We start from the raw sequence: 48,254 nt of genomic DNA, 5'->3' as shown, positions 1-48,254 counted from the left end.
TGGGTCATATTCTTCAACCGTTCCGAGTGCCGGTGATTGCCCGTTCCATCCGCCAATCGCGTAAATTTTACCGGCGACGACGCAGGTTACAACACCGGCGCGTGCTGCTGGTAGACTCGCTTTCTGATCCCATTTATCCACACCCGGGTCATAAGCATTAACAAAGTCAACGGGTTCAGCAAGCATTCCGCCGATAGTGTAAAGCTGACCACCAACGGTAGTTACGGAGAAAAAGAGCCTTGGAATCGGCATGTCCGATTTTTGTGCCCAGTTTTCGGCAGTGGCATTGTATATCAAGGTGAAGGTGAATAGAATAGTGAACAGCCCACAACATTTAGAAAATGAAAATCTGTTTGATTTGATTGTAAACTTTTTTCTCATTAAAACCTCAAAAGTGACGAGTTCCTGAGCGGAACTCCTTTGTTAAAGTTCGGTCGGTGTAATGTCCGCTGAGTGCATTTTGTGTGTGCATAATGGATACCGTAATTGTTGGAAACGGGCACTCCTAAGAGACTCCTTTACCGGTTCCACCAATACGTCATTTTCCCCAAAACTGCCCAACCGAGAAGTTTCACACCGCCATCACGAGTGTCGTAACTCTGGTCGAAAACGAGGTAAATATCGCTGCCGGGGCGGTAGATGTAGTTCACCAAAAAGTTAGCGGAGAGGATGTCCCTATCGGTACTCCATTGTGAGAACAACTTCGCGAAGAGTATTGTCGAAAAGGAATAGCCGACACGTCCGCCGAAAGCGTTGGCATCGAATTCTTCACCCAGTAGTGTAATACGGTTAAATTCGATAAACGGTTCTATACTCAGCCGAGCCGTCGGTCGTGCGATTGCATCTATTAAGAAACCGCGCCGCGTTCCACTATAAAACTCACCGAATTCCACTTGCAACTGGGCGGCAATCATACGACTGCTGCTGGTCCGACCCGATACCTGAAATGATGTAAAATTGTAATCACCTTCTGGAATTTCTTGTCCTTGAAGGTTAAACCCTACATCTAAATTTTCAATTGTATTCTTGACTTGGAATCCGATGTCATCCCCTGTTTCAAAATCAAATTCCGTATCGAAGGTTATTTCTTGGGTTTCCAATTCGTTCTCTTGCGTCAGAACGAGATCGATCTCCGGTCCAATTTGTATCTCGCGAATGCCAAACGCGTCGGGCCACGGGGTATAACTGCCTGCCCCACGAAAACGCCGGACATCTGTGCGTTGAATGTACCCGACTTCGGGATTAAAGTCCTCGCCAATGTCTGTATATGAAGCGTCGAGTCGAAAAAGATTCGTCCGCCAATCACCACCAATAAAGAATGCATTGCTATTTCGAGCAAAATCTACTTCAAAATCTTCAAGGGTCCGTGAAAACAACCCTTGGATATTGATTTCTCGCGTCGGACGATAGGAAAAATCAAAACCTGCTGTGCTGTTGGATGTATCAGCATCTTGCTTATTAATAAGGATTCCGCCTACAGTTGACCCCTTTAAAATGTCTCGATTCACCCGCGCGACTGAATAATTTGTGCGCGGCTCACTGAATATGTTCTCAGGAGAGACTCCGGGCACATCCTTTTCATATTTGTCCGTGAATACGTTCAGAACCCCTATGCCGTAAGGTCCAATTTTTCCGGTCATTTTGCCACCGCCCAGAATCGGAATCGCACGTCCTCCCGCAAGCCCGATACGACGGCTATAAAAAAGCAGTAAAGGGGGTGGTCTTCGGAAACTCGGACGTGGGATCCCCACATCGAAGATGCTGGCACCTTCTAAGAAAAACGGACGCTGTTCAGGGAAAAAGAGACTAAAACGCGTCAGGTTCACCTGTTCCTGATCTGCCTCTACTTGGGCGAAGTCAGTGTTAAAGGTCAAATCAGCAGTTAGGTTCGGGGTTACGCCGTATTTGAGATCCACACCGGCTTCAAATACGCCTTCAGTTTCCTCTGTTGATGATCCATAACTCGCACCGGGTAATACATACGGCAGCAATTCCAGATGCCTTGATGGCGTAATCCCCTCTAAGCCTTCGAGTGTACCGAAATACGCTGTTCGGTACTTCGCTAATCCTCCGTAGGTCTTCGGTGCTTCATTCCATGCGTCAATCTCCTGCTTTCGCGCGATTTCGCGACCGAAATTTACGCCCCAGTTCATCACGTCGCTTTGCTCGAAGCGGAGTTGGCTGAACGGAATTGCGATTTCTACTGTCCAATTGTCTTCGTTGATCCTGCAGCGGCACTCCCAAACAATATCCCAGCTTGTGTTGAGACTCCCACCGCTGTTGGAGACCGCAGTATCTTCCATTCCACCTACCGGAGTGAAGCGAAAGAAAACGGCATTCCGTCGGTCGTTGTAGGTATCTAATAGCAAAAAGCCGTAATCGTTGGAGCGCAAGCCTGGAGAGTCCCGACGCATGTCGTTAGCGACAATCTTGTCCATCTCATCGTAAAAAATAAAGCCGAAGTACAACTTTTTGTCATCGTAAAGAATGCGGACTTCGGACTGTTCTGTTGCCGGTTCGCCTTGGTCAGGTTGGATTTGGTAGAGTTGACGGATCGGCTCTACGCTTTGCCAAACGGGTTCGTCCAGCACCCCATCGACATTGATTTCCTCAGAAGTCCGGTGTGCTGACATACGTGGTAACTCCCGTTCAGTTTGCGCGTTGACACTGATAGAAATACATAGCACACACATCCACAGTAAGAGAGATAGTTTGATGTTCTGCATATATCGGCGCAACTGAAAGTCAATAGTGATATGTTTCATTACAGGTTGGTGCCTCCTTGTTGAGCTGCTATATAAAAGGTGGGGTTATAGAGTGAAATCCGAAATACGTGAACACCTTAAGAAGATAATTCACTATGCCCTTTCCGGGAACAGGTGGGAACCCTCTCGACTTATCAGGGCATGGAACAGAAGTTGCCGCAGTCTCGTGTGTTTCAATGACTATGTATCTTACTATATGTAAGCCGTATTGTCAATACTGTCCTCGGACATCAGCAGCGATAAATACTAACCTCCATCCCATCACGTCTTCCAGGTCGGTGCCGACTCTCAAACCAGTATGTTTCGGAGTCGTAGTGTGAACGGACATGTTCTAAATAATCAGCCATTTGCTCCGCTCTACCGACGTTATCAGCGACGAGCGTTGCTGGAGTGGTGAGCCGAGACTGAATCGCTTGGAAGCAGGCGAAATAGCCGTCTTTATTGTTATCAAGAAACAGAAAATCAACAGGTTCTTGGAGGGTTTTGAGGACTTCTGCGGCATCTCCGATACGTGAATCAACAAGGTCAGAAACACCTGCTCTTTCAAAATTTGCGCGCGCCCGTTGCGCATTGGCATCCTCTATTTCCACTGTTATCAAGCGTCCTGTGCCTAAGGTTTTTAGCACACGTAGAATCCATAACCCGGAATAACCGATGGCAGTGCCGCATTCTACAATCAGAGACGGTTTTGCCTTTTCAACGCAACTTGCAAGCAATTTTGCCTTGTCGGGTCCCAACATTGGGACCCGTTCTTCTCGACACTGTTCTTCGACTTCCGCTAAAACTTCGTCAAACATTATGGAGTCTCCTTATTTTTTCCGTCTTGTAGATTAACCATGTGATAATCGAACAACTGAAGCATTGTTTTGTGATGATCGGCGGAAGCGTAGTGTGCCAAGAGCGTCTTGGGACCCTGATTCAAGGCGAAAATACCGTAGTCCTTTCCGTTGGGGGATCGGGTAATAGAGTGGATGTGGTCCAAGCCAGCGCGGGATCCACCGTCATCTCGACTGCGACGGTCTCCTTGATCGCGTCCGCCTCTACCGCCGCGTCCGCGTCCTGTGCCGACTCCACCTTCGTTATTGAATTCAATCCAGACAGCCGGGTTAAAAACACGACAGTAAATCTGATCGTTGATAGTCGTGCCACCGATCCAGACGAAATAAGTATCGGCGAGTCCGGCATCAATATCCGCCATCCAGACATCCGCAAATTCGGTTTCCAGATTGTAGACGTACGTCTTAATCAGGTTCCGTAGGTTCTCTTTTTGAGTAGCGTTCATCTCCGATGCTTTCAGACCGACACCAACGAAATCGGAATAATCGTAATTCAAGAAAGGGTCTGTTGATCTACCGGGTCCGACTTGGAGTCTACGACGACCCGTTTGAATCGCTTTCTCTCTTTGGTTGGCATCAAGACTGTTCATTAAGGCAAAAGCGTTGCCTCTTTCGTCCGCAAGCACTTCAATGCCGTTGATGGTCGCAGGTTCGGATCCGATGAAGGCGGGGACAATAGAGACTTCATCGCCATGAACTAAGAAGTTGAGTGCCAAGTGATGTCCGTCCAACTGGAAGCCCCACGATCCGTCTGTTTCTGGATTTCCAAATAAGGCAATATGGTAATCATTCGGATCCCAGAAACCCGGTCTGATTTTACTGAGATGCGTCTCAACATCTTTTGTGATGAGAGAGACTTTGGTATAACCGTCGTCACTCAAAAATGCGTCCAGGACTTTATAGAAGAGGGTCAGTTGTTCAGCGGACAGGCTCCCAAAAGGGATACCACCGCGATTGCCGCCCATACTTGGCGGGGTATTCGTCCATGAGTAGGATTCTTTGTGTCCAAGTGGGAAGGAGGCTGCAGCAAGGAGTTCACTACTTAGTGCTGCGCGGAAACTGTTCATAACGGTCGTTAAAGCTACGATTGAGGGTTTAGTGGAAATTTCAGCGATCCCTTCTGTTTTTTCTGCTTCAACGTTTGCGGCATCTAAAATGTTGAGTGTAAAAGCCACCATGCAAGATGTGAATACTATAATGAATGTAATTATAATTTTACGTAGCATGTAAATCCTTTCATGTTTTTATTATACTGCTTTGGTTTTTGTGGTATAGTAGCAGTATTGGATTGAAGGGACGCACCGAATTGCATCAGTCGCGTCCCTCAATTTGATACAAAGGGGAATTCGTGGGTTGGGAATCCCGTGTATTCCCCGTTTCGTTTCTCAATTATTCAAGCGACAATTTCACTTCGATCTGCTCACCATTTCGCAGTAATTTTATGGGTAAAGTCTTCGCTTGTGGTTTGTCCTGCAGCACGTATCCGATAATACCACTTTCTGTCAACCGCTCGGTCCGCTCTCCGTAAGCGATGACAATGTCGCCGCGTCGGATGCCTGCCTTTTGCGCATTAGTCTGCTCGCTTGACCTGCGTCCACCGCGACTCACAGTCTCGACGTTCAGTGCCATTTCCGTTTCGCCAATACTGTTACGTTGGCGCTGAGTATCCGATAGGTCTTTAAGCACCATCCCACCGAGTGCAACGAGCCGTAGTTCGCCTGTTGTCGTGCGCCATGAGATGTCGCTTCCTTTCCGCCAACCCGGGTTGAGCGTGAGCATAAGGTTAATCTCTTTACCATGCCGATCGACTGTTGCTGGCAATGTTGTGTTTTCCGGTGTGCGGTGTAACACCCACTGCACGTCAGCAATTGAGATAATCGGCTGTCCATCGAGGGTCAAGATTTCGTCTGCGCGTCGGAAACCGTCTTTCTCAGCAGAGGAACCCGACACCACCTTACTAATCTTTGCGCGATGCTTCGGTGAAAAATGCAATCCCAAAACATCTGGCATTGGAAACGGATACAGGATTTCGTCTGGAATTGGCTTCCGGTCATACCAGTGGATCTCCCGCTGCGCCTCACCAATCTGGTGACAGTGGATGCATTGCTGGTTAATCCGACTATCAAAATCCAAGGTTGCCGAATAACGTAACAGCGCAGGGAATCCCTCTGGTGTTTTCTTTATTGACGCAGGTCCGGTCTTGGCAGCTAAAACTGCCTTATTAGTCGGGTATCCCTCGTGTAATGCCAAAGCGGCTTCAAGTGCTTATTTGAAGCCTTCAATTGAAATGTCTTTCGCCGCATTTTCGTATTCAGCACGTGTGCCGAAACGTCCGTAGATGGTTTTATCGGCATTCATGAAAAATACCGCGAAGGTGAGATCATAATCAAATTGGAACAGCGATAAGTCCATACCATTACCTTGGACAATACGGACACGCACGAATTGTTCCATTAAATCTTTAATCTCTTTATCGTGACGAACAACCTGTTCGTCGAAGCCTTGGCAGGACTCTCACGGCACTCAGCGGAAGACGATGAGCAGCGGTTGTCCTGTCTTTTCTGCTTCAGCAAATCCTTTGTCAATGTCATTGTAGATCCAGTAGCCGGTTGACTTCACCGCTACCTGATCTTCGGCAACCTCTTCGTCACCGTGGCCGAAGCAGAGCGATGCGGCTAATAGTAGTATTCCGAGGATTATTCCCAGAACCCGAAATTTCATCAGAAGTATTCTCCTTTCAATTATTTCTAAAAATTAACATTTCCAAGGTCAAAGTGTATCTCTATCCTTGAAAGTTAGTGTTCCCGATGATTAAAGTGGGAACTTCTCATTAATCAGCATAAGCGGCTTATGATTTGTGAACACTCGATAGGTGCGACTGATAAACTTTTCACCTTCAAGATGTGCCACCGCCGACGGTGGATCGGTTAGTACCTCAATACCGCACCAGAGCAGCTCACGCCGAGTCTCTAAACCACTACGCCGCAAAAGTCCACCGAGCCCCTGTTTGTCGGATTCTAATCCATCCAAAATTGACTCAGGCAAACGTCGCGACACAATGAGGGAGTCCGCATACGTATGTATTATTGGTAATGATTCTTCCTGTGAGTGGGTTTGGAGAACTACTTGCCGTGAGATGATCTCTGCTCCGGCAGGCAGCTGGAGCCATGTGTTTTCAGCAGATAGGGTCTGTTTTGTTTGCTGGAGTAAGGCTACCTCTACTTGCATGAGCGTATACGCTTCAATTAATTGCGTAACCGTTCCATCGGCGACGAGCAACCCGCGCTGGAAGGGTGTCAGTCGTGCAAGGTTGATTCTTTTTAACGTTGCAGGTTTATCGTCTTGCGCGACAAAAAGTGCTTTCATGCGGGTATTAACGAAGGTGCCCAGTCGTGTCGTTGTGTCTGTTTTCATGGTCGAAATTCTCTTTCTTTGCGGAGGAACCACGTTCACGCAAAGGCGCCGTGGATGTTTAGGTTTGTTGTTCGATTTAGACATGTAAACCTGAAAAAAGTTCGTGAATATGCGTTTGACATACCGATCGTAATGGCGTATACTATGGATAAAACCACATCTCAGCAAGATGAACGTTATGATGCCTAATGATGTTTACGTCCGAAAAGTGAAAGTTTTAAACAAGTCTATATCTCTTTTCTTAATCAGTGCCTCTTTACTTTTCAGCGGTTTCACGGCAATCGCAGAGGAACTTCCGTTATCCCTCGGCGAACATCTCGCCGCGCAAGGCAACTACGATGCTGCTATCACCGAATATAAGCGTTTCCTCTTCTTTCATCCAGATGATGCGCGTGTTGGTAAAGTATATTACAACATCGGACTCGCCTATAGAGCGCAAGGGGTGTGGGCAGAAGCAGTCACTTCCTTGCGAGCAGCTACACATCTCACGATAGATGCCGAAACAAAATCGGCATACCAACTCGAACTCGCCGTAACGCTGATTGCCGCGCAGGACTACGATCTCGCTCGATTGGAATTGATTAAGGTGACCATGCGAACCCCCTCCGCTCATCTGTATCGGCGCGCGCTCTTCTTGCAAGCCGTTGCATATATCTATCAGTTTCGGTGGGAGGATGCCCGCGAATCACTGCGAAACTATACGACCGATGAAAGACTTGAGGTATTACTTGATGCAGCGGCTGATATGCCACTGAAATCTGTGAAGTTTGCAGAGGTGTTGTCGACAATTTTTCCCGGTGCAGGGCAGGTCTATGTAGGAGATTGGACAGATGGGTTAAATGCACTTCTGCTGAACGGCGCGCTCGGTTTTGTCGCTGTTGATGCGGTATTAGATGGACATTATGTAGACGCGGCTTTGTTTGGAGTATTCATTTTCTGGCGTTACTACCGAGGGAACACCTTTCGTGCAGGGCAAGCGGTTGAGCGATTCAACCAACAGGAATCTCGCAGAGCCGCTGATGCAATCTTGCAGCGACTCCAAGAAATTGTTGGTACACCTTAATCAGCTATCAGAGTGCAGCATTGAAAGTTATTTCAAATTCCAAACTTACTTGACCGAATCCGAACCGCAAGAAAAATTAAAAACGTGTTCTGTAGATTTCCTAAGATTATGCTCCCTCTCGGTCAAGAAACCTGTCTGAGTAAAATAAGCGAAGCATTTAGCACGTAATGTAATGGAGTGCGGATATACGGAAAGGACGTGGATGTTTCAACCTACCTGACCGAACCGCAAGGAAAATTAAAAGTACGTTTCTGAAGGATGTACACAATCGCGACGAGGACTATGGCGATGATGAACGTCCAGATGTTATAGACGTATGCCAGAAACGCCGCAAGTGCAAGCAAGACCCACTCATACCAATGCGTCTTACGGACGAAAAAGCCCATCGTTACGATGGAGAAGATAACAGTACCGACAACAGCAGATACCACAGAGAGTGTATATTCAACCGGTGTGCCTCCTGTGAACAGGATGTGGGTATATGCAAACAGCAGCGGCATGATATAGAGAAGTTTGGAAAACTTGAAGCATGCCCATCCTGTTTTCCATGGATCAGCACGGGCGATAGCGGCAGCTGCGTAGGCTCCCAAGGCGACCGGTGGAGTGATGTTGGAGTCTTGGCTCAGCCAGAAGATAATCAGATGCGCAGCTATAATCGGTATGCCCATCTCAGGAGTCGTCAGGATCGGCACAGCGAGTTCAGAGGTAATCAGATAGGCGGCTGTCACAGGGATTCCCATACCCAACACTAAAGATGCCGCAGCGAGAAGCATAATTGCGATAGCCTTGTTGTCCCCTGCAACCGACAGCACTAAATCTGGGAAAATCCTTCCTAAACCCGTCAAATCTATGACGGCGACGATGATACCAATGGTGCCAACAGCACCGCCAATGGCGAGCGAATTCTTTGCCCCCGTCACCATCGCTTCCCAGATGCGTTTCGGTGTAAGGCGCGTCTCGGGTCGGAAGTAGCTTACCGCGATTGTAACGAGAATTGCGAAGAATGCCGCCTTGTAAGCCGTATATCCAGCGATTAGGATTCCGACGAGGGTGAGCAACGGCAGTAGGTAATACCAACCACTTTTAAGGAGGGGCAGAAACTTAGGAATTTCTGCGTCTGGTATCCGTTCTATTCCTTGCTTTTTCGCTTCAAAATGTACCATTACCCAGACGGAGATGAAGTAGAGCACCGCTGGCATGATGGATAAGAGCGCAATCTTACTATAAGGGAGTCCTGTCCGTTCTGCCATGAGAAACGCACCTGCCCCCATCACCGGTGGTAGAAATTGCCCACCTACGGACGCGGAAGCCTCGACTGCCCCAGCGATGTGGGGACGAAAGCCTGTTCGTTTCATCAATGGTATGGTGAATGTCCCAGTCGCGACTGTGTTTGCAATCGCACTTCCTGCGACAGACCCGAAAAAACCGGACGTCATGACCGAAACTTTCGCCGCTCCCCCTATTGAACGTCCTGCTATCGACATCGGTAAATTAATAAAGAATTGACCGACTCCCGATTTCTCCAGAAAAGCTCCGAAGAAGATGAAGAGGATCACGTAGGTCGCCATAACGTTCGCCATGATGCCAAAGACACCGGCTTGACTGAAAAAGCAGTATTCGATAATCCTACGGGGTGTAAAACCGTGGTGCGAGATGGCATCCGGTAAAGAACGACCGAAAAGAGCATAGAGGATACCCACCACAGCGATGATCGGAAGTGCCCAACCGACCGTCCGACGGCTTACTTCAAAGCTAATCAGAATCGCGACCGCACCTACGAAAATATCGAGTTGACTGTAATTGCCCGCTCGGTTGACCAGATTCGGGTACTCTACAATCCAGTAGCCGATGGTAAAGATACTGAGGACAATCATGCCCAGATCTATGAGTGATGGGCGGGATGTTGGTGAGTTCTTTCGACATCGGTAAAAGATACCAATCAGCGCGAAGGTCAACAAGAGATAGAAACCGAGATGAAATTGCTCATTTGCACTCCCAAACCCTGCACTGTAGATATAAAAGAGAACGAGAGCAGCCGCACCGAGTTCAAAAATCCATTTGTATATTTTTTCTAACTCGGTTCGTTGGGCGTCAAGACCAGAGATTTCTTTAGTTTCAGTTTGTGTCATTTTTCCTCCGCTGTGGGTAATCCCTTTAATAATTCTACATCATATTGGCGCAGAAGGCAAACAATTTTCAATCAGTGTGATCTCTTTATGCCTTGGATTCTCGTTTTTTCTTTAGCCCCATAAATTGTATATTTTAGCATTCTTCACATCTTTTTGAAGGAGACTGGGCAAATGATAAACTAATATAGTAAACAGCCAGTATCATTTGAATAGACAATTGAAACCTTAATTGCGAAGGAAACATATTTATGAAAGGCTTCAGTAAATTTTTACTCAGTTTTCTCGCTTTAGGACTTATGCTTTCATGCGCGCAAACACCCCAGCATATTGAATTGCATTCAGTATATGTTATACCGCGCGGCACTCCAGAAGGTCCCGGCCTCCCCCTTGGTGTGGCTGAAGGTTTAGATACAGAAAAAGTAAAAGCATCTACGGTCGCTGTGGTTTACGGAGAGGGGATTCAACATTGAAGACTTTGATAAAGCCAACAGTATCTACCCAAAGTTTCCCTCATACGCCGAGCGCGGGGCGGTGAAGGTCTCCTTGGGCATCTCTGAAACTACTCAAGGGCATATCACGGAAGCACAGCGGTACTATTACGCCGCAATTGAAGACGTTGATCAGGCTACCAGTTATGACCGACATGATACATACGCCTACATCATTCGCGGATATACAAAAATTTGCTTGGGTGATTTTGAATCTGATAAAGGGAATATCGCGGAAGCCGAAAGCCTATACAAAGCAGCGATAATTGATTGTGATTCGGCTATCGAGTTAGACGCGAAAAAACCCTTACGGTTATCACACGCGCGGTGTTGCCAAGGCAAAACTTGATGATTACAATGGGGCGGTTGAGGATTTCGATAAAACTATCAATCTCAAGCCCGATTTTGCCAGACCCTACTATAATCGCGCGCTTGTGAAAGTGCTGCTTGGGCAAAAAAAGGAAGCGAAGGCAGATTTCAAAAAGGCGAAGGAACTTGACTCAGATATAGGAAAATAAACTCCTATTTGCCAGCAAAAGTGAATTATGATAGAATAGCGATACGTAATTGACTCAGGAAGGAGATACGAAATGGCAATAGGATTGGGCGTTATTGGGATGAACCCCACGAATATGGGGTCAACTGCGACCCTGTTAAAAGATGTACCGGACCTGAAATATGAACTCCGAGGTATCTGCGCGAAGCAGGCAGATGTGCTTGAGAATTATGCCAACCAAATTGGCGTGGACTTTTGGACAACAGACTATCGTGAACTCGTGCAGCGCGACGATATTTCTGTCATTGCTATCTATTCCCCGGACCACCTACATGCCGAACATTGCGTTGCGGCGATTGAAGCAGGTAAACATGTCATTTGCACAAAGCCGATGGTGACCAAGTTAGCCGATGCCCAACAATTGGTGGATCTCGTGCGCGAGCATAAGGTCAAATTCCTTGTGGGGCAGTCGATGCGGTTTGACCTACAGTTTTTGACGATGAAAGGGTTCCTCGACGACGGTGATTTAGGCGACATTATGCTGGCGGATGCCTATTATGTCCACGACATGCGCGAGGTCTATGATTTCACGCCGTGGCGACTCCATGAACCACAAGATTTGATGTTCGGCGGTATTGTGCATCCTGTTGACCTATTGCGCTGTCTCCTCGGTGATGTAGATGAGGTGCACGCCTACGGAACTAAAGGTTTACTCACACCGGAATACCCTATAAAGAACAATTTTTTTCTCAACCTGAAGTTTAAGAGCGGACAGATTGCGAGAGCGATGGGGCTTTACGATGTCGTCCATCCCCCGATGCCGATGCAGCAGATATCCGTTTTCGGAAGTAAAGGGACAGTAATTGGGGACTTTACGGACAACAAAGAGGGACACGTCAAGTTGATGCTCGATAAAATGGCCACCAGAGAACCCTTTGAAGTGATCTGCCCTCCTGAAATAGATACAAGCGTTTACGGACACGGACAAACGGTTATCCGATATATGCGCCATTTTCAGCAGTGTCTTGAAGAAGATTTAGAACCGTCGCCGAATGTCATTGACGGTGCAAAATCTATTGCTGTCGGCGTGGCGGCGTGGGAGTCTATTGAGACAGGACAACCCGTGAAAGTATTCAACGACTTTTAGCGACACCTGTCCTTCTCGTCCACTTCACCGACCCGCAAGGAACAATGAAAACGCGTGCTCGGGTTTTAATGAAACCGTAGCACGTAATGAAATGAAGTGCGGTTATACGGAGAGGCACGTCAATATCTAAACCCACCTGACCGATCCGCAAGGAATAATTAAAATTTGACATTTTGTTTTGCATAATATATAATTTAGGCACGCCTAAATTAATTTCTCAACGTTTCTAACAATTTTGGCACATAGTGCCTAAAACTGAATGGGTAAATGCTCATATATTTACTTACCGCAGTGGGAAACTAAAGGCATTGTCTGTTCCCTTTGCGGATTGGAAAGAACGATGCTTACACATGCAGCTGAGGATTACCTCAAGTCGATCTATAAATTGCAAGAGAAAGTCGGTAAAGTTTCGACCGGCATTTTAGCAGAATACCTCAATGTGAAGCCCGCGTCTGCCACTGGGATGATTAAAAAACTGAAGACGATGAAACTGGTAAGACACGAGCGCTATCGCGGTGTTACGCTGACAGATACTGGGAAAGCAATCGCACTCGAAATTATCCGGCACCATCGCTTATTGGAACTTTATCTATTCAAGGCACTCGGTGTTCCGTGGGATGGTGTTCACGAGGAAGCAGAAAAATTGGAGCATGTCATTTCGGAAGACGTGGAGGCACGAATGGACGAGTTTCTCGGCTACCCAACTGCCGATCCCCACGGTTCACCGATACCCGATAAAAACGGCGTTGTAACGAAAACTGAATCCATTCCAATGACAGACTTGTGTAGTGGACAATCCTGCATTGTTGCTGAAGTGAGTGACACCGATTCGGCGATGCTTCGGCATTTAGGAAGTTTCAATCTCTACCCGGGCACAGCATTCCGAGTGATTGAAGTTGCTCCGTTTGCAGGTCCCTTTACTATCGACGTTGCTGGACAGCAGGTCGTTATTGGGCGTGAGGTCGCGAAACAGGTTTTTGTGGATAAAGTGAAAGATCCGGAATAGCGGTCGGTAGTCGGCGATCAGCGGGCAGTAAAGGTCATTTTGTAGTAGGTGAGCGTGTTGCAACTTTCACAACGGTCTAACAAAGAGCGATAGGTATATTTGAAGGGAGTCTAAAATGGAACAACAAAAACAGGTTCGACCGGACAGTAAAACGATCAAGGTGTGGAGAGGTTATTTGCAAGACGAAGTGGATGCCAGTTTTCTATATGGCGTTTTTGCTGAACTTGAGTCGGACGCCAAGCGGAGAGAAATATTAAGCGAACTTGCTGTGGTGGAAACTCGACATGTGGACCGGTGGGAACGAATGCTCGATACATACAATATAAAGGCTAAAAAGCATCGTCCGACATTGAAAGCAAGGTTGATGGCGTGGTATGCTCGCCGATTTGGAGGTGAGTTCCCGCTTTCTCAGATGTTGAATGAGGAGGCAAGTGAAGTCAAAGACTATTTAATGCTTCACAGGAACAGCATGAGGACGGATATCAAAGAGGCTGCACTTGCTTTAGCCAAAGAGTCTGCCCAGCATACGAAAAGTTTACAGGAGCTTACCGGCTCAAGTGATGAACCGTGGCACAAAACCGAGTCTGGAGGTATGGTAGGCAACATCGTTTATGGGTTCAACGACGGATTAACGGCGAACTTCGGTTTAGTCGCCGGCGTTATCGCGGCAACCTCCGATGTCTCTACGATTCTCGTGACAGGCATCGTTGGGACGGTCGCCGACTCGCTGTCTATGGGGGCTTCAGGCTACCTCGCTGCAAAAAGTGAGCAGGAGGTTTATGAGCACGAAATAGAAGTCGAAAGAGAGGAAATTCGCCTCATGCCTGATCTTGAGGAAGAGGAACTTTCACTTATTTATGCCGCACGGGGCATGCCCGAAGAGCAGGCTCGCGAACTCGCACAAGAAGTGATGAGTGATCCAGAAAGAGCACTGGCAGAAAAGGTCCAAGCTGAACTTAAAATAGGTGAGTTACATACAGCTCCGCTCAAAGAGGGGTGGATTACAGGACTCGCGACTGCTATCGGTGCCTTCATTCCGGTTGCACCGTTCCTTTTTACAAGGGGAGCAGCTGCCATCTGGATCTCGTTTACGCTCGCGATGTTGTCCCACTTTGCTGTTGGTGGTGCCCGAAGTATCTTCACTGGGCGGGGTTTGTTTCGTAGTGGTATTGACATGTTTGTTGTAGGGCTTGGTGTCGCAGGCGTTGGCTACCTCGTTGGTGAACTTTTAGAACACTTCTTTTTTGGGAATTAAGATTATGCAGAGAAGATACATATCACTGTTTTTAATATGCATATTTGTGTACATTGGATGCGATCCAAAAGGGAAATCACCTGATGCTTCCGTTGGAGATAAACTTCGCGTTGTCACGACGATCGGTATGATTACTGATGTTGTTAAAAATGTTGGTGGTGAACGGGTTGATGTCACAGGGTTGATGGGACCGGGGGTAGATCCACACCTTTATAAGGCGAGTGCGGGGGATGTGCAGCGGTTAACTTCGGCGCAACTCATCTTCTATAACGGGCTGCACCTTGAATCGAAAATGGGCGACATTCTTGCCAAAATGTCGGGAGATACAAAAACTGTTGCCGTAACAGATGCAGTTGACCGGAGCCTGCTGCTGACGCCACCGGAATTTGAAGGGCAATACGATCCGCATCTGTGGTTTGACGTAACACTTTGGATGGAAGCCGTGGGAAAGATTCGCGATGCTCTCAGTGAATTCGATTCGGACAATACACTAATGTACTACACTAATGCTGAACGCTACCTCGCGAAACTCGCAGAACTGCACGAATATGTGAAAGCACAGGCGGAACGTGTGCCACCTGAACAACGGGTGCTCGTAACGGCACACGACGCTTTTAACTACTTCGGGAAGGCTTATGGATTTGAGGTGCGCGGATTACAAGGCATTAGCACCGCAACAGAGGCAGGTATCGCTGATGTCCAGGAGTTGGCAAAGTTTATTGCAGAGCGACGCATTCCCGCAATTTTTGTGGAATCCTCTGTTTCGTCGAGGAGTCTTGAAGCGGTCCGGGCAGCTGTGAACTCAAAAGGTTTTGATGTAATAATCGGTGGCGAGCTTTTCTCAGATGCTATGGGAAACGAAGGAACACCTAAAGGCACCTACATCGGAATGGTTCGTCATAACATTGATACGATTGTAACTGCACTCACTCGGAGTACATCCACCAGTTCGATGATGGAGGATTAAGTTGGTAGAACATAATCCGTGGACCCTGATGAAATTAGGTTTCCTTAAATGGCATAATTTGTCTTTGCTTTACATTTGGAGGGGTTTTTGCAATGTAATACAAGGAATGGATTTAGTCTATCCCCAGACTAAATCCGGTGTTTCTTCAGATATACGGAAAGGAACTTCAATATCCAAACCTAACGTATCAAACCGCAAGGTAAAATTAAAAACATGCAAGCGTCCGAAATGAAAGCCATTGAAGTAACAGATTTAACAGTTGCCTATCAAGATCAGCCTGTCTTGTGGGATGTCGATTTGGATGTACCACCTGGGGTGCTCTTGTCGATTGTCGGTCCCAATGGCGCGGGTAAAACGACGTTGATCAAGGCGATTTTGGGACTGGTGCGCCCTGCGGCAGGCAATATCTTGATTTACGACAAACCTTATGAAGCGCAACGCCGAATTGTTGGGTATGTCCCGCAACGGGGGACGGTTGACTGGGATTTTCCAACAAACGTGCTGGATGTCGTTATGATGGGACGTTACGGCGCACTCGGATGGGTGCGACGACCCGGGAAGCAGGAGCGGGAGCTTGCCATGCATGCCTTGGAAAAGGTGGGTATGGAGGCATATAGCACTCGGCAAATTAGTCAACTCTCTGGCGGACAGCAACAGCGGGTTTTCCTTGCCCGTGCTCTTGTTCAAGACGCTACAGTATACTTGATGGATGAACCTTTTCAGGGCGTTGATGCTACCACAGAACGCGCCATTGTCACGCTACTTAAGGAGTTCAGAGAAAAGGGAAAAACCGTTGTCGTGGTGCATCACGATTTACAAACGGTAACCGAGTATTTCGATTGGGTAATGCTTTTGAACATTCGTCGGATCGCAAGCGGACCCGTTGATGAAACCTTTACACCTGAAAATTTGCGAATAACTTACGGGGGGCGTGTCGCGTTCATGACGAAATAGCCATCAGCTATCAGCAATCAGATCGGGTTGCGTAGCAAACCTTTCAGCCGTCAGCGCAGTCTTTCTATGAAAAACCTTTCAGCCGTCAATAAAAAAAGAAACGTTACTGAAACGCTTACATCTTTACTGATGACGGATTGCTGACTGCTGATTGCCAGAAAAAATGGAATATCTGAGTATTCTTACTCATCTTGATTATACGCTTCTGATTGTCGCCATGGGTGCTGCCTTGCTTGGTGCTGTAAGCGGGTCCCTCGGCACTTATGCTGTTTTGCGTCGCCAGAGTCTCCTCGGCGATGCCATTTCCCATGCCGCGTTGCCCGGTATTGCAATCGCATTTCTGCTGACAGGAAGTAAAACCCCTCTGGTTTTGGTCCTCGGTGCGGCAATTGCGGGATGGCTCGGTACACTGCTCATTTTGGGTATCGTAAGGCTGACGCGTATCAAATACGATAGCGCACTTGGGATCATACTGTCCACTTTTTTTGGGTTCGGGTTAGTGCTACATACGCTGATTCAGCGGACCGGTAATGCGAATCAAGCCGGATTGGATACGTTTCTCTTCGGACAAGCCGCCACTATTCTGGAGAGCGATGTGTTGACAATTGGTATACTCGGGGGCACTGCAATCGTCATCATGCTTGTTTTTTGGAAAGAGTTGAAGTTATTGGTTTTTGATGATGGTTTTGCTGCATCGCTTGGGTTCCCGATCCGTGCACTTGACATTCTGTTGACGAGTCTCCTCGTTATAGCGATCGTTCTCGGTTTGCAAGCTGTCGGTGCTGTTTTGATGAGTGCGATGTTGGTCGCGCCAGCGGTCGCTGCACGACAGTGGACCAATAAGCTTAGCGTGATGATGTTTCTCGCTGCTGGTTTTGGAGCACTCGCAGGCGTGAGTGGAACGATTATCAGTAGTAGTGCTTCACGTATCCCGACTGGCCCAACGATTGTGTTGTGTGCAACAGTTGTTGTGGGATTCTCGATCATTTTTGCCCCGAATCGTGGACTTTTGTGGGACTGGTTTCGGCACCAGCGAAACAAACGGCGTATAGCCGTTGAGGGGTATGGTGGTAGATCGTATGCTGAGCCACAGGACGACTAAAAACGTGACGGTTTTTTAATTATACCTTGCAGGAGAACTACATCGGTTACGACTTTGACGTGCCCTTTCTGAGTATCCGTTCTCCATTTCGTTACGAACTACGAGCCCGATTTTAAGAAGAACCTATAGCATAAGCGAAAACCTGTGCGAAGCGGAGCGGAGCACAGGTTAGAAACTCCATAATTAAAAAAGTGATACAAGAGCATCTTGATATTCAACTCATTGCGATTGTGACAGCGGTGGCGTGCGCTTTGCCCGGTGTGTTCTTAGTGCTAAGGCGAATGACTTTGATGAGTGATGCCATTAGCCACGCAATTCTCCCCGGTATCGTCCTCGCCTTTTTTCTTACGAAAAGCCTGTCGTCGCCGCTTCTCATTCTTGCCGCTGCCGGAACCGGTGTACTCACCGTTGTTTTCGTTGAGTTGCTGCAACGGACGAAACTGGTGAAAGAGGATGCCGCGATTGGCTTAACGTTCCCTGCCCTTTTCAGCATCGGGGTGATCCTGATTTCTCGATTTGCAGGCAACGTTCATTTGGATATGGATGTTGTCCTCCTCGGTGAACTCGCTTATGCGCCGCTTAACCGGTTAGATGTTTTCGGATACGATTTAGGTCCCATATCTGTATATGTGATGGGGACGATTCTGCTGCTGAACCTCGCCTTTATTCTGCTATTTTACAAAGAGTTGAAGTTAGCAACCTTTGACGCAAGTTTAGCAGCTACGTTGGGGTTCGCGCCTACCCTAATTCACTATGGGCTGATGACCCTTGTATCCGTAACAACAGTCGGAGCATTTGATGCCGTTGGTTCGATATTGGTTGTTGCTCTTATCGCTGGACCGCCTGCTACGGCGTATCTCATCACAAACAGGCTCTCACTGATGCTTACCCTGAGCGCGATTATTGGGAGTATGAATGCTGTAGGTGGTTATTGGCTCGCGTCCGTCTTCGATGTTTCTATTGCAGGGATGATTGCAACAATGACGCTCCTTGTGTTCGGGCTGATTTTTCTGGTTGTTCCGAACCGTGGACTTATCGCTATCGCACGGAGACGAACACGCCAAAAAAGGGAATTTGCCCAAACGATGTTAGTGATTCACCTCTTTAATCACGAAGGACTTCCGGAAGCTGAAGCAGAGTCGGAGATAGCACATCTTCATGAGCATCTCCGTTGGGACCCTTCTTTCGCTACCCAAGTCGTGAAATACGCCCTGCACAATCGTTGCGTCTCTCAGGAGGAAACACAGTTGATGCTGACAGAACGTGGCCGCTCGGTAGCACAGCAGGCACTTGTGCAATAACCATGCTATGCGAATTGGACTTTTCAAAAATCGTATCATAGGTTTGGAGGAGTGCGATTCATCGCATATTGCTTTTTACAATAAAGGTTTCCAGTATGAAAAATACAATACAGAAGTTTCTCACCTGTCTGCTTTTTCTCAATCTTGTATGGATAGTAGGAGCCGATGAGGCAGCACTCAAGAATCCAGATGGCTCTTGGAAATGGACGAATCGACTTATTCATGAGACCAGCCCTTACCTGTTGCTCCACGCGCATAACCCTGTGGAGTGGTATCCGTGGGGTGATGAAGCATTAGAACGTGCGAAGAAAGAAAACAAATTGATTTTTCTCTCTGTCGGGTATTCCACTTGTTATTGGTGCCACGTCATGGAGCGGGAGGTGTTCTCAAGCCCAGAAATTGCCGCAATGATGAACAGAGATTTTATCAATATTAAGATTGATAGAGAAGAGCGTCCAGATCTCGATGAAATCTATATGACAGCAACGCAACTTCTGATTCAACGAGGCGGATGGCCCAACTCTGTTTTTCTCACCCCTGATTTAAAACCGTTTTATGCTGGTACCTATTTTCCACCGACAGATGTGCCGGGCAGACCGGGGTTTCCGACTATTCTTGATGCGGTGCATGAAGCGTGGGTAACGCGAGAAGCGGAAGTCATTGAAGCGGCAGAGCAGATTTCAGATACTATTGAATTGGCGACAAGCAGAGGGTTTACGGCACTCACTACTAAACCATTAGATAGATCGCTTACGACTGCTGCAGTGGACTATCTCCGTCCCGCCTATAGTCATGCCTACGGTGGGTTTGGTGGCGCGCCGAAATTTCCAAGCCCAGCGAATCTCGAATTTTTGCTAAGTGAATACGAACGAAGATCGGAGTTACAAACGCCTCCCACAGAAAATGAATCACTGTTGAAGATGGTGACGCATACGCTGGATATGATGGCTTACGGTGGGATGTATGACCAGATAGGTGGTGGATTTCACCGGTACTCTGTTGACGAAAAGTGGCTCGTTCCGCATTTTGAGAAGATGCTTTACGACAACGCACAATTGGCGAAACTATACCTCCATGCACATCAACTGACACAGGAACCTCGCTATCGACGGATTGCTGAAGAGACCTTCAGTTTCATTTTCCGAGAGATGACAGCACCAGAGGGCGGATTCTATTCAGCTTTGGACGCTGAGACGGATGCCGAAGAAGGAAAATATTACGTCTGGACTGCCGATGAGATTCAGCAAATTCTCGGAGACCAAAAGGCAGCAGCACGTTTCGCTGATGTGTACGGGGTCGACAAGGGACCTAATTTTGAGGGTAAATATGTTCTCTATGTCCCTAACGGCACAGCAGCGGAGGGTGCTCTCAAGGACGTAGAATCTGCACGTGAGAAACTCTTGACGGCACGTTTTGATCGCGAATACCCGTTGCTGGACACAAAAATCATTGTCAATTGGAACGGTCTGATGATAGACGCTCTTGCTTACGGCTATCAGGTACTTGGCGAGGAGCAGTATCTTCTCGCGGCATCAAAAGCTGCGCAGTTTATTCTTGACACCCTGAAAAAACCCGACGGTGAATTGTGTCATACCTATACTGCGGGTGTGGTGAAACAGGATGTGTATCTTGATGACTATGCCTTTTTTGTCCGGGGTTTGCTTGGGTTGTATAAGGCTACCGGTGATGAAGAGTGGTTGAATTCAGCGAAAGAACTCACTGATGCGATGATTCAACTTTTTTGGGACGACAAAAACGGGGGGTTCTATTACACGAAGGCGGATGCAAAGCATCTTATTGTACGTACCAAGAAACCTTATGACTCCGCAATTCCGTCTGGTAATGCAGTTGCTGTTGCCAATCTATTGGCATTTGGTGCGGATTATCGGCATTACGCTGAAGAAACGCTGCAGAGTTTCGCTCACTCTATGGCACAAAGCCCTTCGTCCTTCATGTATATGCATTTTGCCCTCAACCGTTATTTAACCGCAGAGGAAGAACTCGTTAGAACAACGCCATCACTCATCAGTGCGACCGCTGAAGTTAATGCCCAAAACAAAAAGATATACGATGTGGTGCTTCAACTCAATATTGCTAAGGGGTGGCATATTAACGCGAACCCAGCGGGTCAAGACAATTTGATCCCGACAACGATTACCGTGGACGCTGATATTCCGTTTGAACTTGCCAATGTCGTGTATCCGAAAGGGAGATCGACACACTTTGAATTTAGTAGCGAGCCTTTGAATGTTTATGAAGGAAACCTCACGATTCCGTTGCAGTTAAAACAGAAGCCGAATGTGAAGCGCGACAAAAATGTTCCAATTATGCTACAGCTCACCTACCAACTTTGTAATGAGACCGAATGTCTATTGCCACAGACATTGGATATTCCGTTGGAAGTGCCGTAGTTTTTGCCTATGAACGGTGAAACTCATACTGCAATGGGTGTGATTACAGCGTACACGCCTCACGATTTTCTTGATAATCAGATTCTCGTTTGATATAATAGTTATGGTGATCGGTTTGAGAACCCTACCCAATTTTATGAATATACATTTCCAACTTTAGGAGAAACCTTACATGAGAACCTGTATTTCAATTTGCACCACGCTAATTTTCCTATTAATGGCGTGTCACGCTATATTTGCTAATGTTGTTGAGGATCCTGTGCTCTATCTCGATGCCGCTGACAACCCTGCGCATCCGAAGGCGTGGGAGAACCTCGGCACCGAAGGCGGTGAATTGCTTGCCACAGAAAAACCAATGGAACTGGAAGAGGGTGAAATTAAAATTCCTGCCCTCGGTGTCAGTGAACCGAATTTGAAGTATTATACAACCACGGAGTCCCTTTCAACCTTTGGCGGTCCACCGGCAAAAAATACGCCACTGTTTTTCGAGGACTGGACATTGGAATTCCTCTGTAGGCGCAACGGCGATTTTTTTCTTGAGGAGCATCACTTCGCCGGTTTTCAGAATAGCCCAAGAGAAGGCAAGCAGGGAGTTCGGCTTTGGATAGTCGGCGGTCAGAATTTGGACATGTCCATCCATGCTGGCGGTTCTAAGCAAGGTGTTCAACCGCTTAACCTCGTACTTGAGGAAGGTGTTTGGACCTGGATAGCCGTTGTCGGCACGAATGATGATTCAATTGTAGCGTATCAAGATGGTAAACAGGTCAGCAAACAAGCCGGTTTTGAATTCGATAAGAGCTTACCAATAGACGACATCTCAATCGGTGCGAATTCCTTCGATGAACGCCGTCGAACATTTAATGGTTCGTTTGCGATTGTCCGCGCTTATGACAAAGCACTATCCGAAGCGGAGATTAACCAAAACATCTCTGGCACGTTCGCTGTTGATCCGGTGGACAAACTTCCAACGGTTTGGGCAGATGTCAAGCGCGGCTATGAATAACAATAGCGCGCATATACCTTTGGGTCGCGGCTCATTTCTCTCCACAAAGTTTTTGTGGAAGTTACCTCTGGGGCGCGACCCTTTCTCCTTTCAGTATTAACGCTTACGGAAACAGAAATGTCTGGATCTTCCCCTATTCGTCCGTCCCAATATCTTGTCTTGGATAATCGTATCATTGACGAGGCGATCTCGGCTAAACTTACCCTTGGCGAGATTACCAAGCATCCGCAGAACCCGCTTTTTGGTGAGGATAAACCGTGGGAACCGCGTTTCGACAACGTTTACGCCAACGTCATCTATGATGTTGAGGAGAAACTCTACAAATGTTGGTACAATCCGTTTATCATTGATGAACGGGTAACGCACACGCCGCCGGAAAAACGACATCCTGATTGGTGCAATTACATGGATGTAAAACCAAATGAGCGGGAGATGGGGCTCTGCTATGCTTACTCAACTGACGGCGTTTACTGGAAGAAACCTGAGCTTGGGCTTATTGAGTTCGATGGCAACAAACAGAACAACATTTTGATGCGCCACGTAAATGGAGCAGGCGTTTTCAAGGATGAACGTGAAACCGATCCGGCAAGACGTTATAAGATGTTTTTCTGTGGAGAGCCACAAATGACGGTCGCGTTCTCGGCAGACGGATTGCACTGGCGCGAACCCCTTCCAATCCCACAGATTGAGGCACACGGCACGCATCCTAATGCTTTTTGGGCAGAGAGTTTGGGCAAATATGTCGGTGTCACTCGTCAGCATGCTCGTAATATTCGCCTCGTAACACGAGCGGAGTCTCCTGATTTTGTGCAGTGGACACCAGACGAATCTATCCTCAAAGGTTCCAGTCCATTTTTACAAACGCATGATATGATCGTGTTTCCGACCTGTGGAATTTATATCGGACTCATCGGCATAATGGTGTATCCAGAGGACTCCCAAATTGATGTCAAACAACATGTTGAATTGGCTTGGAGTCCGGACACAATTCACTGGCACCGCATACAGGAAGGCACACCATTTATGGGGCATACTCCATCGGAAAAGGAGCGTTATGGGGAGACCCCTTACGACTGGGGAACGATCTTTCCCTCTGCCCCGATTTTCTTTGACGATGAAATTTGCATTTACTACGGTGCTGGAGACGGCTATTTTTTCAACTGGCGTAACGGCTACCTCGCACTCGCAATGCTTCGACAGGACGGTTGGGCAGGCTACGAACCTATCGCCCCCGACATGCCAGCGATTATAACAACACAACCCTTAACCTTTGATGGTCCATCAGTCGGCATGACGGCAGATGTGTCGGATGGTGGTTCTGTGCGTGTAGCGGTTTTGGATAAGACAGGGAACCAACTTGCCAGTAGCGAACCGATTCATTCGACTGTTACAAATTCCCGCGTAAAATGGGAAACAAGTCAGGATTTAGCGAATGTGATAGGCAAGGAAATTCGGTTAAGATTCCAACTGCATAACGCAAAACTCTATGCTTTCCAGATCGGGACAGAGAGTCGGTAATTTCTGTCCATTGATGTTGCATGCCACCTCTACAAATTTCTGACATGTGCCCGAATCTTCTGGAACGCGTCTAAAATCTGTTGCATATCGTCTGTATCCCCTAAAAACATGGAATGTGTGAAACTGCACACCTCTTCGCGATAGACCCGTTCTGCGTGTGGGCAGTTGAGGGTGCTGTAGTCAATCGCTTGATCGCCGAGGTATTTGCGTGGTAATCCGAGCCTATCAAACAATTCAGGGTTACCAAACGGACCTTCGTTGTAGATGGGTTCACCATGTGCTCCGACACCACACGGCACACCTTCTGCGCGGAGTGCTTCTAAAAAGCGATCGCGTGAAACCCCGCCGAACTCCTCAGAGACGAATCGGAAATCCCAATAGTAGAAACACCATCGTGTGACGCGCGCATCGCGCGGAATTGGGTGGAGTCCGTCTATCGCTTCCATCCCCTTAGAAAGGTATGCGATATTTCGTTCACGCGTCTCTACCTGCTCTTCAAACCGTTCCAGTTGATTCAATAAGAGCGTCGCTTGGAAGTTGGTCATCCGCATATTCAATTGTGCGAATTGACCTGCCTTTTCTGCCAATGTTTCATCATTTGTCAGCACCATTCCGCCTTCGCCACAAGTGAGGGTCTTTCCCATCTGGAAGCTGAATGCACCGAGGTCTCCGATTGAGCCAAGTCCTTTTCCACGCCACTGTGAGCCGTGGGCATGTGCGCAGTCCTCAATCACTTTCAGATTGTGTCTGTCAGCGATTTCCATAATCGCGTCCATGTCAGCGGGGTAACCACCGTTATGCACTGGAATAATCGCCCGCGTTCGGGGTGTAATGGCTTTTTCAATCGCATCGGGTGCGATATTATAGGTGAGCGGATCAATGTCAACGATGACTGGCACTGCATTGACGCACACAACCGAGGTGCCTGTCGCCACGAATGTTAGGGCAGGAACGATGACTTCATCACCCGCGGTGATACCAGCCGCCTTTAAGGCGCATTGTAGTGCTACCGTGCCGTTTGCGAGTGGAATACCGTATTTGGCATCCTGAAACGCTGCGAACTTCTCACCGACTTCATCGACTTTCTCGCGTCGGTTCCACGCACCACTCCACAAGGTCTCTAAAAGTGCGTTTTCTTCGGTTTCATCAAAAATGGGCCAACTTTTCCCTAAGCTCCCTTTGACAATGGGGTCGCCGCCATTTAGTGCTAACTTTGCCATGTCTCTGTCCCCCTTGCTATGTGCATGCTGTAAAAGGGGTGTTTTGCTTGGGTGTTTCCCCTAAGTAACCCCGATTTTCCTGATACAGGTAGGCTTGATTTTAGCAGTGTTCTCTTTTTTAGTCAACCTCTTTGATAGCATTCTTCTTGTAGATTTCATCAGAATTCGCTATAGTAATCTTGGAAACTTGGAACATTGTGAAAACTATGGAAACAAACAATCAGACACTTACTGCAATAAACGGAATTACGGTAGGGCACGCTACCAATTCAACCGCTCGAACGGGATGTTCAGTTGTCCTCTGTCCAGCAGGGGCAACCGCGGGCGTTGATGTGCGTGGTGCTGCACCCGGCACGCGGGAGACAGAAGCTCTCCGTCCGGGACGTTTAGTCCAAAAAGTACACGCTGTCCTCCTGACAGGGGGAAGTGCCTTTGGATTAGATGCTGCGGGTGGTGTCGTCCAATATCTTGAGGAACAGAACGTCGGTTTTCCCGCAGGTCCTGTTCGGGTGCCGATTGTTCCCGCGGCTGTTATCTTTGATCTCGGGGTTGGCGATGCCAAAGTCCGTCCTGACAAAGAAATGGGGTATCAGGTGTGCCTTAACGCCACAAGTACCCCCGTTGCGATGGGTACTATCGGAGCAGGCACTGGTGCCACTGTTGGTAAAGCCCCCGGGCTCGCGTCTTCTCCGGGTGGGTTAGGTTCGGCGTGTATGTGTCTCGATTCTGGCTTGATTGTTGCGGCAATTGTGGTTGTGAATGCACTTGGAAATGTTGTGCATCCGAGGACGGGTGAGATTCTCGCCGGTGGGAAGGAAAACGGTGATTTCGTGGACATCACGGAACGACTCTTGGAAGCAAATTTAGTGCAGGGAACCAACACAACTATCGGTGTTGTGGCTACAAATGCGACACTTTCTTCCGCTGAGGTACACCGAGTCGCGGAGATGGCACACGATGGGATGGCACGCGCCATTCGTCCGGCGCATACGATGTTCGATGGAGATACGCTATTTGCTCTCGCAACCGGCTTGCACACTAAAAGTAGTGTAAATACTGTCGGTATTCTCGCTGCGGAAGTTGTCGCAGAGGCGATTGTTAACGCCGTGACGACAGGGTAACCTCGCTCCTACATCGGTTTCCCTTGCATTGCTTCTGGAATGTTGATGCCGAACTCATTTAGGACTGTCGGGGCAATATCGTATAGACTTTTCGTGGAAGCGTGTCCATCTGTCTGTCCATTCCGTTTTATGATGTAAATTCCCATCTCTGCGTGATTGCAGTCATCGGGACCGGTATCGTTCTCGTAGGTATAGATGCTGTTGTATCCGACGCTTCCGACTGAACGCCAAAAGAGATCGCCGAAATAGACGATGAGATCAGGAGCAATGTTTCGGCATTCTCGGTATACCTCTTCGGGCTTAAAAACGCGCGTACCGATGTTAAGTCCCTCCTCATCAACGATTGCTTCGAGTTGTTCCTTCAAATCACCACGGATATCCTCGTAATCTCGCGCACTGACAGTTCCGTGCGGTTCTCTACCTTCAACATTTATGAAGATTCGTGCATAGTAACCGCCCTCTCCCCACGCCTTTGTTTGGTCCCAATCTACCATATCCGGTGTCCATCGCGTAATTTCACTCGGTTCGGTTTTGAGTGTCAGATAACCGTGCTGTCGAAGCCATTCATTGACGCAGATACCCCCGTCCATCCGTTTGGCACCATGGTCAGAGACGACCATGATCGTGGTGTCCTCGTCTACACACGCTAATGTTTCTCCGAGTTCGGTGTCGAGGGCGCGATAGTAGTTCCGCATTGTCTCTGAGAACGGCGAGTTCGGTTCATACTTCGGATGCGTTGTATCCCAAAATCGCCAAAATGCGTGATGGAGTCGATCTGACCCCATTTCGACCATTGTAAAGAGGTCCCAGTCCTTTGTCTCAAGCAGATAGCGCGCGAGTTTGAAACGTTCAGCCGTCATTTTGAGGAGTTGTTGTTCCAGTTCAGCGCGTCGGTCAGTCCGAAAATTCGGTATATCGATCATGTAATCGCTGGCGACTTGTGTGATTTCCCGTGTCAGTCGTCGTGGGAAGGTCCATTGTGAGTTGAGAGTAGGTGTGAGGAAACTGGTAATCATCCATCCCGGAAAGGGTTTTGCTGGATAGGTGAGTGGCACTCCCAAAACGACCGATTTCTTCTGCACTTGCCCTAAGAGATCCCAGAGCGTTGGCACTTTGATGGCGTGTGAGTTGGCGATTGTCATCGCATCGTAAGAATAGTCCTTACGGTTGCGGAAACCGTAGATACCGAGTTCACCGGGATCACGGCTGGTCATCATGCACATCCACGCTGGGACGGTGATCGGGGGAATCGTGCTTTTCAATTCGCCGTAGATACCTTCTTCCATCAAACGGCGTGTATTGGGCATGTCGTCTTTAAAAGCGTCAAAGACAAGCTCAGGCGCGGCACAATCCCAACCGATAATGAGTACTCGCTTTTTCATATCTTCATTTTAAATCACGGCTTGGTATCGGTATTCACAGGTGCTTCGTCGTTGTTAAGGAACCGCTCAATCGTATTTCTCGTTGCCGGGCGCGTGCGGAAATCCGCAACCCACGGTTCACGGAAGTACGCTTGCTTTTCACGCGGTAAAGCGGACAGAACTTCAGGCGGAATCGGTAGACGGTGCCAATGTGTTGCGAGATGCGCGTACGCGTTTAGCACTGTTACACGCGGGGTCTCCCGTTGCCACACCGGACCGGCGTGACACAGGTTCTCTGTGAAGAAGATCGCACTGCCAGCGGGGCATTCGTAGGTCATCAGAAACGGACTCCGCTTCCCTTCTTCTAACGACATGTGGTCAGGATGCATCGGGAAGTTGGATTTGTGACTCCCAACTATAAAGTGCGTCGCACCATCTTTTTTAGAAACATCTGTGAGTTCAAAGACGACTCGCACCATTCCAGCGTGAATCTGCCCATTGTTGACGCGATACCCGAAGATCGGATCTGCCTGTCGTGGTCCGCCACCGTGGAGTTCACCGTGCCTCTGCCCTTTTTCGCGCCAAGCAGAGTAGCTGTGCTCTAACCGTATCTCGGGTCCGATAATTTCATGTAGGACATCCAGAACTTTGGGATGATCAATCAGGACGCTCGCGGGACCGCCCGGGACGGCACGGTGTTCCGGCGGTAAGGATTCTTTGTTGTGATGTATCCGGTCGATCTGATCAACGATTGCATCCACTTCATCGCGTTCAAGGATCGCAGGACGAACAAGGAATCCGGTTAAGTCGAATCGAAATTTTTCTTCATCAGTCATAGGGTGCTATCTCCTATGTTATCTTTGTGGTATAGTAGTTCCTGAAAATCAGTTTACATTTTGGAAAACAACACTCCGTATTTCACGAATACTGTAGGAGGGAACTCCGATTCCCGACGTATCTGGACGATGGTGTAAAAGTAATTACAGACTTTACTATATAAGTTTGAATCAAAAACGCGGCAGTGCAACAACGGCGCACTGCGGATATTCGAAGAGGAATGTCACAGTTGAAACCCCTCAGATCGAACGCTTGCGTTAGTTTAAAATTATGCCCAACGAGGATTTCTGCCGCCGAACCGCTGTTCGCTGATGTTCCACAATTCTGATAAGCCGAGTTGCCGGATGTGTTCCAGTCCGGACAGACACGGATCGTTTATATGGGTTAGCCATTGTTGGAGTTCCGCTTCGAGTTCTGCGCGTAGGTTTTGCGAGTCCTCGTCGTCAATGAGATTGTTCAACTGATACGGATCGTTATCGTTATCGTAAAGGAGCCATCCTGTTCCATCGTAATGACGGGCATAAGTGTAGCGATGCGTGCGGACACCACGCCATTCGCGGATACCGAAGTTGAAACCTTCACTGCCGTGCAAGGGGACTTCAAGCAGCACGGATTGTGGTTCGTCGATTGTGTTACCGAGCATCGCTTCTGAAAGGTCGATACCCTCCACACCCTCTGGAATCGGCAAATCGCACAGCGACAGCATGGACGGCATGAAATCGACAAGGCTTAGTAAGGTGTCGCGGGTAACACCTGCCGGAATTCTGCGGGGCCAACGCATCATAAAGGGAATACGACTGGATTCGTCCCATGGACGTTCTTTTCTGGTGTGTCCGTGACTACCGAGCATATCGCCGTGGTCGGATGTGTAGACAAGGATAGTATCATCAGCGATACCGATGTCGTCGAGCGCAGTCATCAAACGTCCGAGATTCTCATCCAGAGCTGTGATGTGCGCGTAGTAGCCGGAGAGATCCTCTCGTGTTGCGGGGGTATCCACCGCGTTCGGACGTAGCTGAATCTGATCTGGTGGATACATCGCTTTGTAGCGTTCTGGGACGTGTTCATACGGATTATGTGGCGGTCCCCAGCTCATATAGAGGCAAAAAGGCTCATCGGCATGCTCTCGGCAGTATTCAATCGCTTTATCGGTCTGGAACTCTGGTTCATATCCGTCAATCTGGAATCGATTTCCATCGGAGTCGTGATACGGCGCATTGAAGTAATCGTGATGACAATTCCACCCGATCCAATGGTCAAAACCGAACCGCATCTCAGGTGTGATGAACTTGTCCCGCGGCATGCCGCCGAGGTGCCATTTTCCGATATAACCTGTGGCATAGTCCGCTTCTTTAAAGACTTTCGCGATGCCGGTTTCCGTTAAAGGGAGCGGTAGATCGTTGGAAACGGCTTTGTGGTTCAACGGGTATTTACCTGTCATCAGGCAGCCACGCGCTGGTACACATATCGGGACGTTCGTGTAGGTATTGGGAAAAAACATCCCTTCCTGTGCGAGTTGATCCATCGCAGGCGTTTGGACTTGTGGGTTGCCTGCGCATCCGACATCACATTGGCGATGCTGGTCGCCGAAAACGAAGATTAAATTGGGTTTACGATTAGTTTCCATTTTTTATGGTTAAAGTTTTCGGTCATCAGTTTTCGGTTAAAGAGGCACTTTGTAACAATCTTCATAAACTTGGAATATTCCAGAAAGGGTGAATTGTTGCCAGAAACCTCTTGTTACCGACAATTAACAACTGATAACCGTTAACCACTCCTCTGCATCCAGGTATAAATTTGACGAAGTGTGTCCTCACTCTTTGTCCACAACGCCCTTTTCAGCGGCGAAACGACCTTTGTGTAACTGGCAAAGTCTGTTCGGACGGCGCGATACTGTTCCTTATGTGCAATTAACCCTGTGTTCTCTGGTGGCGATGCCCCGAAATCAACCCATTCGCATTGTTCACGACATGCTTGTGTGATAATGTGGTGAAAAATCGCGTTATTAGGGCGGTATTTCAAGAATGCTGGCACAGATGCTTCACACCACAGCGTTACTGTCTTATTGAAAAGTAGATAGAGCAGTCCTGCGATAATCGTACCGTTATATGTAGCGATGGCAAGTTTGGCGATTTTCCGCTCCAGAAGCGTCTCCATAAACGCACGCGGTTTTGGGGTGCCACCTAACCGTTTGACTGTCATAAGATACATGTCGTAAAAGGTGGATAAAGCCACTTCACTATCTGTGTCCGTGACTGTCACACCCGATTTCTCTGCCTTTCGGACCGCTCCCCTTACGCGTTTATTATAGGCGTGCCAGAGGGATTCAACACCCGCGTTTGTGTTCAATAGGTGTGTGAAGTAGTCTGTTCGTTCATAACCCATTTCAGCGAAAAGCTCAGCATCGGTCATGGCCTGATTAGGTGTGAGTGTCCAACGAATTTCACACCATCCCTTTGCCGTTGCTGCATCTTCGATGGAGCTTATCAGGGTTTCAGCGTTAATTTGCCCTGATTCGATAAGGTGTACACCCCCAAATAGATTCCACGGCATTGAGTGCCACAGACGGATGCCCGGTATCGGTTGAAAAACGAAGGCAGGCAGCCCACCTATTACTGAGTCATCTTGATTGATGAGTAGGTAAGTTGGAGTGAGCTGGCTGAATGCGCTTGCTAATGCATCCCGCCACGCGAGACTTTGAAAGGCAGTCGTATCCGGACATTGCCGAAGGGTGGCATCCCACTTATCCTGATTTTGAGGGGTCAAGGGGTCTAAAGTGTACACATGCCCATTAGAGTTATGCTGCCAATGCCGCGAAGAGTGCCTTAATGTAACCGACGGAATACGCTAATCCAACATCGCCTTCTAATTTCGGAATATGGTCAGCATTGATGCATCCGTCGAATCCGACCTTTTGGAGTTCACGGACGATTTTGAAAGCGTTCATATCGCCATCGTCAAGCAAGACTTCCTCAAACGCTCCGGCTGTTGCGAGGCTACCGCGGACGTTCCGTAGGTGAACCATGAAGATACGCCCTTTACGCCCGTAATTGTTGATTTCGTCAAGAACAATCGCACTACCACCGGCTTCCGCCCGAGTGCCGCAACAATAGAGATACCCAACGTTTCTGCTCGGAAAGGTATCCGTGACACGGTGGAAACCGAGACTACCGAGCGGTGTATCCGGGTTTGGCACATCTGAAGGATGGATGGCGAGTTTAATATCGCATTCATCGGCGATAGGGACGAGTGCTCCGTAGACTTCGGTAAAGCGTTTCCACCATTCGTCGAGAGCTTCCATCGTCGGTGTAGGTGGTGGATTTTCGGTTGCGGCACGGCTTTCACCGCGGGAGGTGTAGCCACCCCGATGGACGGATGAATAGCGCGTCATTAGATAGTCGAACGTATCGCCCCAAAATCTTTGGCGCGCAATAGGCACCCCTGCTTCCGCAAAGACTCGGAGGGCGTTACACGTGTTCTCTAATTCCTTTTCACCATCAGGTTGACCTTGCATAAACTTTTCTGTGATGTTCGGAAGTGTCACACGGTTGATGTCGAGTCCCCAAGAACGGATCTGCTTCTTAATTTTCAGGACTTCGTCCAAGTCGGGGTAACCCTGCTCTTCAACTCCCGGAAAGGCGTTACCACCTCCAAAGTCGATACAGTCTGCACCGAGTTGTGTAACCTGTTTGAGATAGCTATCAGAAAGTCCGCCATCCCAGACTGAAATTTTCATCTTTTAATTTTTCCTTGCGGTTAAATAACGGTTGTTTAGATTACTGTGTGCATTTCTTAAATCCGCCTGCGCCGTTGTTGCAGGCTATGTCATCTTCCAAATTGTACAGATTTTCAAACCCGGTACCTACATCACCGGAAACCCGCGCGTAATGTAATGGAGCGTGCGCGAAAACTTAATAGGTAAAAAAGCTGCGGTTTGGTGAAGTAGGTGTCGCTTGGGTATTTCTGCGGATTCCGCCCAGAGCATCGACATTTATCTCCATCTGCCATTAAAGGGGTAACGGAACCGGTTGCCCGCTTTCAACAGATTGGTATGCAGCTAATGCGATTTCAGCGGCGGCACGACCGTCTAAACCTGTGATAGGTGGTTGTGTATCGTTGCGAATTGCGTCTATAAAGACGCGAATCTCTTCTTGAACCGGCGGTGGCACTTCAATGTCTGCTATTTTAATCTGTCGTCCTTTACCCTCAAAAGGTTTAATCTCGATAGCGGCATCGCCACCCCAGATCTGTGGAAAATAGATAGAACCGCCTTCACAATCGACGCGTCCGCCATACCCACCGACAGCGGAGACATGACTGGAGTGAAGCAAACCGACCGCTCCGTTCGCAAACTGCAAGGAAGCAAGCACGACATCTGGATAGTCGCTTTTATCGGGTCCGTATTGTCCACCGGTGGCGTAGACAGTTGAGACATCGCCGCAGGTCCAACGCATAAAATCGACTTCATGGGCGTTGATTTCCATGAGACTCCCACCGGACTTCGCACGTTCCAATCGCCATGGCGTGTGACTGTATCCACTACGCCACGGTCCGCCGATGCGATGCACCTTCATACAAGCAGGGGCACCGAGTTCTCCGCTCTGCACAATTTCTCGAACGGTGGCATGCGTCGCGTGGTAACGACACACCAAACCGATGGTAAGTTTGACCCCGTTTTCCTCAGCAGCGGTAATCATCGCGTCGCACGCCTCTAACGTGGGAGCCATCGGTTTTTCCGAAAATACGTGTTTGCCTGCGTTTGCCGCATCGACAGCCATTTGTGAGTGCATAAACGGTGGAGACGCGATGAGGACCGCACGAATCCGATCATCGGCGAGTAAGTCGTGGTAATTGAGTGTGTAGGACGTCCCAAGGTCTGTGGCAAGTTTTTCAGCCAGTGCTTCCTGAACATCACTGACAGAGATAACCTCTATTCCTTCAACAGCGTGTGCACTGGTGGCAAGACTTCTGCCCATGCCGCCGCATCCGATAACGCCAACTCCAATCGTTTCCATTTTTAATTTATCGCCTCCTGGGCTGCGCTCCACATCGTTACGCGCAGGCTTCCAATTGCCATAAAAAACAGAGCACGTAGTCCGTAACGTAGTGGAAGACGGGTTTGAGAAAGGAACGTCAATTGTCAATCCCACGTTGTTTAACCGCAAGGGAAATTAAAAGGATTATCTCCGTCTTGCTTTGATATGTCCCCACGTAACGCTCAGATGGCTCGTGGAAGGACTGACATCGAGTCCTGTGGCTTTCATGTTGTTCTGTACCTCTGCTGCACTCAGGACGCGATCGTAAATTCGGAATTCGTCAATGTACCCTTGGATTGTGTCGCAATCGCATCCATCTGACCGATCCCCAATGCCGAGAAGAAGTCCTCCTTTTTCAATTGTCCCACCCTTCATGGCGTATTTTTTCTCCTGTTTTCCGTTCACATAATAGTGAACCGTTGCGCCATCATAGGTGCCTACAAGGTGCAACCACTCTTCAAGTGGGATGTCTTCCAGGACATTATCCTGTGCTGCCACCGTTGATTGACCTCCGGCTCTGATGAAGAAACCGTGTTGGTTATCGTCATCGTCATAATAAAGGCTCGCGACTGCACTGTTCGTTGGCATATCGTCAAGCGAGATGATCCGGTTCCAACTGTCATCTAATGCGTTGATATAGACCCAACATTCCAGAGTGATTTCTTCCCAATCACGGTCGATTGTCGCTGGATTTGAATCTTCAACGAGGAGGCGGTCAACACTGCCATCAAAAAGGACGCACTCCCCGACTTTACAGTCGCCAGCAGGTGCGAGTTCGGGATCCCCATGGACAGCGGCAGCGAGTCCTGACAAGAGATCTACCGCCTCGGTTTTAATTTTTACTGTGTCTTTGTCGAAGGACCAGTAAGCGATTAAACCGTCTTCAACCGCACCGACGATTGCGTCGGCGGGCTGTCCGTTCCATACAAGGAACACGAGAAGGAGAAGGGCGAACGCGCTTTTGGCATTCGCAAAGACTGTAAAGAACCGCGAATTTTCCACAAAATATTTGCTCTGAAAACGGGTGCTGTTCTGTAGACGCATGATCCGTTCCCTCCTTATATTGGTTATCGGTAATTGATAGATCGTTGTCGTCATCGCTGATGTTTTCACTTGCTATAAACTGATTGCTGATTGTTTTCACTGCGAAGCATGGTGATGGCTATTTAGGACAGATCGCGCATGGCACGTTCGCGCCGATCCGCGATTTGACGTTCACGTTCCTCGTCAGACATCTGACCGTGTTGTTCAGCAACAATAGGACGATATTCGGCAACCTCGCTTCTCCGTTTGAACACTCGGAAGAAATCGAAACGGGTTAAGGTTGGCGGTATATTCCCTGGGCACAAGGCGTGTACCCCGACATGGACCGAATTTCCCATGCCAACGTTCGTTTGTCCGCAGCTTTTCCATTGGATGCCGTCACTACTGGCAAAAGAAGAGAATTGGTTTCCTCTACGTTCTATACGTAAAAAGAGTTCTCGGACATTTCTGACCCCACTGCTGCGTCCGCGTAAGTTAAATGAGCGTCCGACATGCCGTTCAAATCGGACATCACCTCTAAAGGCATGCGGTCCCGAGGTTTTCTCAAGTCGAAGGAATCTGTTGGGATTTTTCCATACTAATAAGCCGCCGTGTTCCTTGAGTTGTGGAGAGATACGCATGCGGGTTTCAATAGCGAAATCTCCAGGGACTTCCATAAGGAGCCGTGGTGCACTCATATCGCCGCTTCTACCGTCAGGACCGTGCCAGAGGTCTTGCCCGGGTTCAGTCCGCATTTCCAGATAGCCTTGACGTTCTGCCCAGGAGCCGCCGCCTTTCGGGTCGTCCCATCGCCATTCTGGACGCATACGGTTTCCGATGAACTCATCTTCAAATACCATCTCTGTGAACTCACCGGAAGATGCCCATCCCTCAATCTTCACAGCGGAGATAGAATCCCCGAAGTTTTGAGGTAATAAATGGAGGTTCGGCAACTCCTTCTTATACTCCGAAGGTTCCATGCGTATGGGTAGGGGCATGCCCTCAAAGTCAGGGTGTTCGTAAAAGACAACCTCCGCACCATGTGGTGGGAAGTCTGGTCCTTTGAAGATACGGATAGACGAAATTCGGTCTTCAAACCAAGTTCCGCCTTGCGCGTCCCGTAGGTTGGCGATGTCGCGCAGGATAGTAATTTTTCTACCTCGGAATTCGACGTGCTCGTAACAGTCTACAATCAGCGGGATAGTGCCCCACTCCGGTCCAACCACTTCCAGTGTGGAACCGAAATTGATTGATGAGATTCTGTCGGCGAAGTTGTAAGCAGTGTCATGCAAGTTCGGGTAAAACCCTGGTCCGAGAGCCAACTTTTTACCGCGGAAGTTACGATGCTGGTAAAGGATAACTTTGTAATTCGGATTCGACGAGAAGTTCGGACCCTTGTAGACGCGAACAGAAGAAATATTGTCTTGAAATCCGATGTCTCGCGTAAAAGAAACGGGCTCTACAACATATCCCATTCTGCCCCGGAAGTTTGTATGTTGGAACACCTCAACAACGAGGCGCGGTATGATGACTGGCATTTCTTTCTCCTTTTATGGAAATTATACCAATTATAGCATAATTTGTTTTTGCTTTACATTCTTGTAAGTGTTGCTACAAATTCCGTGTGTGTTTTCCGTTGCAATGTGGGAAACTGAAAAGCAGTTTCCTATGTTTATTTATTTTTGTGTGTCTTCAAGAGTTGCCTCGTAGATTTGGGCATATCCACTGCGATCTGATGTGAATACAACGTGCTTGCCGTCCGGACTGAAAGATGGATGTGGGTGTGTATGCTGTGGGGCGTAAACCTGAATAGGACCGGCGGCATACGGAAAGGGACGACTCCAATGTTCGCCAAGAGATGAGGCGTTAGGATAGCATAACGTCTGTGGTTCACCGATACCGTCCCGTGAATTAAAAATTTGGATACCGATATCGGGGAAGTTCGTATCTGCTACCATAAATGTTCCTGTAGGGTTGCTTATAGCATGCCACGCGTTGAACGTTGCCACTTGTCGGACTATTCCGGTATCGGCGTTGACACATCTCACACCGCGGGGCCAGTCGACGAAAGCAAGTTCACGCGTCCCGGGAATCCATGTTTCATGTGTGATCCATTCATTTTTCTCAAGGTTCTGAGCATAGAGACGACGATTACCGCTTCCGTCGCGATGGATTACCCATACCCGATCCGTCAAGGGACCCGCATAGTAAAGTAGGTTGGAGTCGTCCGGACAGAATTGAAGGTGCCCGATACTATCTCTCCGTAAGATGATGTCGTGTTCGCCGGTGTCTGTATCGATAATAGCAAGTGCGGATTCTTTACCGATCTGGAATCTCACAGCCCACCATCGGTTATCGTGACTCAAAGTGGTCGTGCCCATAGCGGCGGCGACCATACCTTCATCTTGCATCGCGGTTGCGGCGAGATTGACGAGTTCGTGTGCCTCAAGCGTCTCTAAATCTACTTTCCATCCGCTTGTCCCTGCTGTGAAGTAGACGGCTTTTCCATCATGCGAGGGATGCACCGACCATTCCGAGATGTCAGGTCTGTCTGTTAATTGGCGAAGTTCACCCGTGCTTCTTTCTTCTGCGAATATTTGTGGTGTTCCGGTTCGATGTGAGACAAATATCAGCCGCTGCATTGCGTCGTCATACGCAGGTATAATGAAGAATGGATGGTGGTGCAGCGCGGACGCAGTCGTCACCTGCCGGATCTGTGTTCCCGTGCGTTGATCGATAAAGGATCGAGATTCAGGTGGGTGAATTGTCCCTTTCGCCATTTTTTAAATTTTCCTTGCGGTTCGGTTAGCGTGCTTTCGGGGATCACGTTCCTTATCGTAGATCTAGGGGAAATGTCCAAGCAAAAACCCTTCGACTTCGTTTCAGACTAAGTTTTTGGTGCTAATTTAACGTAGATTCGACATAAGCATTTAGATTGGAAATGCTGCGTATTCTCGCACGCGCAGCGTTAGTTTGTTGGGTTTTGCTACGTCTATTTTCCATGAATGTGTCACTGAACAGCAGGGATCACTGATAGACTAACGGGGCTTGGTCATTAACCGCTCTACCCGACCTAAGGAGCACTGCAGTTTTTATTAGGTCTGGCGGGGATGGTGCCCCGCCAGACCCATCATTGAACTTCTTATTCCTCAAACGCGGCATCAAAGGCGACAGCAGAGGGTTCAAAGTCATAACCCTTGACAGCCGCACACGATTCGCGTGCGCCGTGTTCTCTGTCCATGCCACTGTCTTCCCACTCAATAGAGAGTGGACCGTCATACTCCATGTGGTTGAGGGCACGGATAATTTCTTCAAAGTTAACGTTACCGCGACCGATGGAACGGAAGTCCCAATTTCTCCGGGCATCCCCGAAGTTCAGATGTCCACCAAATACCCCCGACAAGCGGGGTGTGTCTGCCCACCAGACATCTTTCATGTGGACGTGATAAATCCGATGACTCAGTCGTTCAAGGAATGCTACATAGTCGACGCCTTGATAGCCGAGATGGCTTGGGTCGTAGTTAAATCCGAACGCTTCTCTGCCGTTGACCGCTTCTATCGCACGTTCCGCAGTGACGATGTCAAAAGCAATTTCGGTGGGATGAACTTCGAGCCCAAATTTGACACCGACCTCATCAAAGACATCAAAGATCGGGTTCCAGCGGTTGGCAAAATCTTCAAAACCGGCATCAATTTGTGCTGGGTCGTTCGGAGGAAAAGAGTAAAGTAGATGCCATATCGAGCTACCGGTGAACCCATTGACGACACTTACACCGAGTTTCGCGGCTGCACGCGCGGTGTTTTTCATCTCTTCGGCGGCACGTTCCTGAACACCTGCGGGGTCTCCATCGCCCCAGATAGCCTCCGACAAGATACCTTGATGTCGGCTGTCAATATTATCACAGACTGCCTGTCCGACAAGGTGATTGCTGATTGACCAAACTTTGAGTCCGTATCTTGCGAGTAGATCGTGCCTGCCTTGGCAGTAGCTATCGTCTGCGAGTGCCTTGTCAACCTCAAAATGGTCGCCCCAGCAGGCGAGTTCTAAGCCATCATAGCCCCAACCACTTGCTTTTTCTGCTAATTCCTCTAATGTTAAGTCTGCCCATTGGCCTGTAAAGAGTGTTACAGGTCTTGCCATAGTGTGTCTCCTTGATAGTAGTCCATTGATTGTCGTAAATTCTAAAAATAGAAGGATGTTTCAGAGGATAGCAACTTCGTCCTCTGACAGTTTCCGAAACCGCTATAGGTTTTCCATCTGAGTCAGGATAAAGTTCATCCGCCTCTGTAGGGGCATAAGGGATATGCGTCCCTTCTTTATAGGTGTTCATCAGTATCCCTCCCATTTCTTGTGATGCCTGAATACACGAGCATTTTGTCCTATGTCATCTTACGAAAGGATTATGCCGGTGGCGTATACCTTGCATCGATCCACGCGCGTTGTTTACCACTATCTACAGCTGCATTAATGAAGTGCACGCCGCGTGCGCCATCTTGGACGGTTGGAAAATCTGTATCAAACTCAGTTGGGGTTTCCCCTGCGATTTTCGCTGCGATTGTCCGCGCTGCGTTTACATAGATATTTGCGAATGCTTCAATAAAAGCTTCTGGGTGTCCGAACGGTATCCGCGAATTGTGTTGCACGACTTCTGACAGATAATCGTTGCCGCGTTTATAAACCTGTTCGGGACCGTCGGGGAAGCGGACGTAGAGATAGTTCGGATTTTCTTGTTGCCATTCCAGCGACGCGTCGGTGCCGTAGACACGGATACGCAGATTGTTCTCTTCACCTACCGAAATTTGCGATGCATAAAGCACACCACGGACACCGTTTTCATAATGCACGAGCAGGTTTCCATCGTCTTCTAATAAGCGTCCCTCTACGAAAGTGGTCATGTCGGCACAAATTTCTTCGATGTCGAGTCCGGTGATATAGTGTGCCAAGTTCTCAGCGTGGGAACCGATGTCTCCGATACATGAGGATGCACCCGCTTGGTTCGGATCCGTGCGCCAGACGGCTTGTTTCGCGCCTTCGTCCTCTAAGAATGTAGCGAGCCAACCTTGCGGGTATTCAACGACGATCTTACGGAGCGTTCCGAGTTTCCCCGCTTTCACGAGTTCACGTGCCTGCTTCACCATCGGATAGCCTGTGTAGTTGTGCGTGAGTGCGAAAACGACATCGTGTTCTTTGACGAGGCTGCATAACGTTTCAGCATCGGCAACCGTTGTAGTCATCGGCTTATCACAGACGACGTGAAACCCGGATTCAATAAAGGTTTTGGCGACATCAAAATGGACGTGATTCGGTGTTACGATTGAGACGAAATCAATGCGTTCGCCATCGGGAAGTTGGCTCTCTTTCTCTGCCATCTCTTTGTAAGATCCATAGACCCGACTCGGATCGAGGAAGAGTTCAGCACCTTGCTGTCGGGATTTTTCGGGTGATGATGAGAACGCCCCAGCAACGAGATCGATTTCTCCATCAAGTGCAGCGGCTTTACGATGGACAGCACCGATGAAGGCATCCGGTCCACCTCCTACCATGCCGTAACGTATTTTCCTGTTCAGTGGCATCTTGCGTGTTTTCTCCTTTGCTTGTGTAAAATGGGAAACCTGTAAGTTTCGCCCTGTAAAGGTATTTTAATTCCAAAATACATTATCTCATATTTGGATACTTTTTTCAAGATTTTTGTTCAGAAGGATTCAGTCGTTAGCAGTCAATCAGGTCGCGATCTCGGTGACACGACTCAAACATAAGGATAAGAAAATGTGGCGAGTTTCAGAGTATTCAGAGTAAAATCTGAAAAAGGGTAGGTTTTCAAAAGTTCGTGAATATAGAAATGGCTGGATTTTTGAATGGTTTTGATAGGAGGTATTTGAAATGCTTACACTGAAACTTCAGACTCGGTTTTCAATCAGTTTTTATGGATAACAAATGTTAATTTATTTTAAACTAATTTGCTAAAAAGTTACGATTTGGTAACTTTTTTGTGTTTTGGGGAACTTGCTAAACTTGTCTGAGAATCCAATGTGTGCGTGGGTTTAGACGCATTTTTTTATTCGATTCTTCTGTACGAACAAAAAATAATTTGGCAGAAAGTGTAACATTTTGCGAATCAGCGATAAATCGCTTTACTGTTATTCTTACGGGGAAGTTAGCAGTGCGGCGATGTCTTCCGGTAGTTTAATCTCATGTTTCTGCTCAAGGGCGGCAACGTTTTCGTATTCTTTGCGAAACTGTTCAATGATGATATTTTCCTGCTTGTCTCTGGCAGTTGTCAAATCTTCTTTGGCTTTTTCCCATTTTTTCAAGCGTAAGAATACCATACCCCGATTGTAGTATGGCTCTGCCAAATCAGTGTTACGCTCTATCGCCGCGTCATAATCTTTGATGGCACGTTCATACTCGCCTTTTTTCCTGTAAACATTACCACGATTGTTATAGGGATGGACGAGGTTTGGTCTCAGTTCTATGGCTTTGGTATAATCTTTGATGGCGAGATCAAATTCTTGTTTTTCATAGTAAACAATACCACGGTTGTAGTAGGCATAAGCAAAACTGGGGTCAAGTTCTATTGCTGTGTTATAGTCTTCAATAGCCCGATCTATTTCACCTGTGAGTTTATACGCTATTCCGCGATTGTTGTATGCTTCTGGTAAATTTGGGTCAAGTCTTATCGCTATATTGCAATCTTCAAATGCGCGATCATAGTCACCTTTGATGCGGTAAGCTGCCCCTCGATTGCTGTATGCCTCGGCGTAGTTTTCTTTGCGTCTAATAGCCGTGTTAAAGTCTTCAATGGCGCGGTCAATTTCGCCTATATTACCATAGGCAATACCTCGATAGTTATAGCCTTGGGCAAAAGTAGGTCTTCGTTCAATCGCTTTGTTAAAGCGCTCAATGGTGATATCGTAAGGGGTCTGTTCTGCTTGAGTCTGCATGTTTTATGTCTCCCTCTCCTTATTGATTTGAGACGATTCAAGCTGAAAGTCATCTTCCCTCTGCTGCGTTTCGGCATCGTAAACTTCTATGCATTCTTTCAGGTGGGTGTTCTGGTCTCTGATAAACCCGTGAAGATCGTTGTAGACGGTCTGTGTTGAGATACCGTGCTGTTTTTGCAAATGATCTAATATCGGCTCTTTAAGCAATTGAGGAATGTGAATTACATCGTACGGCTCTGACTCAAGGAAACCTTTGGGAGGTCGCACGAATATGCTTTTCTGGGCTATGACGCGGTTTCTTGGATTCTGTGGTTCCCTAATTTTGTACTCTTCATTTATCTCTTCCGTTCTTTGAAATAAAATTATCCTGCCGGGTTGGTCAAGGAAGCCGTCACATGCGAAGAAAAGGGCTATATGGTTGTCGGTTGTAAAGTCTATAAGATTGGTATGACCACCGTGATGTTGAAGTTCGGTCAGGATTTCAAAAGGATCTGTTTCGTGGGTATAGTCTTTCGCTGCTTCGAGCATTCGCTCTTGGATGGCTTCTATATCAAATTCCTCTGTCCCAATCTCTTCCCGACATTCACGCCACAGACTTGAGGAAACTTCTTCATAGTGTTGCGGTTCGCCGCGATAGATGAAATCACCATCGGCGGTTGTTTCTGCTATCCTACCGATTATCTCTAAAATCCCGTTCAGTTCGGTTTCTTGTGTGTTCAAACGCTGTTCTCCACGATATGAATTCTCTTTCATGTTAAATCATAGCATGTATGTGGCCGTTTGTCAATTTCAATTTATGAAGCAGTCGGAATCGTGGATTATGCGGATTACACGGATTTCGCGGATTGACCCTCTGTAACATCAGGTGAGCCACTAAGAGGACAGTTTTTTGTTTTTCTACTATGACCGCAGGGAAATTAGCAGTGCGGCAATCTCGTTTGGTAGTTTAACGTTATGTTTCTGCTCAAAGTCGGCAACGTTTTCGTATTCCTTCTTGCGAAATATAGCGAAATGCTGCGAAATATAGCGAAATGTTGCGAAGGAGGAGGAAGTCCACCTCAATGTGTATGAAGATATAACCGAGGCGAGAGAACGCATCGGTCCTTTTATGACATAGGTGTATCACCAGAAACGCCACATTCGGCGTTACGGTATTTAACACCTGCCGAATTTGAGCAACAAACCTTGTCTTAACTTTGCTAATTTTTGGTCTGAATTAACGTTGCCACTTCAGGTTCTACTTCTCGAATGGCATTCCAATCAATCACCGCGGTCCACAATTTTTCTGCTTCTGAGTAGTGAGCAACACCCTCAACCTCCAACTCTTCGCTATAGATGATAAGGGATTGTCCCTCTTGCAGCACAATGCCCTGACGTTCGAGATCTGCTGCTGTCCCAGCGCAGTTCAACCGCACCCGACCTTTTACGTCTGCGTTGTGGAAGTCTGCGAAAACTCTTGATTTGTTCATCTTCTTTCCCATTCAGGATTTGGGACTGTCGGTGTAAGCAGTTTGCTAACTTGTCCAGTCGTAAGTCCTGATCAAGTTATCTGCTAAGAGGAGGGATTTTTGTTTTTCACAATAAGTAGTTTTGGACTCGAAAAATCTATGTTAAGCGCCAAATTACTTATTGTATAATGGTTGGTATTAAACTTATGGCAACACCTAAAACTAAGCCTAAGAATATAAACACGCCTGGGGCAATAATGTGCCGCATCTTATTACGTCTTTTTAGTTTTTTGGTTAAGTTTTTTATTTCATTTTCACATTCTCGTTGTGATCCGTATGAATATATGGATGAATCTTTGTTATTAGGAGACATTTCTGTCACTATGCAGTGACTTCCTTTTTGTCGGTATGATTCCTCAAGTGTGGCTGTTGTTGACGCGTAAATTCGTTGAGCCTTTTCAAGGTCTACAAAATGATGAGTGATTTCCTGATCTCCTAATGACTTTGTTGGTATAAAGAATGTCATTATTATCGTCTCCTTCTAATTTGATATAGGATTCAAAACCTTAATTATGTAAGGTGTGCTGCCCCCGCGAACAAGCGATGCCACTTTTTAGTGTAGCCAGCTTCTCGTGTCTATTGCACACCCATAAGTCCAAAACTACTTATTGCGTTTTGTTTTACTGCTATACCTGCGCGGGAGTTAGGAGTGCAACGAGGTCCGCTGGCATTTGAATATCATATCTCTGCTCAAAATCTGTAACGCTCGCGTAAGTGTTACGAAATAAAGTAATGATATCTACTCCCATGTTTCGGGCAATCGTCAAGTCCGATTTGGCTTTTTCCCACTCTTTGAGGTGTAATAGTGCGATAGCGCGATTGTTGTAAAACAGAACGTTATCTGCTTTGATCTGTATAGCTCGGTCATAATCTTCAATAGCGCGTTCAATTTCGCCTTTTTGACGGTAAGCGTAACCACGATTGTTATAGGCATCGGCGGAATTTGGATTGAGTTGTATAGTTTGGTTATAGTCTCGGATGGCAAGGTCAACCTCATTTTTTCCGTCATACGCAACACCACGATTGTAGTAAGCCATGGAAACAACAGAGGTATCCGCTGGATCTAATCGTATAACTTCAGTGTAGTACTCAATGGCATCATCTAAATTATCATTTTGGTGAGTTTCAATACCGCGTTGCAGATAGTCTTGGGCATCGGGTTCAATGTAAGATTTGTTGTGGGCATGTAAGCGAGCGAATCCATCGAAATCTGGATAAATATTAGCTTCGGTGATACCTGATATTTTATCCAGAGCGATTAGGATGTTTTGCTTGCTATTTTTATCAATGACACATTCAGCCCCTGCTTCAATTTGGGCCCCACTAAATACAAAGACAGACTGTTGGGCGATAATGCGATTGTTCTGGAGTTTGGGTTGCCATTGATAGAGGGGATATCTACCGTTTTTGTCCGGTTCGAGAAAATAGTCAATATCTTCTTTTATCAATTCGGGATTCACCGTTTTCAAACGGACCATATCATCGTGTCGGACAGCGAATACTTTACCATTTGCTTCTCTTTGGGATCCTTGCTGACAGGCGAACCAGAGCGCGACCAATGCACTACGCGTGAAGTCTATTAGACAGGTGGCTGCGCCGAAATGCTGAAGTTCTGCCAGTAGTTCAAGATCAGGAAGTTGTCTGCCATCTCTCTGGTCGTGTCCCAGACTTCGTGCTTTTTCTATCAAATCCTTGTTGATTTTTATCAACTTTTTTGGATCGTTTCTGTCGATTTCTCGGAGGCGACGATAAGCGGATGCCTCTATTTTGTCCATCGCTAAATTGTGCCGCCCATTCTATAAACTCGTTTATGGTTTTAGCAGTGATGTTATTTTTATCTTCCAAAATGATTATTTGTTCCCGTTCAGGTTTTGCTTTTGTTTGAATTTAGATGAAACGGATCAGTGGGTTCGGATCAATATCCCACTATAACAGCGGGACATCTTGAGTTTTCAAAAGGCGGGTTATTCAGAGAGTTGGCAAGTGCCATTAACTTCAAAGGTATGGGGTTCAACGTTCATAAACCGTTTGTGTCGCCGTCCTTTAAATTTGACTTCTACTTGTTCAGAATTCAAAAGTTTCAAATCAAATTGAAGTATCTCCTCAACTGTATTTGAAAGTTTCAGGTAAAGAATAGATGTTAAACGGGCAAACTTCTCAAATTGACTTTGGCTTTTCCCGATAAAGCGATATAAGGATGGGATGGGTGAGGCAGAAATTTGAAATCCGTTCCCTCCACGAATAAACATTTCCAATGTAACTTCATTGAATAAACCCGTGGGGCCTGTTCGGTTCTGGAAATCTGGTGGGAGGTCGCCTAATTTCTCGTCAAGCAGGATGCGCCTTGCACGCATTTCAGCCATCGTGTCTGGTGAAAGACTGCCAAATGTCATTTCACCAAGGGGATTCGCATTTTGTCTGTGTCTTTCTTCTTTGAAAACAACTTTCCAAACGATTTGAGAACCGGATGCAGTTTCTACAATTTCCTGGGGTTTTACCCACGCGGCATCTTCTCTGAGCGCAAGTGCAATGTGAACATCCCTTGCAAATGTATCATTGATATGCCTTCTTAATGTGCGGAGAAAAGCAGTTTCTTCAGGGGATTCTGGAAGCAGTTCAAGCGAAATTTCTGTTGAATCCCAACGTGCATTTTGAACTGGAATGAAATACGACTTTCGATCTTCAGAAATTAACAAGACATATTCAGTTGTGTCTTTCTCAGCGACACTGGAAGTAATTCGATCCGTTGCAGCGGTTTTTGGTATTGTACCCGATAACTTCTTATCTAAAGCCTCATACACTTCTTCAATAGTCATTGAACGTAAATCCAGATACCCGACTGTGGGAGGAATGCCCGGAATCTCTGTATCGTCGAGGCGAACTGGCAAAATGTACTCACGGTTTTCTTGAAATGCCTTGGCTTGTGCAAGCTGGCGTTCATGGTTGGTCCATAACTTTCGCTCGTAGTGCTTAGACAGAAACATCACACAATAACGCGCTCGGTCTTTGTAAACCGATGATAGGTAATCATAGAGGTTCTTTCCCCAAAGATCAGATAACTCATTTTCGTCGTAAAAGGGTTTATATCCACCCGCTTCAAGAAGAGCTGATAATGCCTTGGCATATTGTCGATCTTCTCCGGCAAATGACAATGCGACATCGTATTTTTGCATTTTTGGCACCCTTTAAATCCTTGCAGGCTGTATCTTCTGGGCAGTCCCCGATTCAGACACTTCGCTTCGTTTCTTTCCCCACAATGTGAATTTCCTCTGTTAACGTGAGTTTGATAATAAAATGTGAGTTCGCTTTAATCACTTTTCATCTGTAAAAAAGGTGGATTATTGTAGCATAAACTGTTAGTTTGTGCCGTTTTTTGCCAAGACTGACAGAGGACGCTTCGGGTGAAAACTTTTTTCAAACTCACGTTCTGTTATTAAATCATACCATGTACGTACCCCGTTTGTCAATCTCGATTTTGTGAAGGAGTCTGAATCGCAGATTATCACGGATTACGTGGATGACGCTGAGAGATTCAAAACCTTCTTACACTCCAGCGGGGTAGTAGTTCACATACCCGCTTACACGGTGTAGTTCTCACCTTAAGTCCATCTTTGGAAAACACCATATCATCTACCGAGTAGTTCTGCCCAATCCGCCGAAAACGCTGGCTTTAAGTGCTGGATCCTTTACCTCTTGTCGTGAATATGTCTTACTTGCGAAGGGAGTAGTTTTATATACACTCACAGCTGCGATATAAAGCGCACGGTGGTCGCAGGTGAGTGACTTCTTGTTCACAAAACGCCAGTTCACTGAAGCGTTGCGCGCTTTCTGAAATATGGCTTCAGTACTATCCCAACCCTCACCCAGTGCTATTTCAGATGCTGACTTCAGTTTGTCAAATTCCTTTTGTATTTTTTCTTTAGACTCCATCTTCAATTTTCTGTACAAATTGTAAAGGTCGTGGGTATTCTTAAATGTACGACCTTCTCGTTTTATTTTGTATTTCAGCAACAATTCGGCACAATGACCACTAATAATAATGGAAGAAGTTATAGTACCAGGAACAAGTGCCTCTGGATCCTCCTTTTTCCATTCGGAACTACCGAATTCAATAAGGGCTTTGGCAGACATCAACATACCAGGCACCAAAACGGCGATGGATTCCTCATTAATAAGTGGGTGATCTTGTTTATTTTTCGTAGTCATCAAACAAATCTCCTTGATTCGCTTTCAGGGGTTTTGTCTAAAAAACGATCTTATAGGGCAAGACAGAAAATATTCTTAAACGCACCTCCTTGCCGCAGGTTCATTTAAGATTTACTATGTTCCAGGGAAAAGAGCCAAACTTGTTTCTCCGTAGATTGTGCTAGCGAAGGCCCCCTTGAGCCAAACAATATTTCTTCGAGCGAGGCAAAATTATGGATCCTGTCTGAGGTGTGAACACCATAGATGAGTGCTTGTCAGAATCGCTGATTATACGGATGGTGTGGGTTACGCGGATTGAAGGGGACGTATCCTCCAATGTGATGGTGAGTCAGACAGTTTTCTAATCGCTTCAGTCGGGTGATGACGTAGCTTACTTATATTGGCCAAATACAAGTCGAACGATAAATTATCATATTATTCCATGTAGCCTTTTTCCACATGGGTGTTCTTTTATCATCATCCACATACTTAACTGAATCACTCAATTTATCGTATACCGCTTTAGTCAGGCGTGAAGGGTGCCGTGATGAGCCCAAACACAATTTCGCTGCGTAATTAGCTGCACGTCCAACCCAAACAAGGTCATTTGATTTTCGTATTCCAGTGCGCGCTACGAATAGTTTGCTGGTATCAATACCCACAACCTGTTTAACACGGTACTTCGTTTTGGGATGGCGTTTCTTTAGAATAGGATTGATAATTTCGGTAACTGTGTAATTTATTTTTAGTGCTGAACGGGCGGCACGCGTGTCTTTTTCGTCTCCGATATACACTGCCATGATACGATCGCCGTCGTAAGAAGTGATGATACCATCCTCAGACCGTATGATTTTAGCAGCACAACTGAGATATGCCTTATATATCTTAGCTGCGAATTTCGATTTGTAGGAATCCACGAGGTTTGTAGAATCGTCAAGGTCCGCATAAAGAATGGTTCCGTCTAACTCTACGGCGTTATTGCCTAACCCTAACTCTTTTGGCTCAGGGACTTTTCTGCCCTTTCGGGTATTCCAAGTCTCACGGAATATTTTCCGAACTGCTTTGGTAAAATCTTTGCCTAAACTCATTTATAGTGTCCATTAGAATTAAAAAGACATTTTTTGTATTTTGTAATAGAATGTGTCTATTATGGCATATTCAACAGA

Annotated in this window: 44 protein-coding genes; 15 read left to right on the top strand and 29 right to left on the bottom strand. The window is 47.3% G+C overall.

The genetic code is table 11. The annotated features are described in order from the left end of the window. From J4G07_04935 to J4G07_04900, 8 genes are all read right to left on the bottom strand, one after another. Positions 1 to 381: hypothetical protein (locus J4G07_04935; GenBank protein ID MCE2413326.1), on the bottom strand; the 381-nt coding region annotated here is incomplete at its 3' end. Positions 382 to 518: 137 nt separating this feature from the next. Further along, positions 519 to 2,726 (bottom strand): carbohydrate binding family 9 domain-containing protein, encoded by a 2,208-nt coding sequence (locus tag J4G07_04930; protein ID MCE2413325.1) that lies wholly within the window; start codon positions 2,724 to 2,726, stop codon positions 519 to 521. Positions 2,727 to 2,995: 269 nt separating this feature from the next. Continuing rightward, the gene (locus tag J4G07_04925) at positions 2,996 to 3,562 is read right to left on the bottom strand and encodes a class I SAM-dependent methyltransferase (protein ID MCE2413324.1); all 567 of its coding nucleotides are present in this window, start codon (positions 3,560 to 3,562) and stop codon (positions 2,996 to 2,998) included. Continuing rightward, complete coding sequence (locus J4G07_04920) at positions 3,562 to 4,827, bottom strand: DUF3500 domain-containing protein (GenBank protein MCE2413323.1); 1,266 nt, start codon at positions 4,825 to 4,827, stop codon at positions 3,562 to 3,564. Before J4G07_04920 ends, J4G07_04925 begins: the two co-directional genes overlap by 1 nt. Positions 4,828 to 4,990: 163 nt before the next feature. After that, the gene (locus tag J4G07_04915; protein ID MCE2413322.1) at positions 4,991 to 5,851 is read right to left on the bottom strand and encodes a PDZ domain-containing protein; all 861 of its coding nucleotides are present in this window, start codon (positions 5,849 to 5,851) and stop codon (positions 4,991 to 4,993) included. A 15-nt stretch (positions 5,852 to 5,866) separates the two neighbouring features. Then, on the bottom strand, positions 5,867 to 6,055 hold the full coding sequence (locus J4G07_04910; protein MCE2413321.1) for a hypothetical protein: 189 nt from the start codon (positions 6,053 to 6,055) through the stop codon (positions 5,867 to 5,869). 69 nt (positions 6,056 to 6,124) lie between these two features. Then, positions 6,125 to 6,322, bottom strand: a complete 198-nt coding sequence (locus tag J4G07_04905; protein ID MCE2413320.1) for a hypothetical protein — start codon at positions 6,320 to 6,322, stop codon at positions 6,125 to 6,127. Between the two features lie 90 nt (positions 6,323 to 6,412). Next, complete coding sequence (locus tag J4G07_04900; GenBank protein ID MCE2413319.1) at positions 6,413 to 7,015, bottom strand: DUF98 domain-containing protein; 603 nt, start codon at positions 7,013 to 7,015, stop codon at positions 6,413 to 6,415. 178 nt (positions 7,016 to 7,193) lie between these two features. Between J4G07_04900 and J4G07_04895 the strand changes: the two genes are divergently transcribed. Further along, positions 7,194 to 8,078, top strand: coding sequence for a tetratricopeptide repeat protein (locus tag J4G07_04895; protein MCE2413318.1), 885 nt, complete (start codon positions 7,194 to 7,196; stop codon positions 8,076 to 8,078). Between the two features lie 212 nt (positions 8,079 to 8,290). Here J4G07_04895 and J4G07_04890 read toward each other — a convergent pair whose 3' ends face one another. Then, complete coding sequence (locus J4G07_04890; protein MCE2413317.1) at positions 8,291 to 10,207, bottom strand: TRAP transporter fused permease subunit; 1,917 nt, start codon at positions 10,205 to 10,207, stop codon at positions 8,291 to 8,293. Between the two features lie 248 nt (positions 10,208 to 10,455). Here J4G07_04890 and J4G07_04885 point away from each other — a divergent pair, with 248 nt between their 5' ends. The 13 genes from J4G07_04885 to J4G07_04825 all read left to right on the top strand — a co-directional run bounded on the left by J4G07_04885 (position 10,456) and on the right by J4G07_04825 (position 23,855). Then, positions 10,456 to 10,677, top strand: a complete 222-nt coding sequence (locus J4G07_04885) for a hypothetical protein (GenBank protein ID MCE2413316.1) — start codon at positions 10,456 to 10,458, stop codon at positions 10,675 to 10,677. A gap of 61 nt (positions 10,678 to 10,738) precedes the next feature. Next, entirely contained in the window at positions 10,739 to 11,044 is a 306-nt protein-coding gene (locus J4G07_04880; protein MCE2413315.1) for a hypothetical protein, read from the top strand. A gap of 37 nt (positions 11,045 to 11,081) precedes the next feature. Then, positions 11,082 to 11,213, top strand: coding sequence for a hypothetical protein (locus tag J4G07_04875; protein MCE2413314.1), 132 nt, complete (start codon positions 11,082 to 11,084; stop codon positions 11,211 to 11,213). A gap of 72 nt (positions 11,214 to 11,285) precedes the next feature. Then, positions 11,286 to 12,338, top strand: a complete 1,053-nt coding sequence (locus tag J4G07_04870; protein MCE2413313.1) for a Gfo/Idh/MocA family oxidoreductase — start codon at positions 11,286 to 11,288, stop codon at positions 12,336 to 12,338. 340 nt (positions 12,339 to 12,678) lie between these two features. After that, the gene (locus tag J4G07_04865; protein ID MCE2413312.1) at positions 12,679 to 13,344 is read left to right on the top strand and encodes a metal-dependent transcriptional regulator; all 666 of its coding nucleotides are present in this window, start codon (positions 12,679 to 12,681) and stop codon (positions 13,342 to 13,344) included. A gap of 115 nt (positions 13,345 to 13,459) precedes the next feature. Beyond that, positions 13,460 to 14,599, top strand: coding sequence for a VIT1/CCC1 transporter family protein (locus J4G07_04860; protein ID MCE2413311.1), 1,140 nt, complete (start codon positions 13,460 to 13,462; stop codon positions 14,597 to 14,599). A gap of 4 nt (positions 14,600 to 14,603) precedes the next feature. Continuing rightward, positions 14,604 to 15,566 (top strand): zinc ABC transporter substrate-binding protein, encoded by a 963-nt coding sequence (locus J4G07_04855; GenBank protein MCE2413310.1) that lies wholly within the window; start codon positions 14,604 to 14,606, stop codon positions 15,564 to 15,566. Between the two features lie 228 nt (positions 15,567 to 15,794). Further along, complete coding sequence (locus tag J4G07_04850) at positions 15,795 to 16,520, top strand: metal ABC transporter ATP-binding protein (GenBank protein MCE2413309.1); 726 nt, start codon at positions 15,795 to 15,797, stop codon at positions 16,518 to 16,520. A 163-nt stretch (positions 16,521 to 16,683) separates the two neighbouring features. Next, positions 16,684 to 17,622: a metal ABC transporter permease gene (locus J4G07_04845; protein MCE2413308.1), complete on the top strand. Its 939-nt coding sequence runs from the start codon at positions 16,684 to 16,686 to the stop codon at positions 17,620 to 17,622. Between the two features lie 194 nt (positions 17,623 to 17,816). Continuing rightward, positions 17,817 to 18,923, top strand: a complete 1,107-nt coding sequence (locus tag J4G07_04840) for a metal ABC transporter permease (GenBank protein MCE2413307.1) — start codon at positions 17,817 to 17,819, stop codon at positions 18,921 to 18,923. A gap of 95 nt (positions 18,924 to 19,018) precedes the next feature. Further along, on the top strand, positions 19,019 to 21,334 hold the full coding sequence (locus tag J4G07_04835) for a DUF255 domain-containing protein (GenBank protein MCE2413306.1): 2,316 nt from the start codon (positions 19,019 to 19,021) through the stop codon (positions 21,332 to 21,334). A 172-nt stretch (positions 21,335 to 21,506) separates the two neighbouring features. Next, positions 21,507 to 22,337 carry a hypothetical protein gene (locus J4G07_04830; GenBank protein ID MCE2413305.1) on the top strand — a complete coding sequence of 277 codons (831 nt, stop codon included), beginning with the start codon at positions 21,507 to 21,509 and terminating at the stop codon, positions 22,335 to 22,337. Positions 22,338 to 22,454: 117 nt separating this feature from the next. Next, on the top strand, positions 22,455 to 23,855 hold the full coding sequence (locus tag J4G07_04825; protein MCE2413304.1) for a hypothetical protein: 1,401 nt from the start codon (positions 22,455 to 22,457) through the stop codon (positions 23,853 to 23,855). A 29-nt stretch (positions 23,856 to 23,884) separates the two neighbouring features. Here the strand turns inward: J4G07_04825 and J4G07_04820 are convergent, their stop codons facing one another. After that, the gene (locus tag J4G07_04820) at positions 23,885 to 25,075 is read right to left on the bottom strand and encodes a DegT/DnrJ/EryC1/StrS family aminotransferase (GenBank protein MCE2413303.1); all 1,191 of its coding nucleotides are present in this window, start codon (positions 25,073 to 25,075) and stop codon (positions 23,885 to 23,887) included. Between the two features lie 206 nt (positions 25,076 to 25,281). Between J4G07_04820 and J4G07_04815 the strand changes: the two genes are divergently transcribed. Continuing rightward, the gene (locus J4G07_04815) at positions 25,282 to 26,196 is read left to right on the top strand and encodes a P1 family peptidase (GenBank protein ID MCE2413302.1); all 915 of its coding nucleotides are present in this window, start codon (positions 25,282 to 25,284) and stop codon (positions 26,194 to 26,196) included. Positions 26,197 to 26,204: 8 nt separating this feature from the next. On the opposite strand, the gene J4G07_04810 is transcribed toward J4G07_04815, so the two are convergent. The 19 genes from J4G07_04810 to J4G07_04720 all read right to left on the bottom strand — a co-directional run bounded on the left by J4G07_04810 (position 26,205) and on the right by J4G07_04720 (position 48,176). Continuing rightward, entirely contained in the window at positions 26,205 to 27,578 is a 1,374-nt protein-coding gene (locus tag J4G07_04810; GenBank protein ID MCE2413301.1) for an alkaline phosphatase family protein, read from the bottom strand. Positions 27,579 to 27,592: 14 nt separating this feature from the next. Next, a complete protein-coding gene (locus tag J4G07_04805; protein MCE2413300.1) occupies positions 27,593 to 28,393 on the bottom strand; it encodes a phytanoyl-CoA dioxygenase family protein in 801 nt (266 codons plus the stop codon). Between the two features lie 269 nt (positions 28,394 to 28,662). Then, positions 28,663 to 30,021 carry a sulfatase gene (locus tag J4G07_04800; protein ID MCE2413299.1) on the bottom strand — a complete coding sequence of 453 codons (1,359 nt, stop codon included), beginning with the start codon at positions 30,019 to 30,021 and terminating at the stop codon, positions 28,663 to 28,665. A gap of 140 nt (positions 30,022 to 30,161) precedes the next feature. Continuing rightward, a complete protein-coding gene (locus J4G07_04795) occupies positions 30,162 to 31,178 on the bottom strand; it encodes a GNAT family N-acetyltransferase (protein MCE2413298.1) in 1,017 nt (338 codons plus the stop codon). A 13-nt stretch (positions 31,179 to 31,191) separates the two neighbouring features. After that, on the bottom strand, positions 31,192 to 32,130 hold the full coding sequence (locus J4G07_04790) for a mannonate dehydratase (GenBank protein MCE2413297.1): 939 nt from the start codon (positions 32,128 to 32,130) through the stop codon (positions 31,192 to 31,194). 271 nt (positions 32,131 to 32,401) lie between these two features. Next, positions 32,402 to 33,409, bottom strand: a complete 1,008-nt coding sequence (locus tag J4G07_04785) for a Gfo/Idh/MocA family oxidoreductase (protein MCE2413296.1) — start codon at positions 33,407 to 33,409, stop codon at positions 32,402 to 32,404. A 165-nt stretch (positions 33,410 to 33,574) separates the two neighbouring features. Next, positions 33,575 to 34,474: a LamG domain-containing protein gene (locus J4G07_04780; GenBank protein ID MCE2413295.1), complete on the bottom strand. Its 900-nt coding sequence runs from the start codon at positions 34,472 to 34,474 to the stop codon at positions 33,575 to 33,577. Between the two features lie 122 nt (positions 34,475 to 34,596). Then, the gene (locus J4G07_04775; protein ID MCE2413294.1) at positions 34,597 to 35,991 is read right to left on the bottom strand and encodes a DUF1349 domain-containing protein; all 1,395 of its coding nucleotides are present in this window, start codon (positions 35,989 to 35,991) and stop codon (positions 34,597 to 34,599) included. Positions 35,992 to 36,129: 138 nt separating this feature from the next. Then, positions 36,130 to 37,233 carry a PD40 domain-containing protein gene (locus J4G07_04770; GenBank protein MCE2413293.1) on the bottom strand — a complete coding sequence of 368 codons (1,104 nt, stop codon included), beginning with the start codon at positions 37,231 to 37,233 and terminating at the stop codon, positions 36,130 to 36,132. A 362-nt stretch (positions 37,234 to 37,595) separates the two neighbouring features. Beyond that, a complete protein-coding gene (locus tag J4G07_04765) occupies positions 37,596 to 38,594 on the bottom strand; it encodes a sugar phosphate isomerase/epimerase (GenBank protein MCE2413292.1) in 999 nt (332 codons plus the stop codon). 260 nt (positions 38,595 to 38,854) lie between these two features. Next, on the bottom strand, positions 38,855 to 40,027 hold the full coding sequence (locus J4G07_04760; GenBank protein ID MCE2413291.1) for a Gfo/Idh/MocA family oxidoreductase: 1,173 nt from the start codon (positions 40,025 to 40,027) through the stop codon (positions 38,855 to 38,857). Between the two features lie 570 nt (positions 40,028 to 40,597). Beyond that, the gene (locus J4G07_04755) at positions 40,598 to 41,395 is read right to left on the bottom strand and encodes a tetratricopeptide repeat protein (GenBank protein MCE2413290.1); all 798 of its coding nucleotides are present in this window, start codon (positions 41,393 to 41,395) and stop codon (positions 40,598 to 40,600) included. 3 nt (positions 41,396 to 41,398) lie between these two features. After that, positions 41,399 to 42,115 carry an FRG domain-containing protein gene (locus J4G07_04750; protein MCE2413289.1) on the bottom strand — a complete coding sequence of 239 codons (717 nt, stop codon included), beginning with the start codon at positions 42,113 to 42,115 and terminating at the stop codon, positions 41,399 to 41,401. Positions 42,116 to 42,594: 479 nt separating this feature from the next. Further along, entirely contained in the window at positions 42,595 to 42,864 is a 270-nt protein-coding gene (locus J4G07_04745; GenBank protein MCE2413288.1) for a hypothetical protein, read from the bottom strand. Positions 42,865 to 43,021: 157 nt separating this feature from the next. After that, complete coding sequence (locus J4G07_04740) at positions 43,022 to 43,369, bottom strand: hypothetical protein (protein MCE2413287.1); 348 nt, start codon at positions 43,367 to 43,369, stop codon at positions 43,022 to 43,024. 160 nt (positions 43,370 to 43,529) lie between these two features. Beyond that, positions 43,530 to 44,678, bottom strand: coding sequence for a tetratricopeptide repeat protein (locus tag J4G07_04735; protein MCE2413286.1), 1,149 nt, complete (start codon positions 44,676 to 44,678; stop codon positions 43,530 to 43,532). Positions 44,679 to 44,867: 189 nt separating this feature from the next. After that, positions 44,868 to 46,076, bottom strand: coding sequence for a TIR domain-containing protein (locus J4G07_04730; protein ID MCE2413285.1), 1,209 nt, complete (start codon positions 46,074 to 46,076; stop codon positions 44,868 to 44,870). A 457-nt stretch (positions 46,077 to 46,533) separates the two neighbouring features. Next, entirely contained in the window at positions 46,534 to 47,109 is a 576-nt protein-coding gene (locus J4G07_04725) for a HEPN domain-containing protein (protein ID MCE2413284.1), read from the bottom strand. A gap of 374 nt (positions 47,110 to 47,483) precedes the next feature. Beyond that, entirely contained in the window at positions 47,484 to 48,176 is a 693-nt protein-coding gene (locus J4G07_04720) for an adenylate/guanylate cyclase domain-containing protein (protein ID MCE2413283.1), read from the bottom strand. Between the last annotated feature and the right edge of the window lie 78 nt (positions 48,177 to 48,254).

The organism is Candidatus Poribacteria bacterium (genome assembly GCA_021295715.1).
Classification (GTDB): domain Bacteria; phylum Poribacteria; class WGA-4E; order WGA-4E; family WGA-3G; genus WGA-3G.
This window is presented reverse-complemented; position numbering and strand designations above follow the sequence as displayed.

Coding starts and splice junctions, on each gene's coding strand:
- J4G07_04930 (MCE2413325.1), bottom strand. CDS start 2,726: ATGCAGAACATCAAACTATCTCTCTTACTGTGGATGTGTGTGCTATGT.
- J4G07_04925 (MCE2413324.1), bottom strand. CDS start 3,562: ATGTTTGACGAAGTTTTAGCGGAAGTCGAAGAACAGTGTCGAGAAGAA.
- J4G07_04920 (MCE2413323.1), bottom strand. CDS start 4,827: ATGCTACGTAAAATTATAATTACATTCATTATAGTATTCACATCTTGC.
- J4G07_04910 (MCE2413321.1), bottom strand. CDS start 6,055: ATGGAACAATTCGTGCGTGTCCGTATTGTCCAAGGTAATGGTATGGAC.
- J4G07_04905 (MCE2413320.1), bottom strand. CDS start 6,322: ATGAAATTTCGGGTTCTGGGAATAATCCTCGGAATACTACTATTAGCC.
- J4G07_04900 (MCE2413319.1), bottom strand. CDS start 7,015: ATGAAAACAGACACAACGACACGACTGGGCACCTTCGTTAATACCCGC.
- J4G07_04895 (MCE2413318.1), top strand. CDS start 7,194: ATGATGCCTAATGATGTTTACGTCCGAAAAGTGAAAGTTTTAAACAAG.
- J4G07_04890 (MCE2413317.1), bottom strand. CDS start 10,207: ATGACACAAACTGAAACTAAAGAAATCTCTGGTCTTGACGCCCAACGA.
- J4G07_04885 (MCE2413316.1), top strand. CDS start 10,456: ATGAAAGGCTTCAGTAAATTTTTACTCAGTTTTCTCGCTTTAGGACTT.
- J4G07_04870 (MCE2413313.1), top strand. CDS start 11,286: ATGGCAATAGGATTGGGCGTTATTGGGATGAACCCCACGAATATGGGG.
- J4G07_04865 (MCE2413312.1), top strand. CDS start 12,679: ATGCTTACACATGCAGCTGAGGATTACCTCAAGTCGATCTATAAATTG.
- J4G07_04860 (MCE2413311.1), top strand. CDS start 13,460: ATGGAACAACAAAAACAGGTTCGACCGGACAGTAAAACGATCAAGGTG.
- J4G07_04855 (MCE2413310.1), top strand. CDS start 14,604: ATGCAGAGAAGATACATATCACTGTTTTTAATATGCATATTTGTGTAC.
- J4G07_04850 (MCE2413309.1), top strand. CDS start 15,795: ATGAAAGCCATTGAAGTAACAGATTTAACAGTTGCCTATCAAGATCAG.
- J4G07_04845 (MCE2413308.1), top strand. CDS start 16,684: ATGGAATATCTGAGTATTCTTACTCATCTTGATTATACGCTTCTGATT.
- J4G07_04835 (MCE2413306.1), top strand. CDS start 19,019: ATGAAAAATACAATACAGAAGTTTCTCACCTGTCTGCTTTTTCTCAAT.
- J4G07_04830 (MCE2413305.1), top strand. CDS start 21,507: ATGAGAACCTGTATTTCAATTTGCACCACGCTAATTTTCCTATTAATG.
- J4G07_04825 (MCE2413304.1), top strand. CDS start 22,455: ATGTCTGGATCTTCCCCTATTCGTCCGTCCCAATATCTTGTCTTGGAT.
- J4G07_04820 (MCE2413303.1), bottom strand. CDS start 25,075: ATGGCAAAGTTAGCACTAAATGGCGGCGACCCCATTGTCAAAGGGAGC.
- J4G07_04815 (MCE2413302.1), top strand. CDS start 25,282: ATGGAAACAAACAATCAGACACTTACTGCAATAAACGGAATTACGGTA.
- J4G07_04810 (MCE2413301.1), bottom strand. CDS start 27,578: ATGAAAAAGCGAGTACTCATTATCGGTTGGGATTGTGCCGCGCCTGAG.
- J4G07_04805 (MCE2413300.1), bottom strand. CDS start 28,393: ATGACTGATGAAGAAAAATTTCGATTCGACTTAACCGGATTCCTTGTT.
- J4G07_04800 (MCE2413299.1), bottom strand. CDS start 30,021: ATGGAAACTAATCGTAAACCCAATTTAATCTTCGTTTTCGGCGACCAG.
- J4G07_04790 (MCE2413297.1), bottom strand. CDS start 32,130: ATGAAAATTTCAGTCTGGGATGGCGGACTTTCTGATAGCTATCTCAAA.
- J4G07_04785 (MCE2413296.1), bottom strand. CDS start 33,409: ATGGAAACGATTGGAGTTGGCGTTATCGGATGCGGCGGCATGGGCAGA.
- J4G07_04780 (MCE2413295.1), bottom strand. CDS start 34,474: ATGCGTCTACAGAACAGCACCCGTTTTCAGAGCAAATATTTTGTGGAA.
- J4G07_04775 (MCE2413294.1), bottom strand. CDS start 35,991: ATGCCAGTCATCATACCGCGCCTCGTTGTTGAGGTGTTCCAACATACA.
- J4G07_04770 (MCE2413293.1), bottom strand. CDS start 37,233: ATGGCGAAAGGGACAATTCACCCACCTGAATCTCGATCCTTTATCGAT.
- J4G07_04765 (MCE2413292.1), bottom strand. CDS start 38,594: ATGGCAAGACCTGTAACACTCTTTACAGGCCAATGGGCAGACTTAACA.
- J4G07_04760 (MCE2413291.1), bottom strand. CDS start 40,027: ATGCCACTGAACAGGAAAATACGTTACGGCATGGTAGGAGGTGGACCG.
- J4G07_04755 (MCE2413290.1), bottom strand. CDS start 41,395: ATGCAGACTCAAGCAGAACAGACCCCTTACGATATCACCATTGAGCGC.
- J4G07_04745 (MCE2413288.1), bottom strand. CDS start 42,864: ATGAACAAATCAAGAGTTTTCGCAGACTTCCACAACGCAGACGTAAAA.
- J4G07_04740 (MCE2413287.1), bottom strand. CDS start 43,369: ATGACATTCTTTATACCAACAAAGTCATTAGGAGATCAGGAAATCACT.
- J4G07_04735 (MCE2413286.1), bottom strand. CDS start 44,678: ATGGACAAAATAGAGGCATCCGCTTATCGTCGCCTCCGAGAAATCGAC.
- J4G07_04730 (MCE2413285.1), bottom strand. CDS start 46,076: ATGCAAAAATACGATGTCGCATTGTCATTTGCCGGAGAAGATCGACAA.
- J4G07_04725 (MCE2413284.1), bottom strand. CDS start 47,109: ATGACTACGAAAAATAAACAAGATCACCCACTTATTAATGAGGAATCC.
- J4G07_04720 (MCE2413283.1), bottom strand. CDS start 48,176: ATGAGTTTAGGCAAAGATTTTACCAAAGCAGTTCGGAAAATATTCCGT.